Origin of the sequence: Mycolicibacter nonchromogenicus, from assembly GCF_002101775.1 — a bacterium.
In the GTDB taxonomy this organism is placed as follows: Bacteria; Actinomycetota; Actinomycetes; order Mycobacteriales; family Mycobacteriaceae; genus Mycobacterium; species Mycobacterium nonchromogenicum.
This window is the reverse complement of the sequence record NZ_LQPI01000028.1, coordinates 57672-114802: the sequence shown is the minus strand read 5'-3', so window position 1 is coordinate 114802 and position 57131 is coordinate 57672. Positions and strand designations below refer to the sequence as shown.

The 57131-nt window shown below is 68.2% G+C and carries 55 protein-coding genes (1 of these 55 only partly in view); 25 read left to right on the top strand and 30 right to left on the bottom strand.

Features of this window, described 5'->3' with window-relative positions; translation table 11 throughout:
- Together AWC18_RS04710 and AWC18_RS04705 are read right to left on the bottom strand one after the other, a co-directional pair.
- On the bottom strand, positions 1–3219 hold the 5' portion of the coding sequence (locus AWC18_RS04710) for an ATP-dependent helicase (protein ID WP_085137959.1). The gene continues 96 nt to the left of window position 1, outside the view; the window shows 3219 of its 3315 coding nt (coding positions 1–3219); its start codon is at positions 3217–3219; its stop codon lies off the left edge, out of view.
- Positions 3216–6365, bottom strand: a complete 3150-nt coding sequence (locus AWC18_RS04705; protein WP_085137937.1) for an ATP-dependent helicase — start codon at positions 6363–6365, stop codon at positions 3216–3218. Before AWC18_RS04705 ends, AWC18_RS04710 begins: the two co-directional genes overlap by 4 nt.
- 58 nt (positions 6366–6423) lie before the next feature.
- Here AWC18_RS04705 and AWC18_RS04700 point away from each other — a divergent pair, with 58 nt between their 5' ends.
- Together AWC18_RS04700 and AWC18_RS04695 are read left to right on the top strand one after the other, a co-directional pair.
- Positions 6424–7212 (top strand): alpha/beta fold hydrolase, encoded by a 789-nt coding sequence (locus AWC18_RS04700; RefSeq protein WP_085137936.1) that lies wholly within the window; start codon positions 6424–6426, stop codon positions 7210–7212.
- 11 nt (positions 7213–7223) lie between these two features.
- Positions 7224–7520, top strand: coding sequence for an MGMT family protein (locus AWC18_RS04695; RefSeq protein ID WP_085137935.1), 297 nt, complete (start codon positions 7224–7226; stop codon positions 7518–7520).
- Positions 7521–7642: 122 nt separating this feature from the next.
- Here the strand turns inward: AWC18_RS04695 and AWC18_RS04690 are convergent, their stop codons facing one another.
- The 3 genes from AWC18_RS04690 to AWC18_RS04680 all read right to left on the bottom strand — a co-directional run bounded on the left by AWC18_RS04690 (position 7643) and on the right by AWC18_RS04680 (position 10917).
- Entirely contained in the window at positions 7643–8497 is an 855-nt protein-coding gene (locus tag AWC18_RS04690; protein WP_064999857.1) for a TIGR02569 family protein, read from the bottom strand.
- Positions 8498–8618: 121 nt separating this feature from the next.
- Positions 8619–9797 (bottom strand): adenylyltransferase/sulfurtransferase MoeZ, encoded by a 1179-nt coding sequence (moeZ, locus tag AWC18_RS04685; RefSeq protein WP_109559987.1) that lies wholly within the window; start codon positions 9795–9797, stop codon positions 8619–8621.
- Positions 9798–9882: 85 nt separating this feature from the next.
- On the bottom strand, positions 9883–10917 hold the full coding sequence (locus tag AWC18_RS04680) for a DUF3152 domain-containing protein (protein WP_064999865.1): 1035 nt from the start codon (positions 10915–10917) through the stop codon (positions 9883–9885).
- Between the two features lie 202 nt (positions 10918–11119).
- On the opposite strand from AWC18_RS04680, the gene fasR reads away from it, so the two are divergent.
- Complete coding sequence (gene fasR, locus AWC18_RS04675; protein ID WP_085137934.1) at positions 11120–11806, top strand: HTH-type transcriptional activator FasR; 687 nt, start codon at positions 11120–11122, stop codon at positions 11804–11806.
- On the opposite strand, the gene AWC18_RS04670 is transcribed toward fasR, so the two are convergent.
- Positions 11796–12050, bottom strand: coding sequence for a DUF3107 domain-containing protein (locus AWC18_RS04670; protein ID WP_085137933.1), 255 nt, complete (start codon positions 12048–12050; stop codon positions 11796–11798). The genes fasR and AWC18_RS04670 overlap by 11 nt on opposite strands.
- Positions 12051–12157: 107 nt before the next feature.
- Positions 12158–12853 (bottom strand): ferritin-like fold-containing protein, encoded by a 696-nt coding sequence (locus AWC18_RS04665; protein WP_085137932.1) that lies wholly within the window; start codon positions 12851–12853, stop codon positions 12158–12160.
- Positions 12854–13107: 254 nt separating this feature from the next.
- On the opposite strand from AWC18_RS04665, the gene AWC18_RS04660 reads away from it, so the two are divergent.
- Together AWC18_RS04660 and AWC18_RS04655 are read left to right on the top strand one after the other, a co-directional pair.
- Positions 13108–14622 carry a DEAD/DEAH box helicase gene (locus AWC18_RS04660; protein ID WP_085137930.1) on the top strand — a complete coding sequence of 505 codons (1515 nt, stop codon included), beginning with the start codon at positions 13108–13110 and terminating at the stop codon, positions 14620–14622.
- Between the two features lie 14 nt (positions 14623–14636).
- Complete coding sequence (locus tag AWC18_RS04655) at positions 14637–15872, top strand: Rv3212 family protein (RefSeq protein WP_085137928.1); 1236 nt, start codon at positions 14637–14639, stop codon at positions 15870–15872.
- Positions 15873–15998: 126 nt separating this feature from the next.
- On the opposite strand, the gene AWC18_RS04650 is transcribed toward AWC18_RS04655, so the two are convergent.
- Positions 15999–16790, bottom strand: coding sequence for a ParA family protein (locus AWC18_RS04650; protein ID WP_420093308.1), 792 nt, complete (start codon positions 16788–16790; stop codon positions 15999–16001).
- Between the two features lie 86 nt (positions 16791–16876).
- Here AWC18_RS04650 and AWC18_RS04645 point away from each other — a divergent pair, with 86 nt between their 5' ends.
- A complete protein-coding gene (locus AWC18_RS04645; RefSeq protein ID WP_085137923.1) occupies positions 16877–17473 on the top strand; it encodes an acid phosphatase in 597 nt (198 codons plus the stop codon).
- Positions 17474–17476: 3 nt separating this feature from the next.
- The gene (locus AWC18_RS04640; RefSeq protein WP_085137921.1) at positions 17477–18592 is read left to right on the top strand and encodes an isochorismate synthase; all 1116 of its coding nucleotides are present in this window, start codon (positions 17477–17479) and stop codon (positions 18590–18592) included.
- Here the strand turns inward: AWC18_RS04640 and AWC18_RS04635 are convergent.
- Entirely contained in the window at positions 18552–18944 is a 393-nt protein-coding gene (locus tag AWC18_RS04635) for a hypothetical protein (protein WP_085137919.1), read from the bottom strand. The genes AWC18_RS04640 and AWC18_RS04635 overlap by 41 nt on opposite strands.
- A 55-nt stretch (positions 18945–18999) precedes the next feature.
- On the opposite strand from AWC18_RS04635, the gene AWC18_RS04630 reads away from it, so the two are divergent.
- Positions 19000–19962: a diacylglycerol/lipid kinase family protein gene (locus AWC18_RS04630; protein WP_085137917.1), complete on the top strand. Its 963-nt coding sequence runs from the start codon at positions 19000–19002 to the stop codon at positions 19960–19962.
- A gap of 255 nt (positions 19963–20217) precedes the next feature.
- Positions 20218–20472, top strand: coding sequence for a WhiB family transcriptional regulator (locus AWC18_RS04625; protein ID WP_024443658.1), 255 nt, complete (start codon positions 20218–20220; stop codon positions 20470–20472).
- Between the two features lie 182 nt (positions 20473–20654).
- Here the strand turns inward: AWC18_RS04625 and pdtaS are convergent, their stop codons facing one another.
- Positions 20655–22151: a two-component system sensor histidine kinase PdtaS gene (gene pdtaS, locus AWC18_RS04620; protein ID WP_064999305.1), complete on the bottom strand. Its 1497-nt coding sequence runs from the start codon at positions 22149–22151 to the stop codon at positions 20655–20657.
- Positions 22152–22176: 25 nt separating this feature from the next.
- A complete protein-coding gene (locus tag AWC18_RS04615) occupies positions 22177–22392 on the bottom strand; it encodes a biotin/lipoyl-binding carrier protein (RefSeq protein ID WP_064999322.1) in 216 nt (71 codons plus the stop codon).
- Positions 22393–22655: 263 nt separating this feature from the next.
- On the opposite strand from AWC18_RS04615, the gene AWC18_RS04610 reads away from it, so the two are divergent.
- Both AWC18_RS04610 and AWC18_RS22310 read left to right on the top strand, forming a co-directional pair.
- Positions 22656–23165: a hypothetical protein gene (locus AWC18_RS04610; RefSeq protein WP_133054978.1), complete on the top strand. Its 510-nt coding sequence runs from the start codon at positions 22656–22658 to the stop codon at positions 23163–23165.
- Between the two features lie 113 nt (positions 23166–23278).
- On the top strand, positions 23279–23353 hold the full coding sequence (locus AWC18_RS22310) for a 50S ribosomal protein bL37 (RefSeq protein WP_011728008.1): 75 nt from the start codon (positions 23279–23281) through the stop codon (positions 23351–23353).
- A gap of 100 nt (positions 23354–23453) precedes the next feature.
- On the opposite strand, the gene rsrA is transcribed toward AWC18_RS22310, so the two are convergent.
- Together rsrA and AWC18_RS04600 are read right to left on the bottom strand one after the other, a co-directional pair.
- A complete protein-coding gene (gene rsrA / locus AWC18_RS04605) occupies positions 23454–23753 on the bottom strand; it encodes a mycothiol system anti-sigma-R factor (protein ID WP_085137913.1) in 300 nt (99 codons plus the stop codon).
- The gene (locus AWC18_RS04600) at positions 23750–24418 is read right to left on the bottom strand and encodes a sigma-70 family RNA polymerase sigma factor (RefSeq protein WP_420093307.1); all 669 of its coding nucleotides are present in this window, start codon (positions 24416–24418) and stop codon (positions 23750–23752) included. Before AWC18_RS04600 ends, rsrA begins: the two co-directional genes overlap by 4 nt.
- 203 nt (positions 24419–24621) lie before the next feature.
- Between AWC18_RS04600 and AWC18_RS04595 the strand changes: the two genes are divergently transcribed.
- Positions 24622–25116 (top strand): aminoacyl-tRNA deacylase, encoded by a 495-nt coding sequence (locus AWC18_RS04595; protein ID WP_085137910.1) that lies wholly within the window; start codon positions 24622–24624, stop codon positions 25114–25116.
- A gap of 18 nt (positions 25117–25134) precedes the next feature.
- Here the strand turns inward: AWC18_RS04595 and AWC18_RS04590 are convergent, their stop codons facing one another.
- The 3 genes from AWC18_RS04590 to AWC18_RS04580 form a co-directional block, all read right to left on the bottom strand.
- Entirely contained in the window at positions 25135–25653 is a 519-nt protein-coding gene (locus tag AWC18_RS04590) for an anti-sigma factor antagonist (RefSeq protein ID WP_085137908.1), read from the bottom strand.
- A gap of 111 nt (positions 25654–25764) precedes the next feature.
- A complete protein-coding gene (locus AWC18_RS04585; protein WP_064999299.1) occupies positions 25765–25938 on the bottom strand; it encodes a CsbD family protein in 174 nt (57 codons plus the stop codon).
- An 86-nt stretch (positions 25939–26024) separates the two neighbouring features.
- Positions 26025–26783: a TetR/AcrR family transcriptional regulator gene (locus AWC18_RS04580; protein ID WP_420093305.1), complete on the bottom strand. Its 759-nt coding sequence runs from the start codon at positions 26781–26783 to the stop codon at positions 26025–26027.
- A 222-nt stretch (positions 26784–27005) separates the two neighbouring features.
- Here AWC18_RS04580 and AWC18_RS04575 point away from each other — a divergent pair, with 222 nt between their 5' ends.
- Positions 27006–27866 carry an SDR family oxidoreductase gene (locus tag AWC18_RS04575; protein ID WP_109559986.1) on the top strand — a complete coding sequence of 287 codons (861 nt, stop codon included), beginning with the start codon at positions 27006–27008 and terminating at the stop codon, positions 27864–27866.
- 58 nt (positions 27867–27924) lie between these two features.
- On the opposite strand, the gene AWC18_RS04570 is transcribed toward AWC18_RS04575, so the two are convergent.
- On the bottom strand, positions 27925–28791 hold the full coding sequence (locus tag AWC18_RS04570; RefSeq protein ID WP_085137904.1) for an SOS response-associated peptidase: 867 nt from the start codon (positions 28789–28791) through the stop codon (positions 27925–27927).
- A gap of 16 nt (positions 28792–28807) precedes the next feature.
- The gene (locus tag AWC18_RS04565) at positions 28808–29533 is read right to left on the bottom strand and encodes a class I SAM-dependent methyltransferase (RefSeq protein ID WP_085137902.1); all 726 of its coding nucleotides are present in this window, start codon (positions 29531–29533) and stop codon (positions 28808–28810) included.
- 92 nt (positions 29534–29625) lie between these two features.
- Between AWC18_RS04565 and AWC18_RS04560 the strand changes: the two genes are divergently transcribed.
- The 4 genes from AWC18_RS04560 (at position 29626) to AWC18_RS04545 (ending at position 33583) form a co-directional block, all read left to right on the top strand.
- The gene (locus AWC18_RS04560; RefSeq protein WP_085137900.1) at positions 29626–30675 is read left to right on the top strand and encodes an LLM class flavin-dependent oxidoreductase; all 1050 of its coding nucleotides are present in this window, start codon (positions 29626–29628) and stop codon (positions 30673–30675) included.
- Positions 30676–30876: 201 nt separating this feature from the next.
- The gene (locus AWC18_RS04555; RefSeq protein WP_085137898.1) at positions 30877–31176 is read left to right on the top strand and encodes a PE family protein; all 300 of its coding nucleotides are present in this window, start codon (positions 30877–30879) and stop codon (positions 31174–31176) included.
- A 9-nt stretch (positions 31177–31185) separates the two neighbouring features.
- Positions 31186–32355 (top strand): PPE family protein, encoded by a 1170-nt coding sequence (locus AWC18_RS04550; RefSeq protein WP_085137897.1) that lies wholly within the window; start codon positions 31186–31188, stop codon positions 32353–32355.
- A 16-nt stretch (positions 32356–32371) separates the two neighbouring features.
- The gene (locus AWC18_RS04545; protein ID WP_085137896.1) at positions 32372–33583 is read left to right on the top strand and encodes a PPE family protein; all 1212 of its coding nucleotides are present in this window, start codon (positions 32372–32374) and stop codon (positions 33581–33583) included.
- A 25-nt stretch (positions 33584–33608) separates the two neighbouring features.
- Here the strand turns inward: AWC18_RS04545 and AWC18_RS04540 are convergent, their stop codons facing one another.
- Both AWC18_RS04540 and AWC18_RS04535 read right to left on the bottom strand, forming a co-directional pair.
- Positions 33609–35024 (bottom strand): PE-PPE domain-containing protein, encoded by a 1416-nt coding sequence (locus AWC18_RS04540; protein WP_165757973.1) that lies wholly within the window; start codon positions 35022–35024, stop codon positions 33609–33611.
- Positions 35025–35167: 143 nt separating this feature from the next.
- Positions 35168–36751, bottom strand: a complete 1584-nt coding sequence (locus AWC18_RS04535) for a serine/threonine-protein kinase (RefSeq protein WP_085137892.1) — start codon at positions 36749–36751, stop codon at positions 35168–35170.
- 152 nt (positions 36752–36903) lie between these two features.
- On the opposite strand from AWC18_RS04535, the gene aroA reads away from it, so the two are divergent.
- The 4 genes from aroA (at position 36904) to AWC18_RS04515 (ending at position 40990) form a co-directional block, all read left to right on the top strand.
- Positions 36904–38196 carry a 3-phosphoshikimate 1-carboxyvinyltransferase gene (gene aroA / locus AWC18_RS04530; protein ID WP_085137957.1) on the top strand — a complete coding sequence of 431 codons (1293 nt, stop codon included), beginning with the start codon at positions 36904–36906 and terminating at the stop codon, positions 38194–38196.
- Positions 38193–39182, top strand: coding sequence for a ribosome small subunit-dependent GTPase A (gene rsgA / locus AWC18_RS04525; protein WP_064999290.1), 990 nt, complete (start codon positions 38193–38195; stop codon positions 39180–39182). The genes aroA and rsgA overlap by 4 nt, the downstream gene beginning before the upstream one ends.
- A gap of 260 nt (positions 39183–39442) precedes the next feature.
- Complete coding sequence (locus tag AWC18_RS04520; RefSeq protein ID WP_085137890.1) at positions 39443–39748, top strand: PE family protein; 306 nt, start codon at positions 39443–39445, stop codon at positions 39746–39748.
- A 9-nt stretch (positions 39749–39757) separates the two neighbouring features.
- The gene (locus tag AWC18_RS04515; RefSeq protein WP_064999288.1) at positions 39758–40990 is read left to right on the top strand and encodes a PPE family protein; all 1233 of its coding nucleotides are present in this window, start codon (positions 39758–39760) and stop codon (positions 40988–40990) included.
- 140 nt (positions 40991–41130) lie between these two features.
- On the opposite strand, the gene AWC18_RS04510 is transcribed toward AWC18_RS04515, so the two are convergent.
- The 5 genes from AWC18_RS04510 to AWC18_RS04490 all read right to left on the bottom strand — a co-directional run bounded on the left by AWC18_RS04510 (position 41131) and on the right by AWC18_RS04490 (position 46486).
- Positions 41131–42390 carry a fatty acid desaturase family protein gene (locus tag AWC18_RS04510; protein WP_085137888.1) on the bottom strand — a complete coding sequence of 420 codons (1260 nt, stop codon included), beginning with the start codon at positions 42388–42390 and terminating at the stop codon, positions 41131–41133.
- A 94-nt stretch (positions 42391–42484) separates the two neighbouring features.
- Positions 42485–43630 carry a ferredoxin reductase gene (locus tag AWC18_RS04505; protein WP_064999287.1) on the bottom strand — a complete coding sequence of 382 codons (1146 nt, stop codon included), beginning with the start codon at positions 43628–43630 and terminating at the stop codon, positions 42485–42487.
- A gap of 66 nt (positions 43631–43696) precedes the next feature.
- Complete coding sequence (locus AWC18_RS04500) at positions 43697–44206, bottom strand: DUF6912 family protein (protein WP_064999286.1); 510 nt, start codon at positions 44204–44206, stop codon at positions 43697–43699.
- A gap of 58 nt (positions 44207–44264) precedes the next feature.
- Positions 44265–45095 carry a polyphosphate kinase 2 gene (gene ppk2, locus AWC18_RS04495; protein ID WP_076049101.1) on the bottom strand — a complete coding sequence of 277 codons (831 nt, stop codon included), beginning with the start codon at positions 45093–45095 and terminating at the stop codon, positions 44265–44267.
- Positions 45092–46486, bottom strand: coding sequence for a WS/DGAT/MGAT family O-acyltransferase (locus AWC18_RS04490; RefSeq protein WP_085137886.1), 1395 nt, complete (start codon positions 46484–46486; stop codon positions 45092–45094). The genes ppk2 and AWC18_RS04490 overlap by 4 nt, the downstream gene beginning before the upstream one ends.
- A 382-nt stretch (positions 46487–46868) precedes the next feature.
- Here AWC18_RS04490 and AWC18_RS04485 point away from each other — a divergent pair, with 382 nt between their 5' ends.
- Entirely contained in the window at positions 46869–47231 is a 363-nt protein-coding gene (locus AWC18_RS04485; RefSeq protein ID WP_234806422.1) for an Rv3235 family protein, read from the top strand.
- A gap of 93 nt (positions 47232–47324) precedes the next feature.
- Here the strand turns inward: AWC18_RS04485 and secA are convergent, their stop codons facing one another.
- The 4 genes from secA to AWC18_RS04465 form a co-directional block, all read right to left on the bottom strand.
- Complete coding sequence (gene secA, locus AWC18_RS04480) at positions 47325–50129, bottom strand: preprotein translocase subunit SecA (protein ID WP_085137882.1); 2805 nt, start codon at positions 50127–50129, stop codon at positions 47325–47327.
- A gap of 107 nt (positions 50130–50236) precedes the next feature.
- Positions 50237–50938, bottom strand: a complete 702-nt coding sequence (gene hpf, locus AWC18_RS04475) for a ribosome hibernation-promoting factor, HPF/YfiA family (RefSeq protein WP_064999281.1) — start codon at positions 50936–50938, stop codon at positions 50237–50239.
- Positions 50939–51057: 119 nt separating this feature from the next.
- Positions 51058–51705: a ComF family protein gene (locus AWC18_RS04470; protein ID WP_064999280.1), complete on the bottom strand. Its 648-nt coding sequence runs from the start codon at positions 51703–51705 to the stop codon at positions 51058–51060.
- A gap of 41 nt (positions 51706–51746) precedes the next feature.
- Entirely contained in the window at positions 51747–52400 is a 654-nt protein-coding gene (locus tag AWC18_RS04465; protein ID WP_064999317.1) for a carboxymuconolactone decarboxylase family protein, read from the bottom strand.
- Between the two features lie 163 nt (positions 52401–52563).
- Here AWC18_RS04465 and AWC18_RS04460 point away from each other — a divergent pair, with 163 nt between their 5' ends.
- The 3 genes from AWC18_RS04460 to AWC18_RS04450 are packed head-to-tail and all read left to right on the top strand — an operon-like array spanning position 52564 to position 56332.
- Positions 52564–54897 (top strand): nitric-oxide reductase large subunit, encoded by a 2334-nt coding sequence (locus AWC18_RS04460; protein ID WP_064999279.1) that lies wholly within the window; start codon positions 52564–52566, stop codon positions 54895–54897.
- A 2-nt stretch (positions 54898–54899) separates the two neighbouring features.
- Positions 54900–55547, top strand: a complete 648-nt coding sequence (locus AWC18_RS04455; RefSeq protein ID WP_064999278.1) for a hypothetical protein — start codon at positions 54900–54902, stop codon at positions 55545–55547.
- On the top strand, positions 55544–56332 hold the full coding sequence (locus AWC18_RS04450) for a slipin family protein (protein ID WP_064999277.1): 789 nt from the start codon (positions 55544–55546) through the stop codon (positions 56330–56332). The genes AWC18_RS04455 and AWC18_RS04450 overlap by 4 nt, the downstream gene beginning before the upstream one ends.
- 12 nt (positions 56333–56344) lie before the next feature.
- On the opposite strand, the gene AWC18_RS04445 is transcribed toward AWC18_RS04450, so the two are convergent.
- Complete coding sequence (locus AWC18_RS04445) at positions 56345–57115, bottom strand: SDR family NAD(P)-dependent oxidoreductase (protein WP_076049094.1); 771 nt, start codon at positions 57113–57115, stop codon at positions 56345–56347.
- Positions 57116–57131 lie beyond the last annotated feature (16 nt).

Below are 57131 nucleotides of genomic sequence, written 5' to 3'. Positions count from 1 at the left end.
CTGGGAGGCCGGGCAGCCTGTCAACGCCGCCCAGGCCAGGCGGTACACGCCGAGTTGGACGGCGGCGTGCCGGCGGGCGTCCGGTCCGTCGGGGGGCGTTCCGGTCTTCCAGTCCACCACCGTGACACCACCGTCGCGCTCGACGAACACCGCGTCGATCCGGCCACGCACCACCCGGTTACCGATGGCCATCTCGAACGGCACCTCGACCGCGGTGGGAGTTCGGGCAGCCCAGGGCGATTCCAGAAACGCCGCCTGCAGACGGGCCAGTTCCTGCGCGTCGGCGCGGGCGGTGTCGGCGTCGGCCGCACCGGGCAGATCATCAAGCTCGAAAAGCCGTTCGGCGCCATAGAGCCGCTGGACCCACTCATGAAATGCGGTGCCCAACAACGCATGCGGGTCAGGCCGAGCCGGAAGCCGGCGACTCAGGCGCTGACCGGCTCCTAAGGGGTCACGGCTCAACTCGACCAGGCCACTCACCGAGAGCTGGTTGGGCAGGGCGCGGGCCTGCTGCGTGGCGGCCTCGGTTCGCTCGGCCAGCAGGGCGTCCACGTCGGCGGCCCACGGGCTGACCGAGGGTGCGCCGTCTTCAGGGTCGCCGTTGGGAGGGCCGCCGCCCTGGCTTTCGCCGTCCTGCAGCTTCGCGGTGACCAAGGCCGCACCGCGTTCGACGTCTCCGCGCCGGCCGGCCAGCGGGTCAGTCGGCCACACCATCTCTTCGTCTGCGGTGTCGCATAACGGGTTTCTCTCACCGTCGGCCGGCGCCGGCGCCCAGTGCTCGACCACACCGCAGGGGCTGCCCTCGTCGGCCGAGCTCTCGATCGCCGCCTTGATCTCGGTGAGGAAGTCCGACGGGCCGCGCGGCTTGGTCCCGTCTTGTCCCCAGTGGTGGCCAGAGATCAGCAGGGTGTCCTCGGCGCGGGTGACAGCCACATAGAGCAGCCGGCGCTCTTCGTCGATCCGCCGCTGGTCTAGGCGGCGCTGATGCTCGGAGATGGCGTCGGACAACTGCTTTCGGTTGGTGACCCCATCGGTGTCGAGCAGCGGGACGCCGTGATCTCGGACCTGAAGAGCTCGGTCGCCACGCAGCAGCGGTGGGAGTTCGGCGGCGTCGGAGAGCCAGCTGCGTCGTGACGCGGTCGAGGGGAAGACGCGCGTGACCAGGTGCGGTATCGCGACCACCTGCCATTCCAGTCCTTTGGCGGCGTGCACGGTCAGGATCTGGACGCGGTCGGCGGCGACTGCCGGCGCGGCGGGGGCCAGCCCGTTCTCCACCACGGCGGCGGCGTCGAGGTAGGCCAGCAGACCCGGCAACGTGGCCCGCGCCCCGGCGCCCTCGGCATAACCGGCCACCACGTCGGCGAAGGCGTCCAGTTGTTCGGTGCCGGCGGCACTTGCCGCCACCGGTTGCGCGGCGAGTACCTCGCAGTCCAGGCCGAGCACCCGGCGTACCTCGGCCACCAGGTCGGGCAGCGGATGCCACAGGTGGCCGCGCAACAAGGTGAGTTCCTGCGCGAGGGCGACGATGCGCCGGTATCCCAGAGCCGAATAGCGTTCTGCCGGTCCGGGATCGGCCAGCGCATCGGCCAGACATGCGGTCTCGGAATCGGGTCCGGCCGTGGCAGCGATCTCTGCGGCCGACACCGGCGCACTCGACTGTTCGGGCTTGGCCAGCTCGACGGCGCGTCGCCACAGCGCGGCCAGGTCGGCGGCACCGAGCCGCCAGCGCGGTCCGGTCAGCACGCGCATCGCCGCCGCGCCGGCCGTCGGCTCTTGAATCAGGCGCAGCGTTGCCACCAGATCGGCCACCTCCGGCACGGACAGCAGCCCGGCCAACCCCACCACTTCCACCGGGACACCGCGAGCGCGGATCGCCGCGGCCAGTGGCGCCGCGTCGGCATTGCGCCGCACCAGCACGGCGGCCGTGGGCGGGTCCACCCCGTCGGCCTCGGCTTGTCGGTAGAACGGCTGCAAGGCCTCGGCGACCCACTCGTCTTCGGCGACTGCGTCGGGCAGCAGTGCGACCCGCACGTCACCGGGGGGCGCGGCCGGGCGCGGCCGCAGGGACTGCACCGTCACCGAGCGCTGGCGTGCTTCCGCGGAGATCTCGTTGGCCAGGTGCAGTACTTCTGGCGGGTTGCGCCAGCTCGTCCGCAGCTCGAGGGTGGGCGCCGGGCTGCCGTCGGAGCGCGGGAAGTCGGTGGCGAACCGAGGCAGGTTGGTCGCCGAGGCGCCACGCCAGCCGTAGATCGACTGGATCGGGTCGCCCACCGCGGTCAGCGCCAGGGAATCGTCGACACCGCCGCCGAACAGCGATGACAAAGCGATGCGCTGCGCGTGGCCGGTGTCTTGGTATTCGTCGAGCAGCACCACCCGGTAGGTGGAGCGCAACTGGGCGCCGACGGCCTCACTTGCCTGCGCCAGACGAGCGGCAGCCGCCATCTGTGCGCCGAAATCCATTGCCCGCTCCGCCCGCATGCGCTGGTGCAGGGCCTCGATCAGCGGCACCAGTTCGGCACGTTCGGTCTGGGTGTCAAGCATCTTGAGCAACGACTGGTTGGGTTCTGCGCGCTGACGGGGGCCCGGCGGCAGGGTATGCACCAGCCGCTCCAACTCCAGGTGCGTGTGGCGCAGCGCGTCGGTGTCCACCAGGTGTTCGGCCAGCTGCCCGGACAGCCGCAGCACCCTCTCGGTGACCGCGGCGGGATCCCGGTCGGTGTGCAGCCTTCCGGGATAACCGCTGACCACGTCGAAAGCCAGCTGCCACAGTCCGGTCTCGGTGAGCAGCCGGGTGTCGGGTTCGATACCGAGCAGCAACCCGTGCTCGCGCAGCAGTGCACCGGCGAACGCGTGGTAGGTGCTCACCACCGGGGTGGCGGCCGCGGCGCCGTCGAGCCGCGCTGAACCACCGGATCCGCGCGGTTCCACCGGGACCAGCCCCGCCCCGGCCAGCCGCGCCAACCGGGAACGAACCCGGCGCAGCAGTTGGCCGGCCGCCTTGCGGGTAAACGTCAGCCCCAAGACCTGGCCCGGTTCGGCGTAGCCGTTGGCAACCAGCCAGACCACTCGGGCGGCCATCGTCTCGGTCTTGCCGGCGCCCGCGCCGGCGATGACCACCAGAGGCCCCGGTGGGGCGGCGATGACCGCGGCCTGCTCCTCGGTGGGCTGGTGCAGCCCCAGCGCGGCCGCCAGTTCGGCGGGGTCGTAGCGGTCGCTCATGCGCCGCACCCGCCGTTGTGAGCCGGGCAGATCGGCTGGACCGGGCAATGCCGGCACCCGTCGTTGATTCGGGCGGTGAACTGCGGACCGGCGGTGGCTGCGGCCGCCTGCGCGATCCGCTCCCGCCATTGCCCACTAGTTTCCGGCGTGAGGGGGTCTTGTTCGCGTTCGGTGGCGCCCGCCGATCCGGGTTTGGCGGGATAGACCAGACGGCCGCCGCCGGGCTGCTCGTCGTTCCCGATGAGCCCGGCTTCGACTGCCAGCTGGTAAACGGCCAATTGGGCGTGCTGTTGCGCGTCGTCCTTGCTGGCCGGGCTCTTGGCGGTCTTGACGTCGACGACCACCAGCCGGCCTGCGGCGTCGCGTTCGACCCGGTCGATCCGGCCGCGCAGCCGAACCCCAGTGTCACCGGCGTCGAGCACTCCGTCGAAGGCGACCTCGGTGCCGACTTCGGTGAGTTGGCCACGGGTTTGCGCCCGCCACGCCAGGAACGTCTCGATGATGGCGCGATGCCGGTCGAGTTCGTTGGCCGAGTACCACTGCGACGCGAACGGCAGCTGCTGCCACGCCCGGTCCAGCTCGGCGAGCAGTTCCTCGGGGCTGACCGCCGTTTCGGCCACCAGCGCGTGTATCACCGAGCCGATCGTCGAGCGCAGATCGCGACTGTCGGTTCCGCCGTGGCGTTCGGCCAGCCAGCGCAGTGGGCAGTCCAGCAGATTCTGCAGAGCAGACGGTGACAGGGTGACCGGTCCGTCTCCGGGGCGCCGAAGTGGCTCCTCGGTGCTCAACGGCGCCGCGCCGTGCCAGCTCTGCGGATGGGCCCCGGGCACCCCTGACCGGGCCAGTCGCGCCAATTGCGTTGCCGCGTCGGCTCGTTCGACATCGCTGACCGCATCCTCCGGCGCGCAGACCACGGCACGCAGTCGGCCCACCAGCCCGGCCGCGGACAAGACCGGCGGTGCCACGACCGGCGGTGGCGGTGGTGTTGCGGCTTCGCCGGTGGCGCACGCCGCGAGTTCGGCGAAGAACTCCGACGGGATCTGTTCCTCATCACCTGCGTCCCCATCACCGTCGACCGCGGTGATCAGCAGCCGGCGCCGCGCCCGGCCCAGCGCCGCCACCAGCAGCCGCCGCTCCTCGGCGAGCAGCGGGGCCCGCGCCGAGACCTCCTCACCGAAGCCGTGCAGGGTGTCCAGCAGCCGTTGCGTTCCCAGCACGCCGCCGCGCGGAACTGTGTTGGGCCACAGTCCTTCTTGAACTCCGGCGATGACCACCAGGTCCCATTCGCGCCCGAGCGCGGCGTGCGCACTGAGCACGCACACCGCCTCGGTGCCCGCCGCCGACTCGGGGCGGGGCGCCGCCAGTTGCATGGCGCTGACGTACTCCACCAATCCAGTCAGGGTGGCACCGGCGGTACGCGCGACGTACTGCTCGGCAAGGTCGAACAGCGCGGTCACCGCGTCCAGATCCCGGCCGGCTTGGGCACCGGCCGGACCGCCGCGCTCCGCGGCGGCCAGCCAGCGTTGTTGCAGCCCTGACCGATTCCAGGCCTGCCACAGCGTGTGGTGTGGGTCGTGGCCGGCGGCATGGCTGCGGGCCGCGGCCTGCAGCACCCCGCGAACCCGTCGCAGCGCGCGGGCGTGGGCGATCGGCAGCTCGCCTGCCGCACCGGTGAGCACCGCCGCGAGACGCTCGTCGGGATCCTGCGGCCCTGACGGGCTTTCCGAGGCGACACTGCCGCGGCGTAGAGTGCGTTGCAGTTGCCGCAGCGAGATCGGGTCCACCCGGCCGATCGGCCCGGTGAGCAGGCTCAGTGCGCGGGGTCCGTCCACGACGTCAGCGGTGCACTCCAGCACCGTGAGCAGGGCGGCCACCGCAGGCTGTTCGGCCAGCAACCCGCCACCGGCCGGCAGCGTGACCGGGACCCCGGCGGCGGCCAGGGTACGAGGCAGCCGGGCGGCAGCCCGGGGCACCGACCGGACGATCACCGCCATCTGCGACCACGGCACACCGTCGATCAGGTGGGCACGCCGCAAGGTGTCGGCGATCAGGGCAGCCTCGGCGTGGGAGCTGGCCGCGGTGCGCACGCTCACCATCCCGGCGTCGGGTCCGGTGCCCTCGATTCGTCGGGTGGTGCTGGTGCCCGGCAGCCGCCCGGCGACGGTGCTGATGGCTCGGGCAACCGCCGGGGCGCATCGGTGCGACGTCGTCAACGTCACCACCGGGACCGCTGCCCCACCGGTTTCCGCGTCGTCAGTCAGCAAGGCGGTGGGTTCGGCACCGCGGAAGCCGAACACCGCCTGATCGGGGTCGCCCGCGATCACTGTCCGGTGCACCCCTGCGGCGAGCACCCGCACTAACCGGGCCGCCTGCGGGTCGAGCTGCTGCGCGTCGTCGACCAGCAGCAACCGAATCCTGCTGCGCTCGTCGATGAGCAGGTCCGGATCGGTCGCGAATGCCTCCAGCGCCGCCCCGACCAACTCCGCCGCACCCAGTGCCGGCGTGGTCGCCTGGGGCGCCGCGGTGCCGACCGCCGCGCGCAACAGCATCACCTGCTCGTACTGCTGAGCGAACCGGCCCGCAGCCGTCCACTCCGGGCGCCGACAGCGCTTGCCCAACCTGATCAGCTCTGCCGGGTCCACGCCGCGCTCAGCGCAGCGCGCCATCAAGTCTCGCAGTTCGGTGGCGAATCCGTCGGTGGCCAGGGCCGCGTGCAGTGACGGCGGCCAGGCCCCGGCTCCGTCGCCGGCGAGCAGTTCACGGATAACGCTGTCCTGCTCGGCGCCGGTGACCAGGCGCGGTGGCGTGGCCTCGGCCCGCCGGGCGGCGCGCTGCAGGACCGCGAAGGCGTAGCCGTGCACCGTGCGCACCAACGGTTCCCGAATCGCCCGGCCTGCCTCGGGTCCGCCGGCGGCCAGCACCGTCGCCGTCAGCGCCCCGCGGTCCGCCGCGGGAAGCCGGCCCGACCCCGTCAGCAGCAGCACCGAATTCGGGTCCACACCGGCGGCCACGTGGGCGGTGGCCACCTCCACCAACAGGCGGGTTTTGCCGGTGCCGGGGCCGCCGCGTACCTGCACAACACCGCGCGCGCCCGGATCGAGCGCCGCGGCGACCTGCGCGGCCGGCGATTCCCAATCCTGTGGCATGCCGCCTATAACAGCACTGCCCTCCGACAAGTAGGGGCGCGGCTGGCACCATCGACGGGTGAATTCCGATCATCGACTGCATGTGCACCGCTACGGCCCGGACGGGCCGGTGGGGCTGCTGGCGGTCCACGGGCTGACCGGTCACGGGGCCCGCTGGCGCTACGTGGCCGAGCATCTGCCCGACGTCGCCATCGCCGCGCCGGACCTGATCGGCCACGGCCACTCGTCGTGGGCGGCCCCCTGGACCATCGAGTCCAACATCGCCGCGCTGGTCGCGCTGCTGGAGAGCACCGCAGATGGCCCGGTTCCGGTGGTCGCGCACTCGTTCGGCGGTGCGATAGCGCTGCACCTGGCCGCGACACGGCCCGACCTCGTCGACGCGCTGATTCTGCTCGACCCCGCTATCGGCCTGGACGGCGAGTGGATGGCCACGATCGCCGCCGCGATGCTGGCCTCCCCCGACTATCCCGACCCCGCCGAGGCGCGGGCCGAGAAGGAGAACGGCGCCTGGTCCGACGTGGATCCCGGCCTGCTCGACATCGAACTCGACGAGCACCTGATCTCGCTGCCCTCGGGCCGCTTCGGTTGGCGCATCAGTGTCCCCGCGGTGATGTCCTACTGGAGCGAGTTGGCCCGCCCGACCGTGCTGCCGCAGTCCACGCCGACCACCGTGGTGCGGGCCACCCGCACCTCGCCGCCGTATGTGCACTCCGCGCTCGTCGACGGTTTGCGGGACCGGCTGGGGGCAAAGTTCGAAGTGGTCGACTTCGACTGCAATCACATGGTCGACCAAGCCCGTCCCGCCGAGGCTGCCGCCGTGATCCGCACGCAGCTGGACCGCCGCTAGGAGCGCGGTTCGTGGCGGCCGTCACCGACGAACAGGTCGAGCGGGTACGCGCGCTGATTCTCAGCGTGCCCGCCGGCCGGGTCACCACCTATGGCGATGTCGCCTCCGCGGCAGGGCTTTCCAGCCCCCGCATCGTGGGCTGGATACTGCGGATCGACGGCACTGACCTGCCCTGGCACCGGGTGGTCCCGGCGTCGGGGCGACCGACGGCACACCTGCGCACCGAGCAGCTGGAACGTCTTCGGGCCGAAGGTGTCCTGGCGGTGGACGGGAAGGTGGATCTGCGCAGCCTGCGACACCGGTTCTGACGGCAGCACATTCACCGAGCGTGTACACAGTCCGAAAAACCGGCCGAAATCTCGGCCTGAGTTCACGTTCGGCGAACAAAAGAGGCGAACAAAAGCGAAGGACGAGCCGGGGGGTGAGAAACCTAGAGCGCCAGGCGAACCAACGCGGCCGTGCGGGCCAGCCCGGGGAAAGCCTCCTCGGTCGACCGCGGATGCAGCGCATGGACGGCAAGACGGAACATCAACGCGCGCAGCAACATCTGCGGCCACTCTGGCAGCGTCTCCCAGCGTTCGATCAGCCCGTCGTCGGCCTCGCCCCACGACAGGGCATCCACCACCACCACACCGGCAGCCCATGAGGCGGGCCGCCAGTAGGGCGTGATGTCGGTGATACCGGGCGCGGCGGCGCCGGAGAACAGCACGGTGCCGTAGAGGTCGCCGTGCACCAATTGGCTCGGGCTCTTGGTGGGCTTGCGCAAGGTGGCCAGCTGGTTGATCAGGTCGATCGATCGCTGGCCGTCCACCGATCCCGGGGCCAGCCGTGCGCCGGCCTGCAGCGAGGCGAACGGCCGTTCCTCCCAAGCCGCCCGGTCCGCGGCGATGAACACATCCACGTCGGCCCATGGCGCCACCGGTGCCTGGGTCAAGAATCGGGGGCGCTCCAGCTTGGAGGTGGCTTCGTGGAGCCGAACCGCCGCCGACACCACCTCGTCATGGCGCGGCTCGGGGCTGCCGGCTACGTAGGTGTCCGCGCGCCATCCCGACACCACGTAGCGTCCGTCGGTGGAGCGCACCGGGCGGGCCAGGCGGATGCCGTCGGCGAACAGGGTCTCGCGGACCTTCGCCGACCACGCGGCCCTGGCATGGTCGGCGACCATCGACAGGACCACTTCCCCGCACTTCCAGCCGTCTTCCCAGCCGGCACCAAGCGGGGTGGGCGGAACGTTGCGAATACCGAACGTCGCCAGCACATGTTCAGGCGGCGGCTCGATGGTCACGCGATAAGACTAACCGCGGTGATCGCAAGCACGGCGGAGCCGGGCGCGGCGGGTCACCGCCATTCACCCGGTGATCGTGGCGGATCACCGCCATTGGCCACGGTTCTGCCGCGCTGTTGCCCTAGTACATGACCATGTCGGGTTGCATCTGGTTGGCCCACGCCACAATTCCCCCCTGCAGGTGGACCGCATCGGCGAAGCCGGCCTTCTTCAGGGTTGCCAGGACCTGGGCCGAACGGACGCCGGTCTTGCAGTACAGCACCGACATTCGGTCCTGCGGCAGCTTCGCCAGACCCTCACCGGTGTTGATCGTCGACTGCGGGACCAACTGGGCGCCCTCGATGCGGTTGATCGCCCACTCCCCCGGCTCGCGCACATCGATCAGGGCCAGCGGTTGCCCGGAGTCCAGCAGCTCGCGCAGCTCGGCGGGAGTGATGGTGGACCCGGCAACCGCGGCGGCGGCCTCCTCAGGCACCACGCCGCAGAACTCGTCGTAGTCGACCAACTCGGTGATCGCCGGCGTGGCCGGGTCCTTACGGATCGCGATGGTGCGGTAGCTCATCTCCAGGGCGTCGTAGATCATCAGCCGCCCCAGCAGTGGTTGCCCGATACCGGTGATCAGCTTGATCGCCTCGGTGCCCATCACCGACCCGATAGAGGCGCACAACACCCCGAGCACCCCGCCCTCGGCACACGACGGCACCATGCCCGGCGGCGGCGGTTCGGGATACAGATCGCGGTAGTTGAGGCCGAGCCCGTTCGGCGCGTCCTCCCAGAACACCGACACCTGGCCCTCGAAGCGGTAAATGGAGCCCCAGATGTAGGGCTTGTGCGCCAGCACCGCCGCGTCGTTGACCAGGTAGCGGGTCGCGAAGTTGTCGGTGCCGTCCAGAATGAGGTCGTACTGCGCGAACAATTCGACGGCGTTGGACCGCTCCAGGCGCACCTGGTGCAGCTGCACGCGCACCAGCGGGTTGACCTCGGCGATCGAGTCGCGGGCGCTTTCGGCTTTGGTCCGGCCGATGTCGGAGACCCCGTGGATGACCTGACGCTGCAGGTTCGACTCTTCGACGACGTCGAAGTCGACGATCCCGATGGTGCCGACACCGGCGGCCGCCAGATACAGCAGCGTGGGCGCGCCCAGTCCGCCTGCACCGATCACCAGGACGCGAGCATTCTTGAGTCGCTTCTGCCCCTGCACGCCGACATCGGGAATGATCAAGTGGCGGCTGTAGCGCGCCACTTCATCCCTGGTCAGCTCGTCGGCCGGTTCCACCAGCGGCGGCAGTGATATCGGCACGGGGCAATCTCCTCAACGTCGCGTCCGCCAAGCCATCACAGCAGCTGGTGGGGGCAACGACAAACCGCGGGTGAAGCTTCCCGGTTCAGGCAATCGGAGAAGGCCAGGGGTTGAAGCGGCAGGTCTTGCCGTCCGGCTTGACCCACTCGGGGTCGAACTTCGAGGCGTCGTCGTTGGAGGTGCCGAATGTCTGCTGCATCATCACCGGCGCCAGCCCGTCCTGCTTGTCGCACGGTTCGTGGTGCTGATAACCGATGGCGTGTCCGACCTCGTGGTTGATCAGGTATTGCCGATAGGACCCGATGTCACCCTGGAACGGCACGGCACCGCGAACCCACCGGGCTTCGTTGATGAACACCCGCGGCTCCGACTTGGCCCCGTAGGACGGGTTGTAGCAGGACGCCTCCAGCGGGATCTCGTAGCCGCAGCCCTCCCGGACGGTGAGCGGCGACGTCAGCGAGATACGGAAGTCGGGGGTGATGGGACTGCTGGCGTCGATCCGCATGAAGCCGATCTGGGGGGTGTGCGTCCATCCCTTGGGATTGCGGAGGGTCTGGTCGACCATCCGGGCGAACGCCTCGTCGCCGCCGAAGGCCGTCGTGTCGATGCCGTTCTCCACCTCGATGGTGTAGGCGAACACCTTCTCGGTGCCCTGACCGAACGCCGGCTCGATGCCGGGTATGACGTGCCAGGACATGTCACCGGCTTCGGTGAACGGCCCGCCGTTCGGCAGCACTCCGGTCGGCAGGTTGACGTCGAACTCGGTGAGGCCGCGCGGCGGCGCGCCGATGATCGAGGTGCCCGCCGATCCGATCGTCGGCGGCCCCTGGATGGTGTCGTCGGGGACGGCGGTGCGCACTCCGGTGCCGGTCACGGCCTGATACACCACAACGACGGTCAGGGCCATGAGCACCGGCAGCGCATAGGCGCGCCATCCGTAGGTGGACACGAACCTGCCCAGCCAGGTCTGCTTACGCCACTGGCGGTGAACATCACGATCGGACCGCAGCCGCCCAGCACCGGCCGCGAGCGGGTCACGCTGGGCACGCAGTGGCTCGCGGAAGCGATCCCGCAGTACCGGGGTTCGACCGCCGCCGCTCCACCCCGGGTCGTAGGTCACCGTCCCAGAATGGCACAAGGTCTGCGAGCTGGGACTCTGCGGCACGCCCAGAGGTGTGCCGGGTGAAGTTCGAAATGGCGATCACAGCCGATTGTCGGATGTCGCTGGTGGTAGTGCCGGGTGCAGCGCGTAGTCTCGCTCTCACGCACCGGCCCTCGCGGACCCAGGTCCCAGGCGCCGGCCGAATCAGATTGAGGAGTCGATGAGCAAACCGATCGACACGGCAGAGCGGGACGGCGCCCAGCCGTCCGGCCGTCGCTCGAGCGGCGCCAAGGCGGCGACCGCCGGCGGCCGCCGGGGCAGCCGGCTCCCCCGCGACGAGCGCCGGGGTCAGCTGCTGATCGCCGCCAGTGATGTATTCGTCGACCGCGGCTACCACGCGGCCGGTATGGATGAGATCGCCGAGCGGGCCGGCGTCAGCAAACCGATCCTCTACCAGCACTTCGCGTCGAAGCTGGAGCTGTACCTCGCGGTCCTGGCCAGGCACGTGGAGAACCTGGTCTCCGGGGTCCGTCAGGCCCTGCGAACCACCACCGACAACCGCCAGCGGCTGCGTTCGGCGGTGCAGGCTTTCTTCGACTTCATCGAGCACGACAGCCAGGGCTATCGGCTGATCTTCGAGAACGACAACGTCGCCGAGCCGCAGGTCGCGGTCCAGGTGCGGGTGGCCACCGAGTCGTGCATCGATGCGATCTTCGACCTGGTCAGCCACGACTCCGGCCTGGATCCGCACCGCGCCCGGATGGTCGCGGTCGGACTGGTGGCGATCAGCGTTGACTGCGCGCGGTACTGGCTGGACAGTGACCGCCCGATCTCCAAGGACGACGCCGTCGATGGAACGGTGGCGTTCGCCTGGGGCGGTCTGTCACACGTGCCGCTTAACCGGTAGCGGCGTCGGCACCGATTCCGAAGCCGACCCGACGGCTGTCGGCGACACCGATCTCCACATAGGCGATCTTGGCGGCCTGCACCAGGAAGCGACGGCCCTTGTCGTCGGACAGGGCGAGCAATCCGGCGCCGTCTGCGCCGTTGCCCAACGCGGCTTCGACCAGCTTCTCGACCTCATCGGGCGTCTGCGTGCTCTTGATGACCAGTTCGCGCGCGCTGTCGGTGACCCCGATCTTGACCTCCACGCCTGCCCCTTTCGTTCGCGTTGGGCGTTGTTAAGCAGGCTAGTGGACGGGCACCCGGTTGGTGCGCACCGGCTGTTCGCCCTCGGCGATAGCCCGCGGTATGTCGGCTACGCGAGGCCCAGCTCGCGCATGCGTTCGTCGTGGGTGTGCTGCAGGCGGTCGAAGAATCCGGCCAGCTGCGCCAGCCCCGCTGCCCCCGACACCACCAGGTCGACGAGTTCGTCGCGCTCGGCCAACACGTACTGCGCCTGGGTGATCGCCTCACCGAGCAGGCGTCGCGACCACAACGCGAGCCGGCTGCGCTGTTTGGCGCTGGCCGTGACCGCGCTGCGCACCTCTTCGACGACGAACTGCGAATGCTTGGTCTCGGCGAGCACCGCACGCACCACATCGCCCACCTCGTCGGGCAGGCCGTCGGCGATCTGCAGGTAGAAGTCGGCGGCCATCGCGTCGCCGATGTAGGTCTTGACCAACGCCTCCAGCCACGTGCTGGGCATGGTCAGCCGATGGTAATTGTCAAGGGCGGTAGCGTATTTCGACATCGCCGAGACCACGTCCACACCGCGGCGCTCAAGAGCTTCACGAAGCAGTTCGAAGTGGCCCATCTCCGCGGCGGCCATCGCCGCCATCGAGATCCGGCCGCGCAGATCGGGCGCCATCCGGGCTTCGTCGGTGAGCCGGTAGAACGCGGCCACCTCGCCATAGGCCAGCACCGCGAAAAGCTCGTTGACACCGGGATGATCGGCGGACAGCCGCGGCGGGGAAGACTGCGCTTCCGCGTCGGCGGAGGGAACCGAATTCATCACCACACTGTATGCGTTCCGCGGCGGTGGCCCGATGCCCGGCCCGACCAGGTACTATGAGCATCAGGCAGTGCCTCTTCGGCGCTGCCGCGCAATGTGCGTACACGCGGTTGGCCCGCCTACTCGGCGAGTGCAGGGCCCCCGGCGGTGCCTCCCCGAATGGGCAAAGTATCGACCGTCGCAGTGTGTGCGCCCCGACCCGCACCGCGATCGACTGACATACCGCGCCGACTTCGAAAGGCATCTGCCCGCGCATGACCCCACTGATCTCCACCACCGTTCCCACCACTCCTCCGAGCTTCGCCGAACTGGGCGTTCGCGACGAAATCGTCCGCGCACTCGCCGAGAGCGGTATCGAGCACGCCTTCGCGATCCAGGAGCTGACGCTGCCGCTGGCCCTGGCCGGCGACGACCTGATCGGCCAGGCCCGCACCGGCATGGGCAAGACCTACGGCTTCGGCATTCCGCTGCTGCAGCGGGTCACCACCAGCCCGGACCGGCCGCTGACCGGCGCACCCCGAGCGTTGGTCGTGGTGCCCACCCGTGAGCTGTGCATCCAGGTCTCCGGCGACCTGGCCGACGCGGCCAAGTACCTGAGCGCCGGGGACCGTCCACTGTCGGTGCAGGCCATCTACGGCGGCCGGCCCTACGAACCGCAGATCGAGGCGCTGCAGGCCGGCGCCGACGTCGTGGTGGGCACCCCCGGCCGGTTGCTCGACCTGGCCCAGCAGGGACACCTGCAGCTGGGCGGCCTGTCGGTGCTGGTGCTCGACGAGGCCGACGAGATGCTGGACCTGGGCTTCTTGCCCGACATCGAGCGCATCCTGTCCCGCATCCCCGACGACCGGCAGTCGATGCTGTTCTCGGCCACCATGCCCGGCCCGATCATCACGCTGGCCCGCAGCTTCATGAATCAGCCGACCCACATCCGCGCCGAGGCGCCGCACTCCTCTGCGGTGCACGACGCCACCGAGCAGTTCGTCTACCGGGCCCACGCCCTGGACAAGGCGGAACTGGTGGCCCGGGTGCTGCAGGCCCGCGGCCGCGGCGCCACCATGATCTTCACCCGCACCAAGCGGACCGCCCAGAAGGTCGCCGATGACCTCAATGAGCGCGGATTCAAAGTGGGTGCGGTGCACGGCGACCTCAATCAGGTGGCCCGCGAGAAGGCGCTCAAGGCATTCCGCAACGGCGACATCGACGTGCTGGTGGCCACCGATGTGGCTGCCCGCGGCATCGACATCGACGACGTCACGCACGTCATCAACTACCAGTGCCCCGACGATGAGAAGACCTACGTGCACCGCATCGGCCGCACCGGACGCGCCGGCAAGACCGGCGTCGCCGTCACCCTGGTGGACTGGGATGAGCTGGCCCGCTGGTCACTGATCGACAAGGCCCTCAACCTGCGCTGCCCGGATCCCGCGGAGACCTACTCCAGCTCGCCGCACCTGTACACCGAGCTCAACATCCCCACCGACGCCGGCGGCTCCGTCGGCAAGGCGCGCCGGGCGCCGGCCAAGCGATCCGACGACGAGACCCGTGAGACGGCGGCAGACCGCCAGCGCGCGCCCCGCAACCCGAACCGGTCTCGCCGGCGCACCCGGGGCGGCGGTCAGGCGAATGCCGCCGACGGCGCCGCACCGAGCGCCGAGGCGGGCGCGACCGGCACGGCCACGACCACCGAGGCCACCGGGCCCAGTGCGCCGCGGCGTCGCCGCCGTCGTCGGCCGAACAAGACCGCGGCCGCTGCCGCGAACGGCAGCTGAGCTAGGCCGCCGAGATGGTGCGACCCGAGCGCCGCACCTCCGGTGATCTGGTCGCGGCGGCCCTGATCGCGATCGTGATCGTCGTCGCGGGCGTGGTCATCTGGTGGACCAGCGATGCCCGCGCCACGATCAGCCGGCCGGCATCGGACTCGGCGACCAATCCCCCGTCGGCGGCGATGGTGCCGGCGGCGTTGTCACAGCTGTGGACGGCGCCCAGCCCGGCCACCTGGGCGCCGGTACTGGTCTCCGGCACGGTGATCACCGGTGACGGTCCGCGGATGAGCGGGCGTGACCCGGCCACCGGTGAGGAGCGCTGGAGCTATACCCGCGACGTCGACCTGTGCGCGGTGACCTGGATCTATCGTTACGCCGTCGCGGTCTATCCCGATTCCCGCGGCTGCGGCCAGGTCAGCGCGGTCGTGGCCGCCGACGGCCTGCGCGGACCGGCCCGAACCAGCTATGCCGACCGAACCGTGCGCGTCACCTCCGAGGGCAGCTCAATACTGTCTGCCGGCCCCACCCGCCTGGAACTGTGGCGTTCGGATCTGGTCCGAGTGATGTCCTACGGGGAGATCGATGCCCGGGTGAAACCGTCGGCGCGCGGCCGCGGACAGGGCTGCACCCTGGTCTCAGCGGCGGCGGCCTCCTCGGCGGTCTCGGTGCTGGAGTCCTGCCCGGGCCGCTCCGACCTGCAACTGACCCTGTTGCGCGCGGGTAAGGAAGAAGACGAGCCGGAGATCCAGCAGATCGCCGAGCGCGGAGTGACCGCGGACTCCGGTGCGCGGGTGCTGGCGGTGACCGACTCCGACACCGGCGCCAACACCGCCGTCTACCTGCCGACCCCACAGCCCCGGATCGAAGTGGTCGACCAGACGGGCACCACGATCGCCAAAACTCTGCTGCCGGCCAAGCCCACCCCCGAAAGCGCCGCACTGCCGGTATCGCGGCCCACCGGGCTGATCTGCTGGTGGACCGGCGACTCCGTGATGGCCTTCGACTCCGGAACGCTGACCTATCGCTACACCATCCCGGGGTCGGGAGCGGCGGTTCCGTTGGGGCCCGCGGCGCGGATGGCCGATCGCCTCCTGATCCCGGTGACCGGCGGGGTCGGTGTTTTCGACCAGAGCACCGGGGCACCGGAACGCATCATCCCGGTCAGCCGCCCGCCCGGAGTGTCGTCGGTGTTTCCGGCGGTGTCGGGTCCCACCGTGCTGGAGCAGCGCGGTGACACCGTGGTCGCGCTGGGCTGAGCCGCTGGGCTGAGCCGCTGCGCGAGCAGCTGGGCGAGCGTGCGCAGTTGCCCGTCACCGACCGGCGTGTCGCCGGACAGACACGCACGCTCGCCGGGGTGGGGAACCTCGCCGGGGTGGGGAAGGTTAGACCTCGGGAGTGAAAGTGGGCAGCGGCCTGTCGTTCTTCCAATACTCCAGCAATGCCTCGGCCAGCTGCCGATAAGCCTGCGCGCCCTTGTTCTTACGGGCGGCGATCACCGATGCGCCCGATGCGCTGGCCTCGGCGAAACGCACCGTCCGCGGGATCGGCGGAGCCAGTACCGGCAGGTCATAGCGGTCGGCGATGTCGAGCAACACGTCGCGGCTGTGGGTGGTGCGCGAGTCGTACAGCGTCGGCAGCGCGCCCAGCAGCCGCAGCTGGGGGTTGGTGATCTGCTGGACGTCGGAGACGGTACGCAGGAATTGGCCGACCCCTCGATGCGCCAGCGTCTCGCACTGCAGCGGCACGATCACCTCACCGGCCGCCGTGAGCCCGTTGAGGGTGAGCACACCCAGCGACGGCGGGCAGTCGATGACCACCACATCGAACTCGTCTTCCAGCTTGGCCAGCGCCCGCTTCAGGACGTACTCACGGCCGGCCCGCATCAGCAGCATCGCCTCGGCGCCGGCCAGGTCGATGTTGGCCGGCAACAGGGTCATCCCCTCGTCGGTCGGCACCAATGCCGTATTGGGCTCCACGTCGCCGAGCAGCACCTCGTGCACCGACACCGGCAGTTTGTCGGGATCATGCCCCAGCGAGAAGGTCAGACAGCCCTGCGGGTCGAGGTCCACCAGCAACACCCGCTGACCCAGTTCGGCCATCGCCGCGCCCAGCGAAGCCACCGTCGTAGTCTTGGCCACGCCGCCTTTCTGATTGGCGACCGCCAAGATCCGCATCCCCGTCACACCGACATACTGGCACGGCTTGCTTCCCGGAGCACCAAACGTGGGCCGATGTCCGCCGTCGGGCAGAATCGACGGGCGTGGGGATCGAGGAGCACCGCCTTCTGCTGCTGCGCCACGGGGAAACCGAGTGGTCCCGCAGCGGTCGCCACACCGGGCGCACCGATCTGGAGTTGACCGAGACGGGCCGTCGCCAAGCCGTTGCCGCCCGAGCGACCCTGGCCACGCTGGCGCTGAACAATCCGCTGGTGATCTGCAGCCCGCGCCACCGCGCCCAGACGACCGCTGAGCTGGCCGGACTGCACGTCGATGAGATCTCCGACGACCTCGCTGAGTGGGACTACGGCCGCTATGAGGGACTGACCACCGCGCAGATCCGCGAATCCGAATCCGACTGGCTGATCTGGACACACGGCAGCGCCGGCGGCGAGACGGTGGCCCAGGTCAGCGACCGGGCCGACCGGATGGTGGCGTTGGCACTGCGGCAGCTCACCTCACGTGACGTGGTGTTTGTCGGACACGGGCACTTCTCCCGGGCGGTGATCACGCGGTGGCTGGAGCTGCCGTTGGCCGACGGAGCACGATTCGCGATGGCCGCGGCCGCGGTCGCCGTGTGTGGTTTCGAGCACGGTGTGCGCCAGCTCATCGCCCTCGGCCTGACCGGACCGGGAGCCTGAGGGTTGCCGACACCGCCGTTTGTGCTGTCCGGCCCCTCCGGGACACTGTCGGCCGACGCGTTGACAGCCCAGTTCGCCGACGTCGCCGCCGCCCAGGCCGCTCTATCCTGCGGCGAAGCACCAATTGTGGTGGGTGCATTGCCTTTCCGCCCGGATGCCGCTGCGGCATTGTTCGTCCCGCGCGAGGTGCGGCGCGATGAGACGCTGCCCCTGCCACGGCACGCGACACTTCCGGCGGTCCGCATCGTCGAACAGATTCCACCGCCCGACGAGCACCGAGCCCGCATCCGCCGGGCCCTGGACGAATTGACCGCACCGCACAGCGCCCTGCAGAAGGTGGTGCTGGCCCGCGGGCTGCGCCTGGCTGCCGATGCCCCATTGGATGCCGGCACCCTGCTGCACCGACTGGTCGCCGCCGACCCGAGCGGCTACGGCTACCTGGTCGACTTGAGCGCTGCCGGGGAGGCTTATGCCGGCACCGTCTTGGTGGGCGCCAGTCCTGAGCTGTTGGTCGCCCGTGAAGGCGATCGGGTCATCTGCCGGCCCTTCGCCGGTTCGGCGCCGCGCTCCCCCGACCCTGCCCTCGACACCGCCAACGGAACCGCGCTGGCCGCGTCCGGAAAGAATCGCCACGAGCATCAGTTGGTCGTCGACCAGCTGCGTACGGCCCTCGGGCGACTGTGCACCGAACTCGACGTGGCACCGGAGCCACAGCTCAGCAGCACCTCCGCGGTGTGGCACCTGAACACCCCGATCACCGGAAGACTGCGCGACACTTCCACCACCGCACTGGATTTGGCGCTGGCACTGCATCCAACGGCCGCGGTCGGCGGCGTTCCGACCGCCGCGGCGGTCGACCTCATCACTGAGCTGGAGGGCGACCGGGGCTTCTACGCCGGCGCGGTCGGCTGGTGCGACGCCGACGGCGACGGCCGATGGGTGGTGTCGATCCGCTGCGCCCAACTGTCCGCCGATCGTCGATCTGCGCTGGCCCACGCCGGGGGCGGGATCGTCGCCGAATCCGACCCGGACGAGGAACTGGACGAAACCGTGACGAAGTTCGGCACGATCCTGTCGGCTATGGGCGTCGTTCCGCCCAGCGCAGCGCCGCCGGACTGAACAACGCCGCCAGCACCGCCACCGCCGCCACGCCGACCACCACGCCGTAACCCCAGCGGTGCGAACCCACTCCCAAGTACCAGGCGACCGGCAGCAGCAGCAGATTGGCGAAGACCGCGATACCGCGCCCGAACCGCCGGCCCCGCAGCAGCGCCCACCCGGCCGCCAAGACTGCGGCACCGATGAAGGCGAAATATGCGGCCGTGCCGTAGCCGTTGGCGTCATGCTGATCCGCGCCGGCCAAGGCCCGCAGCACCAGCACCACCGCGACAACCAGTGCGGCCGCGCCCTGCACAGCAACGATCAGGCCCGCGCCCAGTACAGCGCGCGGCAAGTCAGCGACGGCTTTCACGCCGCCAGCGTAACCACCCGGTCCATCTCCTCGGGTGCCCATAGACTCGTATCTCGTGCGCGCCGTGCTGATCGTGAACCCCAATGCCACATCCACCACGGCGGCGGGGCGCGACCTGCTCGCCCACGCACTCAAGAGCCGCCTCGACCTGACCGTGGTGCACACCGACTATCCCGGCCATGCCGCCGAGATCAGCCAGGCCGCGGCCCGGGACGGCATCGACATGGTGATCGCGCACGGCGGCGACGGGACCGTGCACGGCGTGGTCAACGGCCTGCTCGGGGCGCCGGGTTCGCCGCCACCGGCGCATGTGCCCGCGGTAGCGGTGGTGCCCGGCGGATCGGCGAACGTTTTCGCGCGTTCGCTGGGCCTCGCGGCCGACCCGATCGTCGCCACCAATCAGCTCATCGAGTTGATCAACCAACCGGCGGGCTCCGCGTGGCGCCGGATCGGTCTCATCGACTGCGGCGAGCGGTGGTCGGTCCTCAACGCGGGCATGGGACTCGACGGCGAAGTGGTGGCCGCGGTGGAAGCCCAACGCGAGAAGGGGCACGCCGTCACCCCGCTGCGCTACATCCGGGCGGCCGTCCCCACGGTGCTGGCCGCCACCCGGCGTCCGCCGACGTTGACACTGCAGCTGGGCGACGATCAACCGATCGACGGGGTGCATTTCGTGTTCGTTTCGAACTGCGCCCCGTGGACCTACGCCGACGAGCGATGCGTGTGGACCAACCCCGAAACCACTTTCGAGGCGGGAATGGGCGTGTTCGCGACCACCAGCCTGAGAGTTCTACCCACGCTGAGGCTAGTTCGGCAGATGCTGTCGAAACGGCCGAAGCTGAGCGCCAAACAACTCATCCGCGACGACGACGTGGCCATGTTACGGGTGGATGCCGGCGACACACCGATCGCGACGCAGATCGATGGCGAATATCTCGGATTGCGTGCCACTATGACGTTCCGCGCTGTTCCCGACGCGCTGGACGTCGTCGCGCCTCCAGTACAGGAATCCCGCTGACCTGCGGAGATAGCGCTCAAATCGCTTGATGAGCGCACAGTTGAGCCCACTGTAGTACATGCATGATGTGAACACTGGCACCAGCCCCGCGCAATCGTGACCTTGGCCACGTGATAACGCGCCCTCTTGACATCTGTCCAGGCTGTGAAACGATCGAACCATCGGATGCAAGCCGTAACAATTTCTTGCGCCGCGTATACACAGCCGAAATGTAAAGCGCATCCCGCTGCGCCCAAAGTAAGGAGTTGGAGACCTATGGATTGGCGCCACAAGGCGGTCTGTCGCGACGAGGACCCGGAGCTGTTCTTCCCGGTGGGAAACAGCGGGCCGGCTCTCGCCCAGATTGCTTCCGCTAAGCAGGTCTGCACCCGTTGCTCGGTGGTCACCGAGTGCCTGACCTGGGCGCTGGAGACCGGCCAGGACGCCGGCGTATGGGGAGGCATGAGCGAGGACGAGCGTCGCGCGCTCAAGCGCCGCAACGCTCGGACCCGGGCGCGCAGCGGGGTCTGATCTCAGACAGACAACGACGCGGCCCCGACTTGGTCGGGGCCGCGTCGTTTTTGTGTCGGGGTCGACCGGTTCTGAACTGGGCCGCGAGTTGGAATCTCACGACACGACACGCCCACCTCACGTCGTCAGATTCCAACTGGGCGCACCCAACGCACCCAACGAAGCCCAGAAGCCCAGGAAGCTCACAACGCCTGACGGAGCCGGCGACCCCCGACCGGAATCCGCAGCACCATCTCGGTCCCCCCACCTGGCGCGTCTTGCGCGGTCAGCGAGCCGTTGAGCTCCGCTGAGACCAGCGTGTTGACGATCTGCAGGCCCAGCCGGTCGGAGGTTTCCAGCCGGAACCCGTCGGGAAGTCCGTGACCGTCATCGCGAACCACCACGTCGAGCCAGCGCGCCGAGCGTTCAGCCAGGATTGTCACCGCACGCCGATCCGCGTCTGGCCCGAAGGCATGCTCGATCGCGTTCTGCACCAGTTCGGTGATCACCATGATCAAGGCGGTGGCCCGGTCGGCGTCCAGCGGACCGATCGAACCGATCCGGGCGATATGGATCGGGATATCCACGCTGGCAACGTCATTCATCATCGGCAGGATGCGGTCGATCACCTTGTCGAGGTTCACCACTTCGTCGACCGACATCGACAGCGCTTCGTGGACCAAAGCGATCGACGACACCCGCCGCACTGACTCCAGCAGCGCCTCACGCCCTTCGGTACTGGCGGTACGGCGGGCCTGGAGCCGCAGCAGTGCCGCCACGGTCTGCAGGTTGTTCTTCACCCGGTGGTGGATTTCTCGAATGGTCGCGTCCTTGGAGAGCAGCGCGCGGTCGCGGCGCTTCACCTCGGTGACATCGCGCACCAGCACCGCGGCCCCGGCCGGCTGGCCGTGCACGATCAGCGGCAGGGTCCGCAGCAGCACCACCGCTCCGGCCGCGTCGACCTCGAACCGCATGCTCGATCCCCCGGAGAGTGACTCACGCACATGCTCGGCCAGCTCGTGCGCCTCGAACGGATCGGAGATCAGCGGTCGGGTGATGGCGACCAGGTCATGCCCCGCCAGCTCGGCGGCCAGGCCCATGCGGTGGTAAGCCGACACGGCATTCGGGCTGGCGTATCGGACCGTGCCGTCGACGGCCAGCCGGATGAAGCCGTCTCCCACTCGCGGACTCGAGCGTGACACCGCGATGTCGCCGACGTCGGGGAAGGTGCCCTCAGAGAGCATGTGCACCAGGTCTGCCGCGCAATCCAAGTAGGCCGCCTCCAGCCGGCTGGACTCACGGCCGCCCGTCAGCGCGGTCTGGTGGGTCAACACGGCCACAATCCGATCGCCGTGCCGTACCGGCACCGCTTCGATATTGCGTTGTCCGGCAGCGCCTTCCGAGCCTTCGCGCCAAATCGTGCCCGACTCGAACGCCGCGACCGCCAGCGGCATCTGCTCCGGAGCAGCAATGGTGCCGACGGCGTCGCTGAGCAGCACTGTGGGCGCGGTGTTGGGCCGGCATTGCGCCACGCACACCAGTGCTCCGTCGGCGTAGGGGTCGCGGCGCACCCACATCAGGTAATCGGCGAACGACAGGTCCGCCAGCAGTTGCCACTCCCCGACCACGGCATGCAGGTGGTCCACCGCACTGCCGGGCAAGACGGTGTGTTCGGCGAGCAGATCACCGAGGGTTGACATCGGCTAACCTGCGCCGGTCAAGCGATCAGCTGATCACGGCGATCAGATCGCCGGCCTGGATAACGTCACCGACTTGCACGGCGACCTTGGTGATGGTGCCGGCGACCTCGGCCAGCACCGGGATCTCCATCTTCATCGACTCCAGCAGCACCACGGTGTCGCCCTCGTTGACCTGGTCGCCCTCGTGGACCACCACTTCGAGCACGCTGGCCACGATCTCCGCGCGAACGTCCTCGGCCATCTTCACCTCGTTCATCACCAGTTCAACGATTGCGTACATCAAAAAGCTAGGCCCTATCGAACCACAACCCCCTCGGGCCGTCGGGCACGGCGTTCGGGTAAGCGAACTCCAAGATAAATAAGAGGACTTAGAGAGTTCGATCCGTGATCGTGTCGTGTTTCTGTTGTGACAATTGCATAGCACCGTTACTCGAGTGTTTTGAACGCGTGACGAAATCGCCGTGACGCGGCACAAGTTGAGATCGAACTTGAGGGAGTAGCGCGTTGTCTGTAAACCGTCTTGCCCAGCCCCGAGTGCGGCTGACCCTGATCTGCGCCGCGTCGATGGCGCTCGCCACGCTGGGATTCGGCGTCGCGTCCGCCAAAGCGGCGCCGACACTGGTCGATGACTCGCTGCCGATCCCGACCCCCCTCGACACCCCGCTGGGCGCCCCCAGTCCCCTCGGCGTGCCCAACGCACTGGGCGCCCCCAGCCCGCTCGGCGTGCCCAACGCGCTGGGTGCCCCCAGCCCGCTCGGCGTGCCCGGACCGGCCGTAGGAAGCTCTTCGGCGGGCGTGAACGCCGCGAACTCGTTCCTGCAGGTGCTCAACGGCATGCTCAACAAGGTGGTGCCCGGCGTCGGCTCGATCATGCCGACCGATGTCAGCTCGCTGACGCCGCCCGGAACTCCCATGTCCGCGGTGCCCGCACTGGAAAACCCGCCGGCCCCTCCGACCCCGCCCGCGCTCGTGCCGCAGACCCTGGCCGGCGCGCGGACCTTCTCGGTGCACTGAGCACGACCGCGGTGCGGTGATGCGACGGCGGGGCCGATTCCAGGCCCCGCCACGCGTCACACCCGGCGGTGTGAAAGACTGACCAGCCGGAATACCTGCTAGGAGGGCCAATCATGGCAAAACGTGGCCGCAAGAAGCGCGATCGCAAGCACAGCAAAGCCAACCACGGCAAGCGACCCAACGCTTAGAGCGTCGGTTCAGCCGCACCATAAGAGCTGACTGCAAGCCCGGCCTCAGGCCGGGCTTGCTGCCGTTAGCGGCTATGCCGGGCCATGTTGGCGACCCGACTCAGCCCTCGCGGTGGATGATCGTGGTCCGGCTGATCTCCAGCCGTACTCGTTCGTAGAGGCGCCGCGGAGCCTTGTCGCCACTGCACTTGCGAGCGATCAGCGTCTTGATCCGTTCCTCGACCCCGTAGTGGCGCAGACAGCCCGGGCATTGCTCCAGGTGCTGACGCAGCTTCTCCTTGGTCTCCGCCGTGCATTCGCCGTCGAGCAGCGTCCATACCTCGGCGATCACCTCCGAGCAGTTGGCGTCGGCTCCGCCGGCGTCCGGCGGGGTGTTGCAGTCCGGCGAGTGGTCGGTCACGACGACACCTCCTCTGAAGCCTGACCGTCGCGGATGAATCCACGGTCGCGGGCTACATCGGCCAGCAGACTGCGCAACTGTCGCCTGCCGCGGTGCAGGCGCGACATCACCGTGCCGATCGGCGTATCCATGATCTCGGCGATCTCCTTGTACGGGAATCCTTCGACGTCGGCGTAATACACCGCCATCCGGAACTCTTCGGGAAGCTGCTGCAGTGCCTCTTTGATCTCTGTGTCAGGCAGCGTCTCCAGCGCTTCCACCTCTGCCGAGCGCAGCCCCGTCGAAGTGTGCTCGGCGTTGGCAGCCAGTTGCCAGTCGGTGATCTCGTCGGTCGGATACTCCGCGGGGCTGCGCTGCTTCTTGCGGTAGCTGTTGATATAGCTGTTAGTCAGAATGCGGTACAGCCACGCCTTGAGATTGGTGCCGTCCCGAAACGAGCGGAACCCGGCGTAGGCCTTGACCATGGTCTCCTGCAACAGATCCTCCGCGTCGGCCGGATTGCGCGTCATGCGCAGCGCACCGCCGTAGAGCTGGTCGAGCAGGGGGATCGCGTCGCGTTCGAACCGAGCTGTCAGCTGCTCGTCGGTCTCATCCGAACGCACCGGAACGTTGCCATCTGTCGACGCTTCGGTTCCGATACCGGGCGCACTCTCGCCGTCAGCCATCTCGATCGCTGCTGTCCCTTCTGTCGCGGTGCCCACAACCAGCCCAGCCGATAGCTCGCGTTCCAGCAGACCGATCGCCGTTGACATAGGCGACTCCTTTCCGATCCTAGGGCCGTGACCGACGGCCGGGCGCAGCGACCACGCCAACCGCCTTACTCAACAGCGTCGGCCGCGGGGCTAATTCCCGGCCGTATCCTGGCGCGGTGAGTCGCGCGGCAACCCGAGCCATCGCCGCCCTGATCGCTGCGCAGGTGCCCTACGAGGTGCTGCGTTACCACCATCAGCCCGACCAGCGCGCTTTCGGGGCCGAAGCCGTCGAGCAGCTCGCAGCCCAGGGGCCCGACGGCGTACGACCCGAACAGATCTTCACGACGCTGGTGGTGGCAATTCCGCGCGGGCTGGCGGTCGCGGTGCTGCCGGTTCCGGCGAAGCTGTCGCTCAAGGCGGTCGCCGCCGCCTTCGGGGTGCCCAAGGCCGCGATGGCCGACCCGGCGGCGGCACAACGGGCGACCGGTTACGTCCTGGGCGGGATCTCGCCGCTCGGGCAGCGCAAGGCTCTGCCGACGGTGGTGGACACCTCAGCGCTGGGTTATGACCGGGTGCTGTGCAGCGCGGGGCAACGCGGCTGGGACGTGGCGGTGGCACCCGCGGATCTGATCCGCCTGACCAGTGCGATCACCGCCGACATACAGGCGTAGTGACCGCGGTTGCCACCGTCAGCCGTCCAGGAGTGGCCCGAGATCATTGCGCGCGCCACCGAGGACGTCGTCAACGCTTCCCGCGAAGGCCAATTCGGCATCGAGACCCGTGGCAGCCAGCACGCGGGCAACGATGTGTTGGTCGCTGACCAGACAAAGCCGGATGCCGCGGCGGCGGCAGCCGGCCGATTCCTCGACCAGCAACGGAAATGCGCAGATGGCCATGAACTCCAGTCCGCTGGTGTCGATGATCAATGGTCCGGGAGCTGTGACCACCGCCGCGGCTTCCCCCACCAGCCGCCGCCAGAGGGCGATGTTGGACGCATCAACGCTGCCACCTGCATGTACCAGCAGTGCTGAACCGCGACGCTCCACCAGGACGTGCAGCTCTTCTTCGACCGCGCCGCCCGGGGCGTCCCGCGCCTGGAGGCCGGCCGTGTGGGCCGGGGGCGCAGACGTGTTCGCCCGCTCGGATGCGGCGGCTTTTCGGCGCCCGGCGGTGCCACGGCTGAGTTTACGGCGCAAACCGGACAGCATGTGCTCGAAGCTACGCGCGTTTGTTTACGTTGTAAACCTAGGCCGCGGACGCCCCGAAGATGCCACCGCCCCGCGCGCCTTATTCGGCGCGCGGGGCGGTGTTCTCGCCTGCTAGTTCCTGAAGGCGTCCTTGACGTTCTCGCCGGCCTTCTTCAGGCTCGACTTGCCCTGGTCGACCTTGCCCTCGTTTTTGAGGTCGTTATCGCCGGTGACCTTGCCGGCGGCTTCCTTCGCCTTGCCCGCGACATCCTGTGCGGCGTTCCTGGCTTTGTCTGCCCAACCCATCGTGAGCCCCTCCCATGTGTGACAGCGTTGCAGTACACGCGATACCCACGGCATTTACGCCGTAAACATCAGGCGGGTTTGCTGTCTCACCGCCGTACGAGCAGCAGCTCGAGCCGGTCCAGCATGGACTCCAGCGCCTCCTCGAATTCGGCGGCGCTGCGATCCTGCGACAGCTTCGGCTGCAGGCGCAGCAGGTGCGGGTAGGCGGTCAGGTCGCGCACGCAGCGCTCGCCCCGGTCATCGAGGAGGGCCTCGTCGGGGTGCAGTTCGGCACCGCGTGCCGACACTTCCAGGAGTAGGTGACCGATGAGGAACGTGGTGTAGGAGCGGTAGGCCGCCACCGCGGCACCGTCATCGAATCCGTAGGAGATCAGCGTGTCCAGGAAACTCTCCATCCACCGCAGACTGCGCAGTGGAGGTCGAACCCAGGGCGCCTCCGGCGCCTGGGTGGCGACCAGCGGGAACACCTCGGGATGGTCGAGCGCGATCTGGCGTACCCCGTGGGCCAGCCGCACGAGGTAGTCCTGCCAGCCGTCTTCCTGGCGCCGGGCCGCGAGCTGGTCCGCGTACAGCCGGTCGATGATGTGGTCCACGACGCCGCTGAGCAGGTCACCACGCCCATGCACATAGCGGTAGAGCGCCATCGCCTCGACCCCGCAGGCCGCGCCCAGGGCGCGCATCGTCAATTTCGACAGCCCCTGGCGATCGATGAAGTCGATGGCCATCTCCAGGATGCCCTCACGGCTCAGCTGCGCCGACGGGCGGGAGCCGTCGAATCTGCCGAAGGTGTCGGGCGGCTCGGTCTCGGCGGGCAGCCGCTGAGCACCGAGGTCATCGGCATCCACGTGGACCCCCTCTCAGTGCACCGACCAGACGGCCAGCGGACCACGACAAGTCCCGCGCGTGGCAGCGATCCCCGCTGCCACGCGGCGGACCTGAGGCCGAATGTCCACCGGGGGTCAGTTTACGTCGTAAGCGCGACCCAGCCGCCGGAACAGTCCTACCGCCGAGACGAAATGATCCGCAGCACCCACGCTGCGCGGTCCCCACGGCCTAGGCTGACAGCCATGCCCAATTCAGGCCCTCTCTCCGGTAAAACCATGTTCATTTCGGGTGCCAGCCGTGGCATCGGGCTGGCGATCGCCAAGCGGGCCGCCCGAGACGGCGCCAACATCGCGCTGATCGCCAAGACCGCCGAACCCCACCCGAGGCTCGACGGCACGATCTACACCGCGGCCGCCGAAATCGAAGAGGCCGGCGGACAGGCGCTGCCGATCGTCGGTGACATCCGCGACGGAGATGCCGTGGCAGGGGCGGTGGCCGCCGCCGTCGAACGGTTCGGCGGGATCGACATCTGTGTGAACAACGCCTCGGCGATCAACCTCGGTTCGATACTCGAGGTGCCGCTCAAGCGCTTCGACCTGATGAACGGCATCGAGGTGCGCGGCACCTACGCGGTGTCGCAGGCCTGCATCCCGCACATGATCGGCCGCGACAATCCGCACATCCTGACGCTCTCGCCGCCGATCCGGTTGGAGCCTCAATGGCTCAAGCCCACCGCTTACATGATGGCCAAGTTCGGGATGACGCTGTGCGCGCTCGGCATGGCCGAGGAGCTGCGCGGGCACGGTATCGCCTCCAACACGCTGTGGCCGCGCACCATGATCGCGACCGCTGCGGTGCAGAACCTGCTCGGCGGGGATGAGGCGATGGCACGCTCTCGCACTCCCGAGATCTACGCCGACGCCGCATACGCCATCGTGACCAAGCCGGCCCGCGAGTACACCGGCAACTCCCTGCTGTGCGAGGACGTGCTGGTGGACTCCGGCGTCACCGATCTGTCGGTCTATGACTGCGTGCCCGGCAGCGACCTGGGCGTGGACTTGTGGGTCGACTCGGTCAACCCGCCCGGGTACGTGCAGCCCTGACCGGGCTGGGTCTCACCGACGAGGAATACGCGTTGGAGCAGCGCAGTCTGGTCGGTCGTCAGAGCAGGTAGGCCTGCTCGGGTTGCGGCTTGGCCGGTGCGATCAGCTCGGGTGAGTTGTTGCGCACGCTGTTGACCAGCGTCGAGACCTCACGCACCGCGATCCCGGTGACGTCCGGCGGGCGGGCCAGCAGCGTGGTGTCGACATCCGAGTCCGGGTTCAGCCAAGTGTCCCAATGGTTTTCGGGCAACAGCAACGGCATCCGGTCGTGAATCCCCGCCAGTTCCCCGACGGCCTCGGTGGTGATGATCGCGACGCTGAGCACCGCGTCGGACAGCCGGTTGGGGCGCCAGACCGACCACAGGCCGGCCGCATACAGCATGGCGCCGTCACCGTGGATGTAGAACGGCGTCTTGCGTGCGCCGCGTCGGGCCTGGCCGGACGGTGCCGGCTTCACCTCACCTGCGTCGAGCCGCACTGAACCACCCGGCTCTGCGCGCCATTCGTAGTAGCCGCTCATCGGCACCAGGCAGCGCCGCCGCTCTGCCGCCACACGGAACGCCGGTGAGGTGGTGACCTTGTCGGCGCGGGCATTGATCAACAACGGGCCACCGGACGCCGGTGCCCCGTCGGGACCGGCCTCGGTCCACGGCGGCACCAGTCCCCAGCGCATCAGCCGGAGCCGTCGCGTCGGCTGATCACCGTGTTCATGCGGCGGTCCCAGCTTCTCCTGTCCTTCGTCGAGGCTTGCTGAACCGCCGTCTTGATGCCCCTCGGGGTGCCTGCTGACCAAGGTCGCGATGCCGTCAGTGGGGGCCACGTTGTAATTCGGGCCGGTCGCGGCGTCGGCCGGTATCTCATTGATCGCATCGATCCGGGCAGCCAGCAACGCCGGATCAGTGGTTACCGCGAAACGCCCGCACATACCTTCATGGTGACAGCTAATCGAGGCGGGTGGCGGCGACCGCCCAGAACGGCATGTGCACCAGGTTGTCTTCGAGCAGCGGTTGCAGGTACGCGAATCGCTCGGCCAGCGCCCGTACCCCTGGCAGCAGGTCCTCGCGGCCCATCGCCTCCATGACCGCAATCATGTCGGTGAAGGCGCTGGGTTCGAACGTGCCTTGGTAAGTCGTGGTCCCGATGTGGTCGATGCGCCATCCGGCGGATTCGAGCAGCGGGCCGAAGCGCTCGGGTGACATTCCGTCCAATTGCCAGCCGTTGACGTTGTGGCGTCCGGCTTCGAACATGAACAGCCGTGCTTGGGGCTTGGTGGCCCGGTGCAGGTTGTGCGCGTATCGCAGCTGGGTTTCTTCATCGTCTTGGAACAGGTGGTAGAACGCGCTGTCGACCACCGTGTCGAAGCGGCCGTCGAACCCGATGAGCTCCACTGCGTCGGCCACCTGGAAATCCACGCTCACACCGGCTTGGGCCGCGTTACGTTGCGCGGCCGCGATGGCGGCTGGAGAAGAGTCCAGCCCGGTGGTCGAATAGCCATGGGCTGCATAGTGAATCGCGTGGTGCCCCGAACCGGTACCGGGGTCGAGAACTTTGCCGCGCAGCGCTCCGCAAGCCACCAGTTGTTCCACCACCGGCTGCGGACGGCCGATCTCCCACGGCTCGGGGGGGCTGGCCGGCGTCATGTTGCCGAGCTCGTCATCGGTGTCCATCACCGGTAACTGTGCGTGAGTCGGGTTAACGAAATCAGAACGCGTGATGTACGAACGGCGACAGCCGCCCCGGTGATGGCAAGATCGCCGCTGTGCGCCTCTCCGTCCTCGACCTCACGCCGGTCCGCGCCGACCAGACAACCCCGGACGCGCTGGCGGCGACGATGCGACTCGCGAGGATGGCCGACGACCTCGGCTACACCCGCTACTGGCTTGCCGAGCACCACAATCTCCCCTCGGTTGCCGCCACCAGTCCGGCCGTGCTGACCGCGATGATCGCCGCTGCCACGTCGCATATTCGCGTCGGTGCGGGCGGAGTCATGCTGCCCAATCATGCACCGCTGGCCGTGGCCGAGCAGTTCGCGCTGCTGGAGGCTGCCCACCCCGGCCGGATCGACCTGGGGATCGGGCGGGCACCCGGCGCCGACCCGATCGCGACCACGGTGTTGCGCGGCGGTCGCGACGACCGCACCACCGATCAGTTCCCCGATCACCTCGACGACGTGATCGCCCTGCTGGGCCCCGCCGGTGTGTCGCTGCAGCTGCCCGATCGCAGTTACCTGCTCAAGTCGACGCCCCACGCACTGACGCGACCGCGGGTCTTCGTGCTGGGCTCGTCGGTGGAATCGGCCGGCGTCGCCGCCGCCAAGGGACTGCCCTATGTGTTCGGTCACCATCTGTTCGGCGAGCAAACCGGCGAGGCACTGGAGTGTTACCGCTCACAGTTCGTGCCGAGCGAGTTCGCCGCCGGACCGGTCGCATTCCTGACGGTCAACGTCGTCGTTGCCGAAACACAGCAGGCAGCAACGGATTTGATCCTCCCCTACCTGCAGATGCATGCCCGCGCGGCAACCGGGCAACCGCAGCGGCCCGTGGAGTTGGTCGAAGACGCCCAAGAGACCACGCTGACCCCCCAGCAACACCAGGTCGCGCAACGCGAACTCGAGCGGGCCGTGGTCGGCACGCCGTCCGACGCGCTGGCGCAGTTGCAGGATCTGGCGAACAGGTTCGGCGTGGACGAGGTGATGCTCAACCCGGTCGCATCGGCCCGGCGGGGAACCGACCCCGCCACCGCTCCGGGACGGGAATCGACCCTGCGTTTGTTGGCCGACGCGGTGCGGGCAATGGTGAACAACAGGTGAAGGCAAACCAACGCCCCGGAGACGCCTGGTGAAAATTTCGGCTGCGTTTGCCAACTGTCAATGAACAGCTGCTGACAGTCTCCGAAAAGGCCCTTTCGAGGCTGCATTTCGGCAGTCAGATCGCATAACGTCGGCCCTGCGCTCAATGGCGTCGCGGTCGTCAATTTTGCGATCGCGGAGAGACTTCGACGAGGAGCATTCATGTCGTTCGTCACCACGCAGCCCGAGGCGCTGCTGGCTGCGGTCGCCAATCTGCGGACCATCGGGTCGGCGCTGGCCGCCCACAGTGCCGCAGTCGCCACGCCCACCACCGGTGTGGTCCCGGCTGCTGCGGACGAAGTTTCGGCGCTGACCGCTGCCCAGTTCGCCGCCCACGGCCAGACCTACCAGGCGGTGAGCGCCCAGGCGCTGGCCGTCCACGAGATGTTCGTCAACGCGCTGAGCAAGGGCGCCACCGAATACGCCGCTACCGAGGCTGCCAACGCAGCCGCAGCCGGTTAGGCCACCGCGATGGACTACTTGTCGACACCGCCGGAGATCACCTCCACGTTGATCTACTCCGGGCCGGGCTCGGAGCCGATGGTCGTGGCTTCCTCGGCGTGGAGCTCACTGGCCGCAGAACTGAAATCCATTGCAGCGCAGTATCGGTCCATCATCAGCCAGCTGACTTCAGAGGAATGGCTGGGCCCGGCCTCCACGGCCATGGTCACGGCGGTCACGCCGTATGTGAACTGGATGGAACTCACCGCAGCGCAGGCCGAGCAGGCCGCCGCCCAGGGCCGCGCCGCCGCAGCCGCCTACGAGATGGCACACGCCCAGACGGTGCCGCCGGTTGCGGTCACCGCGAACCGCGAACTCCTGCAGCAGCTGGTCGCCACCAACATCCTCGGACAGAACACCCCGTCGATCGCGGCAACTGAGGCCGAGCACAGCGAGATGTGGGCGCAGGACACGTTGGCGATGTACGGCTACCACGCCCAGTCCAGCGCGGCCACCCAGCTCAACGAGTTCACCTCACCGCCCAACCCGACCAACCCGGGCGGCGACGTCGGGACGGGCACCGCGGCGACCGGCACGGATCAGGCGGCACGGGCATCTACCGCCCTGCAGAACCTGTTCCGCCCGCTGTCGGCCGAAAGCACGGGCACCCCAGCTGATGACATCCTCAAGGACCCCAACTACCTGTTGGGCAAGGACCTCATTGACGAGTCCGTCAGCCAGGTGAGCATGCACTCGAACAACCTCTGTGCGGTCTGGCGTGGCCTCAGCGGTATCACCGGCCTGGAGAAGATGTTTGCCGACGCGGCGAAGGACGCCGCCAAGGGCGCCTCCGGCGCCGCCTCGGGTGCCGCCAGCGCCGCCTCGGGTGCCGCCTCGGGTGCCGCGAAGGCCGCCACCGGTGTCGCGGGCTCCCTGGGTGGCCTCTCGGTGCCGCCGGGCTGGGCCGTTCCCCCGGCACCGGTGACCGCGCTGGGTCCGGTGTCGGGCGGCACCTGGCAGCCGATCGGCGCCGCGGCCGGCAGCGGAATCCTCGGCAACACCCCGATGGCTCCCCCGATGGGGATGGCTGGAATGCCGGCGGGCGCTGCGGGTGCGGCCGGAGCGGGCTTCAAGGGGTTCGGCGGGCCGCGCTACGGAAGCCAGCTCACCGTCATGCCGCGCCGCCCATTCGGCGGATAGCGCCCGAGGGGACTGAGTGATCGACTACGGGGCACTGCCGCCGGAGGTCAATTCCGCACGGATGTACGCGGGAGCCGGCTCCGGCCCGCTGCTGGCAGCTGCGGGGGCCTGGGATGTGCTGGCCCAAGAGTTGAGTCTGACCGCGGCCGCGATCGACATGACCATCGCAGACCTGACCAGCGGCCCGTGGCGTGGGCCGTCAGCCACCGCCATGGCGGCGGCGGCACTGCCCTTCACCACCTGGTTCAAGACCACCGCCGGGCAGGCCGAGCTTGCGGCCTCCCAGGCCAAGGCCGCCGCGGCCGCCTTCGAAGCAGCGTTCGCCATGACGGTTCCGCCGCCCGTCGTGCTGGCCAACCGGGTCCAGCTGATGACGTTGATCGCCACCAACTTCTTCGGTCAGAACACCGCGGCGATCGCAGCCACCGAGGCGCAGTATGCGGAGATGTGGGCGCAGGATGCCACCGCGATGTACACCTACGCGGCCGGCTCTGCAGCGGCAACCCAGCTGTCGGAATTCACCTCTCCGCCGCAGACCACCAATCCGGCCGGGCCCGCGGGCGAGGCCGCCGCCGTCGCCCAGTCCGCTGGAAACTCTGCGGCGTCGCAGACATTGGCCCCGATGCAGTCGGCGGTGCAGGCGGGAATGGCGACGGCGACACCGCCGGTGACGGCCGGGGAGTCCGCAACCGCCGTACCGCCGATGACGGCATTGCTGCAGCAGTACGTCGGCACCTTGAAGTCGATCAACACTTGGAGCCAGTCCTACCTGCTGCCGACACGGTACGTCGAAGGCGTCGGACGGTTTTTCGCCGGCTGGCAACACGCCGGCGCCGGTCCCGCGGGCGTGCGGGACGTCATGGCCGACTTGGCGAAGGGAGCCGAAAGCGCCGCCAAGAACGTGGGAGAGGCCGCCGCCCGAACGTCCGGCTTCAGTTCCGCAACGCCGGCCGGCGCGTTGGGCCGGAGCATGCAGATCGGCGCCCTGTCCGTTCCGCAGAGTTGGCCCGTCGCGCCCAGTACGGCCAATCAGGCTGCGGCGACGCTGATCTCCAGCCGGATGGCTGCCGAGGAGGCCGGTGCGATGCCCCGAGCCGGAATGGCAGGAATGGGCGGGCTGGCAGCGTTGCCGGCGGCCGCCGCCAACGCCGGGCCGACCGGCTTCCGGTTCGTTCCCCGGTACGGCTACCGCCACCGGGTCATGAATCGGCCGCCCAGTGCCGGGTAGGCGCCGGGTAGCACCTCACGGCGAATCAGAGCAGCGCCCCGAGCACGGCGAGCGGGAGTATCCCCACGTCGAGCGCGATTGTGGTGCCGAGAGCATTCAGGAGATCGCCCTCGGCCAATAACGTGGTGAAGACGTCGTAGTTGACCTGCGGGAGGTTGAACAACAACGCGCTGCCCACATCCAGCAGCGGAATGCCGGTGTGCGGTGGGAAGTTGCCGAAAAGATCGTCCAGCGTGGGGAAGTAGGAGAAGAAGTCCGCGATCTCGGTGTCGGAGATCGCGTTGATGAATCCCTCCATCTCGGCGAAGAAGGCTGGCGGCGTGTCGCTCGGGTGCAGGATCTCGTCGAAGAAGTCGGAGACGCCCTGCTGCCAGGCGTTGCTCAGGGCCTGCGGCAGTTCCTGCATGAGCGTCGCCAGCGTGTCCGGATCCGGCAGGAAACCCAACCGAGTCGCCACATCGGCGGGTCCGTCACTCCAGCCGTGTTCGATGCTGCCGTAGCCCAGGTTCACCAGGATGCGCGTGACCGGTTCGAACAAGTCGTAGAGCGCCTGCCCCCCACTGCCGAAGAACAACAGTGGGTACAGCAGCGGCAACCCCTCGGTGGGAATCATGTAGTAGTTGGTCAGCGAATCCTCTGACACGTTGGGCAGCAGGATCGCGTTGGCGATCTGGTCCTCCGTCAGCCCCAGATAGGTGGTGTGCTGGAAGGCGATACCGAAGATCGCGTTGAGAACCGACAGGAAGTTGATCGGGTACTGCGGGAAGTCGGCGAAGCCATCGTATTCCCGGTTGTAGACCTCGGCCTGGTAGAGGTCGGACGGTCCTGCTCCACTGAACGTCAGCCCCAGACTCGGCAGGCTCACCGGCCCGATTTCGGGCAGATTGAAGCGCGAGAGCATGCCACCGTTGGGTGCACTGACGTCGCCGATCATCACGAAATGCACGTAGTCACTGGGCACGCCCGCGTCCGCGAGCTGGTATTGCACCATCGATTCGATGATGGCGCCCTGCGACCAGCCGAACACCACAGCGGGGTTCTCCGCGCTCAGTTCTCCGTTCTGGTATTGAGCCATGATCGCCTCGAAGAGGACCTGTTGGCCCTGCGCCACCGATTCATCCAGCGTTCCGCCGAACGGGCCCAAGAACGGGTAGAGCTGTTGGGGCGTGGTGAGCGCCTGCGTGGTGCCCTCGAAGCCGAGCGGTTCCAGATACAGCGACACAGCGGAGTCGATGTAGCTGGGGCCAGGGGTAGCCAGCCCGCTGCCACCGATGATGAACGCCGTGCCGTTCCCGAGGGATGAGGTCGCGGTAGGGGTGAAGGCGAGTGGGATTGCACCCCATCGTGCGACGGCGGCCGACGGCGCCTGTGGTGCAACGACCAGTCCGGCGCCGACGGCCAAGATCCCGAGGACGGAGCACCCGCGACGTGTCCTGTGCATGGTCTTGCGCTCCTTCATCGAGCCCACCCGGGACGGTGCAGCGATCGCCCGATCACGCGCAAGCCGTTGAACAACCTGGAATTAGGTGGAAACTAACACAGAATGAGCGCGTGAACGGGTGCGCGCTGCTGCCCAGGCGCGGATCAGGCCGGTGCGTCCGACCCGGTCAACTCGACCGACGGGTTGATCCCCGCGGGAACATCGCCGAATCGGCTGGCCACCACTGGAACCCAGATCTGGGCTCCGCGCTGGCCGCATTCGTTGCTCTCCACAGTGGCGACCATCTCCCCGTGCAGGACGCCCGGAATAGTCGGCTCCAGCGTGAGCACCTGCGTGGTGGCCTGCGTGTCCTGTCGGCCATCGACACCGATACACGGCGTGTGCACCGTCTGCGGCTGCGACCGCCAGGTTCCGCCGGTGAATTCAAGGGCCAATTCATTGCCGCCGGACGGCGCCTGCACCGTCTTCCGGTGATCCTCGGCGTCCAGCATCACCGCCGAGGCGGTGCACGCCGTGGCGTGACAGGACGACTTGATCGCCCACCAGGTACTCACGTTGGGCGGCTCGGGGTTGGGCACACCGTTGTACTTCTCCCCGGCCCGGTTGGCGTCGACCCGGTAGGTCCCGTCGAATGCGGGCGCCTTGGGCGGCGGCGCGACTGACGAGGCGGGTACACCGCCGGCGGAGACCGTCGCAGTGTCGGCAGGCTCCTGGGCCAGCAGGCGCGGGACCACGGCCGCCACCGATCCCAGCACCGCTAGGCCCAACGGCACCAGGACAGCGGGTCGGGCCCATTTCGACAGCCGGCTCGGCGGCGGCGCCGGCACGGCTCGCGCAACGCCGCGCACCACGGTGGTGGCGGAGTCGGACTCGTCATCGGAGTCCGGATCGGCAAGCTGCTCGGCCAGGGCGGCAACGAAGTCGGAGCAGTTCCGGAATCGCTCGGCCGGGTCTTTGGCCAGCGCCGCGGCGAGCACGTCGTCGAACCGCGCCAGCTCGGGGCGCCGCTCGCTGAGCAGCGGAGGCGGAGTGTTCAGGTGGTGGCTGATCACCGTCACCGGGTTCTCATGCTGATACGGCGGGGCTCCGGTCAGCATCTGGAAGGTGGTGGCCGCCAAGGAGTACTGGTCAGCGCACTCCAGATCTTCGGCGCCCATCAGTTGTTCGGGGGCGGCGTAGGCGATGGTCCCAATGGCGAGATTGCTGGCGGTCAGCCCGGTGGGGCCGCTCACCTGCCGGGCGATGCCGAAGTCGGCCAGCACGGCGGTCAGCACGTCATCGCCGTCTTCGGTGACCAGGATGTTGCTGGGCTTGACGTCGCGATGCACCACACCTTGCCCGTGCGCGTAGTCCAAGGCGTCGGCAATGCTCGCCACTATTGGGATGACGGTCTGCGCGGGCATGCCGGCCGGGAACTTGCGGGTGAGGAGCTCGCCGAGCGTCTCACCCTCGATGTAGTCCATCGACAACCACAGTCGGCCACGGAATTCGCCGCGGTCATGCACGCGCACGATGTTGGGGTGCACCAACACGGCGGCGGCTTCAGCCTCCCGCCGAAACCGCTCCTGGTAATCGTCGTCGGCACTCAATGACCCACGCAGCACCTTCAGCGCCTCGCATCGCGGCAGCCGGGGATGCTGCGCGAGGTAAACCTTGCCCATCCCGCCGGCGCCCAGCAGTTTCAAGATGGTGTACTCAGCAAAAATCGAGCCCGCCGCCAGAGCCATGCTGCCGACACTAATCACCCTGGGTAAACAGCGGGGTGACGCCAAGCAGCCAACCGGCGAAAACCGCGTCGGTCGCCACCTGAAACCCCGCGGTCGAGGCTCCCTGAAGGACCGATACCCGCTGGGGAGCCATGCGCTGGCAGGATGAAACCGTGACGACTTGGCCGGCACCCACACCCACCGCTCCCATCGATGCGACGGTGACCGTGCCCGGTTCGAAGTCGCAGACCAATCGGGCGTTGGTGCTGGCCGCGCTGGCCGCCGGCCTCGGCGGTGGTGTCTCCACCCTCTCCGGCGCCCTGCGCAGCCGCGATACCGACCTGATGCTCGATGCCCTGCGGGCCCTGGGACTGCGCGTCGAGGCGGTGGCCCACCATGTGACGGTCAGCGGCAAGATCGATCCCGAACCGAACGTCCGCCTGAACTGCGGTCTCGCCGGCACCGTGCTGCGGTTCGTGCCGCCGCTGGCCGCGCTGGGCACCGTCACCGTCACGTTCGACGGTGATGAGCAGGCTCGAGCCCGGCCGATCGCGCCCCTGCTGGCTGCGATGCGCAGCCTGGGGATTGCGGTCGAGGGCGACGGATTGCCGTTCGCGATCCACGGCTGCGGCACCGTCACAGGCGGCACGGTGGAGATCGACGCCTCCGCCTCCTCGCAGTTCGTCTCCGGTCTGCTGCTGGCCGCCGCTGCGTTCGACGAGGGCCTGACGGTGGTGCACACCGGGTCCACCCTGCCGTCCGCCCCGCACATCGCGATGACCGTCACCATGCTTCGCCAAGCGGGAATCGACGTCGACGACACCGTCGCGAACCGCTGGCAGGTCTCGCCGGGGACCGCGACGGCCCGCCACTGGGAGATCGAACCGGACCTGTCCAACGCCACCCCGTTTCTGGCCGCGGCGGTGGTCACCGGAGGCCGCGTGCGCATCGCCGACTGGCCGGCGGTGAGCGTACAGCCCAGCGACGCCATCATCGACATCTTCAGCGCAACCGGCGCCCAGGTGAGCCAGGCCGATGCTCAGCTGCAGATACAGGGCCCGGGCAGTTACGGCGGGTTTGACGTGGATCTGCGGGCCGTCGGCGAGCTCACCCCGACGGTGGCCGCACTGGCCACCCTGGCCGCGCCGGGATCGGGGTCGCGGCTGAGCGGTATCGCGCATCTGCGCGGGCACGAAACCGACCGGCTGGCAGCGCTGACGACCGAGATCAACCGGCTGGGCGGCGATGCCGTCGAGACCCCGGACGGCCTGCTGATCACCGCAACCGAACTGCACGGCGGAATCTGGCATTCCTACGCCGACCATCGGATGGCGACTGCCGGTGCCATCATCGGGCTCCGCGTCCCCGGAGTGGAGGTCGAGGACATCGAGACCACCGCCAAGACCCTGCCCGCATTTCCCCGGATGTGGGCCGACATGCTGGCCAATGCGGGAGCCGACGCTTGAAACCGGAGGACTACGACGAATCCGACGTCAAAGTCCGCTCCGGCCGCGGCTCGCGGCCGCGCACCAAAATCCGCCCCGGGCATGCCGACGCCCAGTCGGCGATGGTGGTCAGCGTCGACCGCGGCCGCTGGGGCTGTGTCTTAGACGGCCCAGACGGGCCCGCCGATGTTCAGGTCACCGCGATGCGCGCCCGCGAGTTGGGGCGCACCCCGATCGTGGTCGGCGACCGCGTCGATGTGGTCGGAGACCTGTCCGGCCGGCCCGACACCCTGGCCCGCATCGTCCGGCGCCAACCACGCCGAACCGTGTTGCGGCGCACCGCCGACGACACCGACCCCACCGAGCGGGTGGTGGTCGCCAACGCCGACCAGCTGCTGATCGTGGTCGCGCTGGCCGATCCCCCGCCGCGGACCGGTTTGGTGGACCGGGCCCTGATCGCCGCCTACGCCGGAGGGCTGACGCCGATTCTGTGCCTGACCAAGACGGATCTGGCGGATCCGGAGCCCTTCGCCGGCCAGTTCGCCGACCTCGACCTCACGGTGGTCACCGCGGGCCGCGACGACCCTCTCGACGCCGTCGCTCCCCTGCTGGAATCCAAGGTGACGGTGTTGCTGGGCCACTCCGGTGTCGGTAAATCCACCTTGGTGAATCGCCTTGTCCCGGAGGCTGACCGGGCCGTCGGCCGGGTCACCGACATCGGCCGGGGGCGGCATACGTCCACCCAGTCGGTGGCACTGCGGCTGGCGGGGTCCGGCTGGGTGATCGACACCCCGGGCATCCGCTCGTTCGGGCTGGCCCACATCGCGCCCGATGACGTGTTGCTGGCGTTCTCCGACCTGGCCGAGACCATTGAGGACTGTCCACGCGGCTGCGGTCACCTGGGACCGCCGGCCGACCCCGAATGCGCGTTGGACACTCTCACCGGGCCGGCACAGCGCCGGGTCGAAGCGGCGCGCCGACTGTTGGCCGTCCTGCGCGAGGGCTGACGCCGGTCCAACCACCGCGAGGCGTCAGTCGACCGTCGAGACGCTGCAAAGCAGCAGTCACGCGGTGAACGGCCGGTGGCCAAAGCGAACAGCGGGCGTCGACCAATTTGCGACTTAGGCCTGCCGAAGAACATTGACTCCCTGCTGGGTGAACACATCGTGTGTGCACTTCCTGAGCGATGGTTCGCTACCTACGCTGTCAATGTCCTTGAAGGTTCCTAGTAAGCGCCTGTATTTCGTTGCAGGAGAAGGAGTTAAGCGTGTCAACCGTTATTGCGCAGCCGGAGGCATTGGCTGCCGGCGCCCGCGAACTGCAGGCGATAACCTCGGCCATGGCAGCGGCGAACGCAGCGACGGCTGCCCCCACGACCCAAATCACCCCAGCAGGTGCTGACATGGTGTCGGTCATGACCGCCACCGCCTTCGCTGCGCACGCCGACCTCTACCAGCAGGTCAGTGCCCGGGCCACTGCCACGCGGCAGATGCTCGAAACGGTGTTGAGCATCAGCGCCGGTACCTACGACGCCACCGAAGCCGCCAACGCGGCTGCGGTTTCCGTGAGCTAGGACCGCGCCATGGACTTCGGCATGTTGCCGCCTGAGATCAACTCAGCCCTGATGTACTCCGGTGCCGGTTCGGCGCCCCTGTGGGCAGCCTCCCGCTCCTGGGAAACCCTCGGCGCCGAGATCTACACCACCGCAACCAGTTACACCGCCTTACTGACTGACCTGACCGCGGAATGGCAGGGCCCGGCTGCGGCGGCGATGGCGAAGTCGTTCGAGCCACACCTGGAGTGGCTCAACCGGGCGGCGGCGCAGGCCGAGCAGATCGCCGCGCAGGCGGGTGCTGCAGCCGCCGCCCACGATGCGGCGTTCGCCTCGACGGTTCCGCCGGCAGTGGTCGAGGCCAACCGCGAGACCCTGATGTCGTTGATGGCGACAAACATCTTGGGGCAGAACACCCCCGCGATCGCGGCTACCGAAGCCGCCTACGGCGAGATGTGGATGCAGGACGCCGTCACTATGTACAGCTATGCCGGACAGTCAGCGGCCGCGTCGCAGCTGACGCCGTTCACACCGCCGGGCGACACCGTCAACCCGACTGGACTGGCAGCGCAGGAGGCCGCCGTTGCCGCTGCCGTGGGGGCAGCGACAGCGACCGACGCCGATACGCTGGCGTCCCTGATTTCCTCGCTGCCTAATCAGCTGGGCGCCCTCGCAGGCCCAGGTGCCCAAAGCCTGGCCGAGGATCTGCTGAACCCGATCACCTGGAACGGATCGACGATCACCTTCAACGGCCTTTACGGCGACGTGATGCGGGGTTTGACCGGGTCAGCCACGCTGAGTGCGTCGAGCCCGTTCGACGCGTTCATCAGAATGGTGTCCCCTACCCGCCTGTTCACTACGGCCTTCAAAGACTTGGAAGGTCTGTCGAAGTCGCTTGCGCCGGCCACCAAGGCTGTCGAGAAGGTGGCCGAAGGCGCCGCCAAGGCAGCTGAAGGTGCCGCCAAGGGGCTGGGTGCCGGAATCGTCGGGACCGTCGGGCACGCCACGCAGGTCGGGTCGCTTTCGGTGCCGCAGGCCTGGGCAGCCGCCCTACCGGCGGCCGCGGCCCACTCCGCCCCGGTCCAGCTGGCCAGCTATGTCGGCTCTGCAGGAGCGGCTGCCGGCGAAGCCGGCCACAGCGCCCTCGGCGGAGTTCCGATGGCGGGCGCCGGCGGTGGCGGACGCGGCGGGTTCAACGCCTTTGGCGCCCCCCGCTACGGGTTTCGGCCGATGATGGTCGGCCGGCCACCCTCCGGCGGCTGACCGCTTTCCCCTCCTGTGCCGCGCCGTGATCGGAATCTGGCGCGGCATAGGCATTTCTGGGTCAAGCCACGTTTGGACTGCTCAGGAAGCCGCGATGCTCGTCCGGCCGTCGCTACCGCGGCTCCGCACCCGACTGCCGATCAGGCAGCCAGAGCGACCTTCCTGTCGCGACGCCAGCCCCGCACCGCGGCGATCGCGGTCTTGAGGCCGCGGCGACGACCTGTCACCGGGTCGATCCGGGTGAATTCCGGCCCCAGATCGGCGAACATCTTCTCGCTGCGGGTCTCCGGCGCATCATCTGCGGTGTCCCGCAGAAAGCGGTCCGGCAGTGACAGTTTGGCGATGGTGCGCCAGGTCTTGGCGTACTGCGCCAGGAACGGCCCGGAAGTGTAGGGCAGGTCGTACTTCTCGCACACCGCACGCACCCGCACCGCGATCTCGGGGTAGCGGTTGCTCGGCAGATCGGGGAACAGGTGGTGTTCGATCTGATGCGACAGGCTTCCGCTCATGAACCGCATCGGCTGGCCGGCATCGATGTTGGCGCTGCCGAGCAGCTGCCGCAGATACCACTGCCCCTGCGACTCGCCGACCATGTCGGTCTTGGTGAATTTCTCTGCACCGTCGGGGAAGTGGCCGCAGAAGATGATCGCGTTGGACCACAGGTTGCGGATCACGTTGGCGATCGCATTCGCCTTCACCGTCGAGGCGAACGTCGCGCCGGGCGACAGCGAGGTCAGGGCTGGAAACGCCACGTAGTCCTTGAACACCTGGCGGCCGGCCTTCTCGCCGAATTCACGCACTCGCACCAGGCTCGCCTGACGGCTGTCCCGGCCCTTGAAGATCTTTCCAAGCTCCAAGTGCTGCAACCCCACTCCCCACTCGAACCCAATCGCCAACATGGCGTTGATAAACAGGTTGAGAAGGTTGAAGCGCTTCCAGGGAGTGTCGCGAGTGACGCGCAGCACGCCATAACCCACGTCGTCGTCCATGCCCAGGATGTTGGTGAACTTGTGGTGGGCGAAATTGTGGGTGAAGCGCCAGTGCTTGGAAGCGCCGGCCATATCCCACTCCCAGCCGGTGGAGTGGATCTCTGGGTCGTTCATCCAGTCCCACTGCCCGTGCATGACGTTGTGGCTGATCTCCATATTCTCGACGATCTTGGCCACTCCCAAGGTGGCCGTGCCGGCCCAGCGCGCCCAGCGCCGGTTACCGGCCGCCAGCAGCAACCGGCCGGTCACCTCGAGCGCGCGCTGCGCGGCGATCGTGCGGTGGATATACCGGGCGTCGCGTTCCCCGCGGTCGGCTTCGATGTCCCGGCGGATGGCGTCCAGCTCTGCGGCGAGGTTCTCCACATCGGCGTCGCTGAGGTGCGCGAACACCTCGACGTCGGTTACCGCCATCAGACCGCCTTTCGTGAGCTTGTGTCGTGCATTCGCACGCTATACACCTACGCTATCGTAACCTACGACTCCGTAGGTTACCAGCGGGTAATCGTCAGACGTCGAGTTCGCAGTCGCCGGCAGCGGTGCTGACGCAGGTCTGCACCCGGGTGCCCGGCTCATGGTCGGCGCCGGTTCGCAGGTCACGGACGTGCCCACCCACCAGCGTCACCACGCACGACTGACAGATGCCCATCCGGCATCCGAACGGCATCGATACGCCGACGCTCTCGCCGGCCTCAAGCAGCGTCGTCGCCGCATCCGCCGTCACACTCTTGCCGCTGGCCGCGAAGCTGACCGTGCCCCCGCCCCCGGCAGACGCGGTGCGCGCCACCGCGAACCGCTCGACGTGCAGATGATCAGCGATACCGGCTGCGGCCCAAACCCGTTCGGCATCGCTGAGCATCGCCGTCGGCCCGCACGCCCAGGTCTGGCGCTCCCGCCAGTCGGGTACCTCGGCATCGAGAATCTCGGGTCCCTGCAGCTCCAGCCGGCCTTGGTCTCGCGTGGTGCGCAACAGCAACCGGTAGCCGGGGTGCTCACGCGCCAGCGCGGCCAGCTCATCGGCAAACAACGCCTCGGCCGCCGTAGGTGCCGAATGCAGGTGGACGACGTCGGCGATGGGGCCTCGGCGGGCCAGCGCGCGCAGCATCGCCATGACCGGCGTGATCCCGGATCCGGCGGTGACGAACAGCACCGACGCCGGCGCCGGGTCGGGCAAGACGAACTCCCCCTGCGGCGCGGCCAACCGCACCACGGTTCCAGGGGCCACACCGTCCACCAGGTGGCTGGACAGAAAGCCCTCCGGCATCGCTTTGACGGTGATGGAGATGGTGCGCGCCCCGGTCACCGGCGGCGACGTCAGCGAGTAGGACCGCCAACGCCAACGACCGTCGACCAGGAGGCCGATGCCGATGTACTGGCCGGGGCGATAGTCGAATTGAAAACCCCAGCCCGGCCGGATGATCAGCGTCGCCGAGTCCGCGGTCTCCCGTCGAACCTCAACCACCCGGCCGCGCAGTTCGCGTGCCGACCACAATGGGTTGGCCAGGCGCAGATAGTCGTCCGGCAGAAGCGGGGTGGTGATCTGTGTGGCGATGCGGCGCACCGCGTTCCAGACTGGGTGACGATCGGCCCCGGCGACGGTCGGCCGCTTGGTGTCGCTGAGGTGCGCGACGATCGCCGAGTGCTTCTTGCTCACGAAAACTTCCTGCTCACTACCGGGCGGTTAAAGAACCTACGGTACCGTAACCTAGCCCGGACGGCATCAGAGCAGGTCAAGCAGGAAAGGCAGCTCCTGGGTGGCGTACCAGGCCAGGTCGTGGTCCTGGGCGTCGCCGACGGTCAGTTCGGCGTCCTCATCGCCGAGGTCGGCGTCGTCGATCACCGCCAATGCCGCGCGTACGGCGGGTTCGGCCGCAGCGTTGTCCACATAGGCCGCGACCACGTCGGCCATCGCGACCGGACCCGCCACTCGGACCACAGCGGCGTCCAGGTCGGGGCGCACGGTGGCCTCCTGGACCTCGGCGACAAGCACGGCCCGGCGGGTGGGCAACTTCTCACCGGACGGATCTGCGTCCGCATCGGCAAGCAACCGCAACGAAGCCAGCGCCGCCTCCCCGAGCGCTACCTCGGCCAGTTCGTCGTCGTCGCCGTGGGCGTACGACTCCCGCAGCGCGGGGGTCACCGCGAACGCAGTCCCGCTTACCGGACGCAATGAGCCGTCGGCGACCAGTTGGGCCAGCATGGCCAGCGTCGCCGGGATATATACCCGCATGCGCCAGACCTTAGCGGCGATCGCGAGCGCGGCGAAGTCGCCCGCGTGCCGGGCAGGGTCACGCGTCGCCCAGCAGTGTCGCGGCGTAGTCCTCGACATAGCGGTAGTGACTGCGATCCGGCCGCTTGTAGAAGCCGGTGACGATGGGCTTCTTCGGCAAGTCCACCGGCTGGTGCTCCACCTCGCGATACGGAATGGATGACAGCAGGTGCGCCATCATGTTCAGCCGAGCGTGGGTCTTCACCTCGGACTCGACCACGTACCAGGGGCTCGCCGCGGTATCGGTGTGGGCCATCATCTCGTCGCGGGCCCGCGAGTAGTCCTCCCAGCGGTGCAGTGCCTCCAGATCCATCGGCGACAACTTCCACTGCCGCAGCGGATCGTTGCGTCGCTTCCGGAACCGGCGTAGCTGCTCGGTCTGCGACACCGAGAACCAGTACTTGCGCAACAGGATTCCGTCATCGATCAACAACTGCTCGAACACCGGGGCCTGCTTGAGGAACCGGGCATGCTCTTCGGGCGTGCAGAAACCCATCACCTTCTCCACCCCGGCCCGGTTGTACCAGGATCGGTCGAAGAGCGTGATCTCACCGCGCGCCGGCAGGTGCGCGACGTAGCGCTGGAAGTACCACTCCCCCCGCTCACGCTCGGTGGGAGCCGGCAGGGCCGCGATCCGCACCGTGCGCGGGCTGAGGTATTCGGTGATGCGCTTGATGACACCGCCCTTTCCAGCGGCGTCACGGCCCTCAAAGACCACCACGATCCGGGTCCCGGTTTCGCGGACCCACTGCTGAAGTTTGACGAATTCGCTTTGCAGACGCAGCAACTCTCGTTCGTACACGTCATCGGCGAGCCGCCGCGCCACGGCTTCGAATTCGTCGTCGCTCATTGTGCCGCCTCCAGTAGTTCGGCCAGCGCCTCATCCAGCAACGCCGAGACCATTCCGACGTCGCTCATCGCCTTGCGGTCGGCATTGACGCCGAAATAGAGCGTGCCGTTGTAGGACGTCACCCCGATCGTCAACGCCTTGTTCGGCAACAAGGGCGGCACACTGTAGGTCTCGAGCAGTTTCGCCCCGCAGATGTAGAGCTGCCGTTGAGCGCCCGGCGCATTGGTGATCAGCAGGTTGAACACCCGTCCGGAGAACCCCGCATAGGCGGCCGCGACCCGAAGGCCCATCGCATGCAGGGTCGGCGGGGCGAAACCCGCCACCGTCAAGATGGTGCGGGCATCCACCAGCCCGGTCGAGGTGGGATGCGATTCGGTGGCATAAGCGATCTGCGAAAGCCGGACTACGGGATTCGGTTCTCCGACAGGAAGATCCACCAGGAACGGTGTGACCGAACCGATCGCCTGACCGGCGGAGTCCACCTCGTGGTCGGGATACACCGACAACGGCGCCAGCGCCCGTACGGTGCGCGTCGATCCGACCGGTTCGCCGCGGGCCAGCAGCCAGTTGCGCATCGCCCCGGTGATCACCGCGAGCACTACGTCATTGATCGCACAGTCGTAGCGGGCCCGCACCGTGCGGTAATCCTCCAGTGAACCGCGGGCCACCGTGAACAAGCGGTTCTGCGAGACCTGGGTGTTCAGCGGGCTCTGCGGGGCGGCACCGCGTGTGATGGCCCGAACGACCTCGGACGCCTTGCGGCCTGCCCAGGTCAATGGGCTGCCGACCGTCGACCCCACCGCCTGCAGCTGGGTCCCCGGAGCCGCCACCCAATCACCGACCGCGCCGAGCACCAATTCGACGGCGCCGGGCTCGTCCCGGGGCACCCAGATGTCTTCATCAAACGCCGGTGGCCGCTGCGACCTGTCGACCAGCACGTGCCCCAGCGCCGGTGCCGCCATGCCATGAACCAGCGCTTGGTGCGACTTGATGTAGACGGCGATCCTATTGTCGGCCAGTCCCTCGATCAGATAGGTGGCCCACAGCGGCCGGGCTCGGTCCAGCGGCTGCTGACTCAACCGCGCGATCAGCTCATGGAGCTGGCGATCGCTGCCGGGCGACGGTACCGCGAGATGTCTTACGTGGTAGGTGATGTCGAACTCGCGGTCGTCCACCCACACCGGGCGGGCCAGGTTCATGGCGACTTCGCGGATCGTCTGCCGGTAGCGCGGGACCTGAGGCAGCCGCTGCTCGATGGTCTCCAGCAACTTGTCGTAGCCCAGGCCACCTCGCGGGTTACGCAGAATGAACAGCGACTGCACATACATCGGCGTCGTGGTGTTCTCCAGCCGGTAGAAAGAGGCTTCCGACGCCGACAGCCGGTTCACCATCCTGGCACCCGTCCTCCCTACTGGCCCAATCCGGCCGGCTACTGCACCAGCCCCGGATCCGAGAAAAACACTGCCGCCCACGGTAGCCCGCCGCTGGGCCGCGCCGCACGCGGATACGCCGGAGCCGCGATTGTGCGATGATCGCCGCACACGCCCTGCCACTCTCCAGCAGGCCCGCCGCCCGGACCGACATTGGAGAGTTGCCGTGCCCACCGATCCCGCTGCGCCTGCGCACCCGTCCGTCGCACCGATGCTCGACTACGAGCCGCCTGCTCGACCGGTCCTGCCGCCCCGGCCCGCACATCGGCCCGCGTCCCCTCCTCCGACCCGGCCTCGCCCCGGGCATCCCCCGAAGACCCGGCCCGACCGGCCGTCGCGCGCGGTGTTATCGCCACCGCTGCGGTCGGCCGCGGTGTTCGCGGACGCGGCGCTGCGCCGAGTCTTGGAGGTGGTGGACGGGCGTCGGCCGTCAGCGCATCTGCAACCGCTGCTGGCCGCCGGACTGGCGGACTCGGTGGCGTCGGCTCGCCGGGCGCCGGTCAGCCGAGTCGAGCCGGCCACCCTGCAGCGGGTACGCGTACAACCGGCAGGTTCAGGCGAACCGGCAAGCGCGGTGGAGGTTTTCGGCACCTACCGGCGCGGACCGCGCACGCATGCACTGGCCTGCCGTCTCGAGTCCCTGCCCGGCCCCGGAAGCAGCCCAAGCAGCACCGCCTGGCGGATCGTCGCCCTGCACATCGGCTAGCGCCGATCGCAAGCGCGGCGAAGCCACGCGCAGCGGGTCGGCGCCATCGGCCACCGCCGATCGCAAGCAGCCGGCTGAGCGCCGTCGGCGACCTCAGTTCTTGCGAGGCACCTTCGGCAACCGGGAACCCCGGCCTTCGCGGCGGGCCGCTTCGCGGCGCTCGCGGCGAGATGTTGCGCCGGCCGGCTGCAGGTCACCACCGGAGCGCCGGACCTGCGCGGAGCCGTCCTCAGCCGGACCCGAGTAGGTCAGCCCCGCCGTACCGTCGGCACCGTCGGCTCCGTTGGCGCCGTCGGCGCCGTCCGCCCCGTTGGCGCCGTCGATTCCCTTGGCGCGCAAACCGAACTCCGCCAACCCCTCCGGAGCGTCCACCGGTGCCACCGTCTGCTTCGGAATGGCCTCGACAGCGACGTTGAACAGGAAGCCGACCGACTCCTCCTTGAGCCCGTCGAGCATGCCGCGGAACATGTCGTAGCCTTCCCGCTGGTACTCGACCAGCGGGTCACGCTGCGCCATCGCCCGCAGTCCGATGCCCTCCTTGAGGTAGTCCATCTCGTAGAGGTGCTCGCGCCACTTGCGGTCGAGGACGCTCAGCAGAACCCCGCGTTCCAGCTCCCGCATGGCGCCGGGCCCGGCGATCTCGTCGACTTGGGCCTCACGTGCCGCGTACGCATTTTCAGCGTCGGCGATCAGCGCTGCGAGCAGCTCTTCGCGCGTCAGGTCGTCGGCCTCGCCGATGTCGTCGGCGTGCAGCAGCTCGTGGTAGTCGATCCCCACCGGGTACAGGGTCTTCAGCGCTGTCCACAGCTGCTCGAGGTCCCAGTCTTCGGCGTAACCCTCGGCGGTAGCACCATCGACGTAGGCGGTGATCACGTCGACGAGCATGTCGTGAGCCTGCTCGGCCAGGTTCTCCCCGTCGAGGATGCGGCGGCGCTCGGCGTAGATCACCTTGCGCTGCTGATTCATCACCTCGTCGTACTTCAGAACGTTCTTGCGGATCTCGAAGTTCTGCTGCTCGACCTGGCTCTGGGCGCTCTTGATGGCCCGGGTGACCATCTTGGCCTCGATCGGCACGTCGTCGGGCAGGTTCAGCCGGGTCAGCAGCGACTCCAGTGCCGCGCCGTTGAACCGTCGCATCAGCTCGTCGCCCAGTGACAGGTAGAACCGCGACTCGCCGGGGTCACCCTGGCGGCCGGACCGGCCGCGCAGCTGGTTGTCGATACGCCGTGACTCGTGCCGCTCGGTACCCAGCACGTACAGCCCGCCGGCCGCGATCACTTCCTCAGCCTCGGCGGCCGCTTCCGCCTTGATCTCGCTCAGCGCCGCATCCCAGGCGGCCTCGTACTCCTCGGGGGTCTCCACCGGGTCCAGGCCCTGACTGCGCAGCCGCTGGTCGGCCAGGAAGTCGACGTTGCCGCCGAGCACGATGTCGGTACCACGACCGGCCATGTTGGTGGCCACGGTGACGGCGCCTCGTCGGCCCGCCTCGGCGATGATGTGCGCCTCGCGCTCATGCTGCTTGGCGTTGAGGACGTTGTGCGGGACGCCCCGTTTGGTCAGCTGCTTGGACAGATACTCCGAGCGCTCCACGCTGGTGGTGCCGATCAACACCGGCTGGCCCTTTTCATAGCGCTCGGCGACGTCGTCGACGACCGCGAGGAACTTGGCCTCCTCGGTCTTGTAGATGAGGTCGATCTGATCCATCCGGGCCATGGGCTTGTTGGTCGGAATCGGCACCACACCCAGCTTGTAGATCTCGTGCAGCTCGGCGGCTTCGGTCTCGGCGGTACCGGTCATGCCGGCGAGCTTGTCGTAGAGCCGGAAGTAGTTCTGCAGGGTGATGGTGGCTAGAGTCTGGTTCTCGGCCTTGATCTCCACCCGTTCCTTGGCCTCGATCGCCTGGTGCATGCCCTCGTTGTAGCGACGGCCCACCAGCACGCGGCCGGTGAACTCGTCGACGATGAAGACCTCGCCGTTGCGAACGATGTAGTCCTTGTCGCGGGTGAACAGCTCCTTGGCCTTCAAGGCGTTGTTGAGGTAGCTGACCAGCGGGGAGTTGGCCGCCTCGTAGAGGTTCTCGATGCCGAGCTGGTCCTCGACGAACTCCACCCCGAGCTCGTGCACGCCGATGGTGCGCTTGCGCAGGTCCACTTCGTAGTGGACGTCCTTCTCCATCATCGGCACGATCCGGGCGAACTCGGTGTACCAATGGGAGCTGCCGTCGGCGGGACCGGAGATGATCAACGGGGTGCGGGCCTCGTCGATCAGGATGGAGTCGACCTCGTCGACGATGGCGAAGTTGTGGGAGCGCTGCACCAGTTGGTCGAGCGAATGCGCCATGTTGTCGCGCAGGTAGTCGAAGCCGAACTCGTTGTTAGTGCCGTAGGTGACGTCCGCGGAGTAGGCCAGACGCCGCTCATCGGGGGTCATCTGCGACAAGATCACCCCGACCTCCAGGCCCAGGAAGCGGTGCACGCGGCCCATCCACTCGCTGTCGCGTTTGGCCAGGTAGTCGTTGACGGTGACGACGTGCACGCCCTTGCCGGAGATCGCGTTGAGGTACGCCGGAAGTACGCAGGTCAGGGTCTTGCCCTCACCGGTCTTCATCTCGGCGACGTTGCCGTAGTGCAGCGCAGCGCCACCCATCAACTGCACGTGGAAGGGCCGTTGGGTCAGCACTCGCCACGCTGCCTCCCGGGCCACCGCGAATGCCTCGGGCAGCAGGTCGTCGAGGGATTCCCCGTCGGCGTGCCGCTTGCGGAACTCATCGGTCTTGGCCCGCAGCTCCGCGTCGGTGAGGGCTTCGACGTCCCCGGAGAGGGTGTCGATGTAGTCCGCGACCTTTCGGAGCCGTTTGACCATGCGGCCTTCACCAAAACGCAGCAACTTGGACAGCACGGCTATGTCCCCTACTCAGTCTTCGGCATTACGAGCGTCACCCATGGTAGGTGACACCGTTGCCGGGGGCGGCAATGCGCCGCCAACGCAGCACCTGAAGGCAGTGCTCAGACCAGACGAATCAAGCCGTAGTCATAGGCGTGCCGTCGGTAGACCACCGATGGCTGGTCGGTCTCCTTGTCGTGGAACAGGAAGAAGTCATGGCCGACGAGCTCCATCTCGTAGAGCGCGTCGTCCACCGACATGGGCGTCGCGGCGTGTTCTTTGGTGCGCACGATCTGGCCGGGCTCATGCTCATGGCTGTCGCTGTGCCCGGCCGCCTCGCGGTGATCCGGTTCGGCGGTGCCGTCCCGGTTGAAGGCGGTGGCGAGAAACTCCGGGTCCATGTTGCTGACCCCGGTGGCCTCCGCCACCGACAGCGGCGTCTTGTCGCCGTAAGAGACGTTGCGGCGGCCCTTGTCGCGGCGCAGCCGACTCTCCAGCCGGTCGAGCGCGGCCTCGAACGCGGCATAGAAACTGTCGGCTCGGGCCTCCCCGCGGACCACCGGGCCGCGGCCGTGCGCGGTGATGTCGATCCGCTGGCAGGATTTTCGCTGGCGTCGATTATTGGCGTGCTTGAGCTCGACATCGAACAGGCGAATCGAGCGGTCCAACCGCTCCAAGCGGGCCAGCTTCTGCGCGACGTAAACCCGGAAATGGTCAGGAATCTCGACGTTACGACCCTTGACCACGATCTCCGCGCCCGATTGATCGGGCCGCTCATCAACGTCGACCGACGTCGCGCTGGTTTCCACAAATTGATTTGCCATGCTCGACACTCTCCTAATCGTCTCGACCACGTTCCTCAAGGCCCCCCGCCCTTGATGACGACCGTAGCCATGCCGTCGGATACGTGCCACCTGTTTGGCTCACCCATTTGGCACCCGTCTCATACCGATGCGATCACGAGCGCGGCAGAAACCCGGATCCGGGCGTGACGCAGCACCCGAACCGACTCCGCCAGGGTGGCTCCGGTCGTCACGACATCGTCGACGATCAGGACGTCTCCTGCTGCGCCGAAGCCCGCCAGCCCGCCCCGGCGCAGCCGGACCCGGCCGGCGATGTTGCGTTCCCGGGCGGCGCTGCCCAGCCCCACCGAGTCGCGGGTCAGCGCCCGCATTCGCAGGGCCGGCGCGACCGTCACGCCGGCATGGCCTCCCGCGACCAACCCGGCGATCCGCGTGATCGGATCGCCCCCGCGCCGACGAGCCGCGCTGCGCCGGGTGGGGGCAGGGATGATCGTCAGGGGCAGCTCCACCATCTGCCAGCACACCAGCCGCTGCAAAGCCCCAGCCAACGCCGATGCCAGCGGAACGACCAGGTCACTGCGCCCGCGTTCCTTGACCGCGACGATGGCCTGCCGGCGCGCCCCGGCGTAACGGCCCAGTGCGAACACCGGAACCTGCGGGTCCAGCCGCGGGGCGATCACCCGCGGTTCGTCCGGCCCGACGGTCAGCTGCCCGGCGCAGACGGCGCACCACCGAGTCCCGGGCATACCGCAGCCGCCGCACTGCAGAGGAAGCACCGCGTCAAGCACACACCGATGCTGCCCCCGACGTGTGACAGGTCGGGCCGGTCCTAGTCGCCGGCCAGGTCGGCGGACAGATCAGCCACCACGACCCCTTCGGGTACCTGCACCTCCACGATCGGCTCCGCGCGGTCGTCGAATTCCAGCTTCAGCGCACGACAGATGGTGGCGTGCATGTCATACATGCAGGTGATGTAGGTGAGCTCCATGATCTCGGGGTCGGACAGGTTCTCCTTGAGCACCGCGAAGATCTCGTCGGCCACCCGCCCGCCGTCGTAAACCAGGGCATCGGTGTAGGCCAACACGGCGCGCTCGAGCCGGGAGAAGGCGTCGCTGACCTGCCAGGACGGCAACGCGGCGATCTTCTCCTCGGGCATGCCCAGCGAACGCATCTGTTTGCAGTGCTGGGAGTAGACGAACTGGCTGCCGCGCGCATAGCCGGCGCGGGCCTGGCCGAGCTCGCGAAGCAGCGGATCCAGCGAGGCCTGGCGATACAGGGCGAATCCGCGCACCGCATGCGAGAAGACCTGCGGCGCCTGAGCGAACACCGTCCACCAGTCCCCCGGTGTCCCGTGAATCGTGCGTTGGGCGTCGCGATTGTCCGGGTCCAGGGGGTCTACCCCCGCGCCGAACAGCCGGTCATAGAAGAACAAGATCTTCTCGTCGGTCACTTCGGCGCGCGGGATCTCGCGGAGTCGTGGCATGGCGGTGTCCTTTCCGGCCCGCACAGCGGACCGCTACTACGGTATGTCGTACCTCGGCGTCAAGGGGCATTTAGTCCACAGAGAAACTAACGCCCGACCCCAATTGCCTGAGGGCCCCAACTATTTCGAGAATTTTCGTCCTCAATACTGTTAGCGTCCGTCCATGAGCACCGATGCGACACAAACGGGGGCGCCGACCACCGGATCCGGCCGGGCCGGGGCGCTGGTCGGCAAGGGCTGGGCGCAGGGCGTGGCCCTGGTCATGATCTTCGGTTTCCTGGTGATGGGCATCCTCGCCTACCGCACGTACACCGCGTCAATGCCGATGCCGGACAAGGTGGTCAGCGAAACCGGCCAGGAGCTGTTCTCCGGCGCCGACATCACCCGCGGCCAACAGCTCTACCAGGCCCGCGGCCTCATGCAGTACGGCTCGGTGCTGGGGCACGGCGCCTATCTGGGTCCGGACTACACCGCCGAATATCTGCGCCTGGCCACCGAAGACGTGGCCGATCAGTTCAAGGCGCAGGGCGTGACGAACCCGCACGACGAGGTGGTCGCCGAATTCCGCACCAACCGCTACAACGCAGACACCAAGACGCTGGTGTTCACCGACAAACAGGCCCGGGCGTTCAACGACATCGAGCGCCATTACGCCGACTACTTCGGCGAGGCCTCCACCAAGTACGGCCTGCTGCCGCACATGATCACCGACCCCGGCGAAATTCGCGATCTGACCGCGTTCTTCGCCTGGACCGCGTGGGCGGCTGCCGCGGATCGGCCCGGCCACAACTACAGCTACACCAACAACTGGCCCTCCGAGCCCCGCGTCGACAACGGACCCACCGGATCAGTCGTGGTGTGGTCGGTGCTGTCGCTGATCATGCTGCTGGGCGGCATCGGCATCATGTTCACCGTCTACGGTCGCTGGAGCCAGAACATCGGCTGGCACGGCACGGAGATGACCAGGCTGCACTTCCGCCAGCCCGGCGAGGTGCCGCTGACCCGCTCGCAGCGCGCAGCCATCTGGATCTTCGCCGTGGTCGCGGTGCTGTTCTTGGCCCAAGTCCTGCTCGGCGGCGCCGTCGAGCACTACCGGGCGGATCTGTCGGAGTTCTACGGGATCGACCTTGCGAAGATCCTCCCCTACAACCTGGCCCGTACCTGGCATCTGCAGCTGTCGCTGTTCTGGACCGCGGCGGCGTTCTTGGCCGGCGGAATCTTCCTGGTGCCCTTCATCACCCGCCGAGAGCCCGGCAAGCAGTCAGTCCTGGTGTACGGGCTGCTCGGCGCACTGGCGGTGGTGGTCTTCGGCTCGCTGGCCTTCGAGGCGCTGTCGATCTTCGGGGTGATCAAGCCGGGCAGCCTGTTGTCGCAGCAGTGGGAGTTCCTGGACCTGCCGCGACTGTTCCAGTTGTTGCTGATCGTGGGCCTGTTCCTGTGGATCGTCATCATCTGGCGCGGCATGCGCGCGAAGCTGGCCACCACGTCGAAGATGAACCTGCCCTGGATGTTCTTCTTCACCGGGCTGGCCATCCCGACGTTCTACGCGGCCAGCCTGCTGGCCGGCAGCGAGACACATTTCTCGGTCGCCGACTTCTGGCGGTTCTGGATGGTGCACCTGTGGGTGGAGGACTTCCTGGAGCTGTTCACCACCGCGATGGTGGCCTACATCTTCGTCCAGCTCGGGGTGGTGCGCGAGCGGGTCGCGCTGCTGGTCATCTTCCTCGACATCATCTTGTACTCCGCCGGCGGCGTGATCGGCACCATGCACCACCTGTACTTCTCCGGCACCCCGGTGGAACACATGGCGCTGGGGGCGTTCTTCTCGGCCGCCGAGGTGATCCCGCTGACCTTCCTGACGGTGGAGGCCTGGGCGTTCCTGCAGCTGGGCGCCCGGCAGGAAGCCGGTGAGCAGAACAACTTCCCGGCCCGCTGGGCGGTGATGTTCCTGGTCGCCGTCGGGTTCTGGAACTTCCTGGGCGCCGGCATCTTCGGGTTCCTGATCAACCTGCCGGTGGTGTCCTACTACGAGATCGGCACCGCACTGACCGCCAACCACGCGCACGCCGCGATGTTCGGGGTCTACGGCATGCTCGCGGTCGGCCTGGCGATGTTCGCCTTCCGCTATGTGATCCCGGCAGACCAGTGGCCGAACAAGCTGGCCCGGATCTCGTTCTGGGGCATGAACATCGGCCTGGCTTGGATGGTGTTCGTCACCCTGTTGCCACTGGGGGTGCTGCAGTTGTTCCACTCGGTCAACGCGGGCTACTTCGAGGCACGCTCACTGGGCTACATCACCCAGCCCGGCAATGCCCTGCTGGAATGGCTGCGCCTGCCCGGTGACGCGATCCTGATCGGCGCCGGTGTGGTGCCGTTTGTCTGGATCGCCTGGATTGCGCTGCGCAACTTCCGCTCCGGCGAGACGGTGGACGAGTTGCCGGAGAACCCGCTCTACGTCGAGGTCGCAGCGGACTCTGCGGCCGCAGGCAAGGACTGAGCATGAGCGCGCCGGCGACATGGGTGTGGCTGGTTGCCGGCTACGCGCTGCTGTTGCTGGTCTTCGCCTGGGGCTTCGACCGGATGGCCCAGCGGACCTCCGAACGCGCCGCGCAGTGGCGCACCGGCAAGTTCGTCTACCACGACGACCACGACGCCTGGAAGTGCCCGCAGGATCAGTGGCTCTGGCCCACCTCGTTCGACCCGGACAATCGTGTGATGCGCTACCGGGCAACGCCATCGGTCTGCAACGCGTGTCCGGTGAAGCACACCTGTACCACGTCGCCGCACGGCCGGGAGATCGGCCGGGCGGTCGACCCGTGGCCGCACTCGGAGACCGGCCGTTTTCACCGCGGAATCGCCTGTGCGGTAGCGGGTTTTGGGATCGTCCTGCCGGCGGCCACGTTGTTCGTGAATCACTCGGCCGCCGACGTGTTGGTGTTGACCGCGGCGATCATCGTGGTGGCGGCAGGGGGCTATCCCCTGCTGCGCCACCTGTGGAACACCCCCAGTAACGCCCCCGATGACCGGCCGCACCGAACCGTCGCCGAAGATCAGGCGTTGAAGGTCGAGGCCGCGATCGACCGGTACTCCACCCGGTGGGGCGGCTTTTCCGACGACGCGTCGAGCAGGAGGCAGCAGCTCCGATGAGTGAGGCACTGATCACCGTGCTGGCGCTGGCCATCGTGGCGGTGGCCGTCCTGGCATATTTCGCACTGAATGTGGTGCGCGAGTACGAACGCGGCGTGGTGTTCCGGATGGGCCACGCCCGCCCGCTCTACCAGCCGGGACTGAAGTTCCTGATCCCGTTGGTGGACAAAATGATTCGCGTCGATCAGCGGGTGGTCACCCTGACCATTCCCCCGCAGGAGGTGATCACCCGCGACAACGTTCCGGCCCGGGTCAATGCGGTGGTGTTGTTCCAGGTCACCGACCCGCTCAAAGCCATCTTGGAGGTGGAGAACTACGCCGTGGCCACCTCCCAGATCGCCCAGACCACGCTGCGTTCCCTGCTGGGCAGAGCGGATCTGGACACCCTGCTGGCGCATCGCGACGATCTCAACGCCGACCTGCGCACGATCATCGACAAGCAGACCGAGCCGTGGGGCGTGCAGGTGCGGGTGGTCGAGATCAAGGACGTGGAGATCCCGGAGTCGATGCAACGCGCGATGGCCCGCGAAGCCGAGGCCGAGCGTGAACGCCGGGCGAAGGTGATCAACGCCCGCGGCGAGCTACAGGCCTCCGAGGAACTCAGCCAGGCGGCCGAGCGCCTTTCGCAGAATCCGGCCTCGCTGCAACTGCGTTACCTGCAAACCCTTTTGGAACTCGGGGCCGACCAGAACTCCACCGTGGTGTTCCCGCTGCCGGTGGACATCATCACCCCGTTCTTGGGCGGCGCGGCCGAGGCGCTGCGCGCCGCCAAGCGGCACACCTAGCGCAACAATCGGCTACCGAGCGACCATCCCGCCGTCGGCGTGGATGGTCTGGCCGGTGATGTAGCTGCCCGCGTCGGAGACGAGAAGCAATATCGGACCGACCATCTCGTCCGGTTCGGCAATGCGCTGTTGCAGGGTGGCACTGCGCAGTGCATCGATGAACTCCGGCGGGTTGTTGCGCACCATGTCGGTGTTGACCGGCCCTGGGGCTATCGCGTTGACCCGGATACCCGACGAGGCCAGCTCGGCCGCCATGGACCGGGTGAAGGACACCAGTGCGGCCTTGGCCGCCGAGTACATCGACGTCGCCGGTGAATAGACGAAGGCGCCCGCCGACACCACGTTGACCACCGCGGCGTGCCGGCTGCTGCGCAGATGCGGCAGCGCCGCCTGGACCAGGAAAACCGGCCCCTGCAGATTGACCGCGAACGACTTGTTCAGCGCATCCGGAGTGATCTGTCCCAGCGGCAGCGCGAGCGCGTTGGCCGCGTTGTTGATGACGATGTCGACTCCGCCGAACCGCTCGACGGTGGCGTCGACCAGCCGCTGGATCGCCTCGACGTCACCGAGGTGGGTGGGGACACCGATGGCCTGCGCACCGGCCTGGCGCAGTTGCTCCGCGGCGCGATCGCAGGCATCGCTCTTGCGGCTGGCCACCACCACGTTGGCGCCGGCAGCGGCCAGTCCGTGCGCGACCGACAATCCGATACCACGTGTTCCGCCGGTCACGATGGCGGTGCGTCCGGTCAGGTCGAACAATGCGTTGAGGGCAGGCCTGTCCACTGGGATCTCCTACGTC

Bases quoted from the DNA above. Each gene is read 5' to 3' on its own strand.
- AWC18_RS04515 (WP_064999288.1), top strand. From the start codon at position 39,758: ATGGACTTCGGCATGTTGCCGCCTGAGATCAACTCAGCCCTGATGTAC.
- ppk2 (WP_076049101.1), bottom strand. From the start codon at position 45,095: ATGAGCGACGACGAATTCGAAGCCGTGGCGCGGCGGCTCGCCGATGAC.
- AWC18_RS04535 (WP_085137892.1), bottom strand. From the start codon at position 36,751: ATGGCTCTGGCGGCGGGCTCGATTTTTGCTGAGTACACCATCTTGAAA.
- fasR (WP_085137934.1), top strand. From the start codon at position 11,120: ATGAGCAAACCGATCGACACGGCAGAGCGGGACGGCGCCCAGCCGTCC.
- AWC18_RS04665 (WP_085137932.1), bottom strand. From the start codon at position 12,853: ATGAATTCGGTTCCCTCCGCCGACGCGGAAGCGCAGTCTTCCCCGCCG.
- AWC18_RS04705 (WP_085137937.1), bottom strand. From the start codon at position 6,365: ATGCCACAGGATTGGGAATCGCCGGCCGCGCAGGTCGCCGCGGCGCTC.
- AWC18_RS04655 (WP_085137928.1), top strand. From the start codon at position 14,637: ATGGTGCGACCCGAGCGCCGCACCTCCGGTGATCTGGTCGCGGCGGCC.
- AWC18_RS04650 (WP_420093308.1), bottom strand. From the start codon at position 16,790: ATGCGGATCTTGGCGGTCGCCAATCAGAAAGGCGGCGTGGCCAAGACT.
- AWC18_RS04490 (WP_085137886.1), bottom strand. From the start codon at position 46,486: ATGGTGAACCGGCTGTCGGCGTCGGAAGCCTCTTTCTACCGGCTGGAG.
- hpf (WP_064999281.1), bottom strand. From the start codon at position 50,938: ATGGCAAATCAATTTGTGGAAACCAGCGCGACGTCGGTCGACGTTGAT.
- AWC18_RS04555 (WP_085137898.1), top strand. From the start codon at position 30,877: ATGTCGTTCGTCACCACGCAGCCCGAGGCGCTGCTGGCTGCGGTCGCC.
- AWC18_RS04590 (WP_085137908.1), bottom strand. From the start codon at position 25,653: ATGCTGTCCGGTTTGCGCCGTAAACTCAGCCGTGGCACCGCCGGGCGC.
- AWC18_RS04660 (WP_085137930.1), top strand. From the start codon at position 13,108: ATGACCCCACTGATCTCCACCACCGTTCCCACCACTCCTCCGAGCTTC.
- pdtaS (WP_064999305.1), bottom strand. From the start codon at position 22,151: ATGTCAACCCTCGGTGATCTGCTCGCCGAACACACCGTCTTGCCCGGC.
- AWC18_RS04570 (WP_085137904.1), bottom strand. From the start codon at position 28,791: ATGTGCGGGCGTTTCGCGGTAACCACTGATCCGGCGTTGCTGGCTGCC.
- AWC18_RS04600 (WP_420093307.1), bottom strand. From the start codon at position 24,418: ATGGCTGACGGCGAGAGTGCGCCCGGTATCGGAACCGAAGCGTCGACA.
- AWC18_RS04500 (WP_064999286.1), bottom strand. From the start codon at position 44,206: ATGCGGGTATATATCCCGGCGACGCTGGCCATGCTGGCCCAACTGGTC.
- AWC18_RS04540 (WP_165757973.1), bottom strand. From the start codon at position 35,024: ATGCACAGGACACGTCGCGGGTGCTCCGTCCTCGGGATCTTGGCCGTC.
- AWC18_RS04625 (WP_024443658.1), top strand. From the start codon at position 20,218: ATGGATTGGCGCCACAAGGCGGTCTGTCGCGACGAGGACCCGGAGCTG.
- AWC18_RS04575 (WP_109559986.1), top strand. From the start codon at position 27,006: ATGCCCAATTCAGGCCCTCTCTCCGGTAAAACCATGTTCATTTCGGGT.
- AWC18_RS04615 (WP_064999322.1), bottom strand. From the start codon at position 22,392: ATGGCCGAGGACGTTCGCGCGGAGATCGTGGCCAGCGTGCTCGAAGTG.
- AWC18_RS04550 (WP_085137897.1), top strand. From the start codon at position 31,186: ATGGACTACTTGTCGACACCGCCGGAGATCACCTCCACGTTGATCTAC.
- AWC18_RS04585 (WP_064999299.1), bottom strand. From the start codon at position 25,938: ATGGGTTGGGCAGACAAAGCCAGGAACGCCGCACAGGATGTCGCGGGC.
- AWC18_RS04455 (WP_064999278.1), top strand. From the start codon at position 54,900: ATGAGCGCGCCGGCGACATGGGTGTGGCTGGTTGCCGGCTACGCGCTG.
- AWC18_RS04510 (WP_085137888.1), bottom strand. From the start codon at position 42,390: ATGGCGGTAACCGACGTCGAGGTGTTCGCGCACCTCAGCGACGCCGAT.
- AWC18_RS04460 (WP_064999279.1), top strand. From the start codon at position 52,564: ATGAGCACCGATGCGACACAAACGGGGGCGCCGACCACCGGATCCGGC.
- AWC18_RS04465 (WP_064999317.1), bottom strand. From the start codon at position 52,400: ATGCCACGACTCCGCGAGATCCCGCGCGCCGAAGTGACCGACGAGAAG.
- AWC18_RS04450 (WP_064999277.1), top strand. From the start codon at position 55,544: ATGAGTGAGGCACTGATCACCGTGCTGGCGCTGGCCATCGTGGCGGTG.
- AWC18_RS04565 (WP_085137902.1), bottom strand. From the start codon at position 29,533: ATGGACACCGATGACGAGCTCGGCAACATGACGCCGGCCAGCCCCCCC.